The organism is Paenibacillus sp. NPDC055715 (assembly GCF_053617595.1).
In genome coordinates this window covers 57,502-115,172 of record NZ_JBSHGA010000009.1, presented here as the reverse complement: position 1 = coordinate 115,172, position 57,671 = coordinate 57,502, and the positions used below count along the sequence as shown (strand labels likewise).

General features: G+C 49.6%; 55 protein-coding genes and 1 riboswitch (2 of these 56 only partly in view). Of the genes, 43 read left to right on the top strand and 12 right to left on the bottom strand.

Translation table 11 applies throughout. From position 1 onward, the window contains the following. Nucleotides 1-488, bottom strand: the beginning of a protein-coding gene (locus ACWGOO_RS16380; protein ID WP_452485124.1) for an NAD(P)/FAD-dependent oxidoreductase. 517 nt of this gene lie to the left of the window's left edge; 488 of the gene's 1,005 nt are visible here — the first part of the coding sequence; the start codon lies at nucleotides 486-488; the stop codon falls past the left edge of the window. A 243-nt stretch (nucleotides 489-731) separates the two neighbouring features. On the opposite strand from ACWGOO_RS16380, the gene ACWGOO_RS16375 reads away from it, so the two are divergent. From ACWGOO_RS16375 to ACWGOO_RS16360, 4 genes are all read left to right on the top strand, one after another. After that, nucleotides 732-1,922: an NAD(P)/FAD-dependent oxidoreductase gene (locus tag ACWGOO_RS16375; RefSeq protein ID WP_452485123.1), complete on the top strand. Its 1,191-nt coding sequence runs from the start codon at nucleotides 732-734 to the stop codon at nucleotides 1,920-1,922. A 173-nt stretch (nucleotides 1,923-2,095) separates the two neighbouring features. Then, entirely contained in the window at nucleotides 2,096-2,602 is a 507-nt protein-coding gene (locus ACWGOO_RS16370) for a MarR family winged helix-turn-helix transcriptional regulator (RefSeq protein WP_452485121.1), read from the top strand. Between the two features lie 115 nt (nucleotides 2,603-2,717). After that, entirely contained in the window at nucleotides 2,718-4,055 is a 1,338-nt protein-coding gene (locus tag ACWGOO_RS16365; protein WP_452485119.1) for an HlyD family secretion protein, read from the top strand. After that, complete coding sequence (locus ACWGOO_RS16360; RefSeq protein ID WP_452485117.1) at nucleotides 4,052-5,194, top strand: ABC transporter permease; 1,143 nt, start codon at nucleotides 4,052-4,054, stop codon at nucleotides 5,192-5,194. Before ACWGOO_RS16365 ends, ACWGOO_RS16360 begins: the two co-directional genes overlap by 4 nt. Before the next feature lie 179 nt (nucleotides 5,195-5,373). On the opposite strand, the gene hemQ is transcribed toward ACWGOO_RS16360, so the two are convergent. Then, nucleotides 5,374-6,153 carry a hydrogen peroxide-dependent heme synthase gene (hemQ, locus tag ACWGOO_RS16355; RefSeq protein ID WP_452485116.1) on the bottom strand — a complete coding sequence of 260 codons (780 nt, stop codon included), beginning with the start codon at nucleotides 6,151-6,153 and terminating at the stop codon, nucleotides 5,374-5,376. Nucleotides 6,154-6,493: 340 nt separating this feature from the next. Between hemQ and ACWGOO_RS16350 the strand changes: the two genes are divergently transcribed. The 4 genes from ACWGOO_RS16350 to uvrC all read left to right on the top strand — a co-directional run bounded on the left by ACWGOO_RS16350 (nucleotide 6,494) and on the right by uvrC (nucleotide 11,916). Beyond that, a complete protein-coding gene (locus ACWGOO_RS16350; protein WP_452485114.1) occupies nucleotides 6,494-8,011 on the top strand; it encodes a DnaD domain protein in 1,518 nt (505 codons plus the stop codon). Nucleotides 8,012-8,273: 262 nt separating this feature from the next. Further along, the gene (gene dnaI, locus ACWGOO_RS16345) at nucleotides 8,274-9,227 is read left to right on the top strand and encodes a primosomal protein DnaI (protein ID WP_452485112.1); all 954 of its coding nucleotides are present in this window, start codon (nucleotides 8,274-8,276) and stop codon (nucleotides 9,225-9,227) included. Between the two features lie 119 nt (nucleotides 9,228-9,346). Next, nucleotides 9,347-9,664, top strand: coding sequence for a thioredoxin (gene trxA, locus ACWGOO_RS16340; RefSeq protein ID WP_010347861.1), 318 nt, complete (start codon nucleotides 9,347-9,349; stop codon nucleotides 9,662-9,664). Nucleotides 9,665-9,825: 161 nt separating this feature from the next. After that, nucleotides 9,826-11,916: an excinuclease ABC subunit UvrC gene (uvrC, locus tag ACWGOO_RS16335; protein ID WP_452485109.1), complete on the top strand. Its 2,091-nt coding sequence runs from the start codon at nucleotides 9,826-9,828 to the stop codon at nucleotides 11,914-11,916. Here the strand turns inward: uvrC and ACWGOO_RS16330 are convergent. Continuing rightward, a complete protein-coding gene (locus tag ACWGOO_RS16330) occupies nucleotides 11,885-13,615 on the bottom strand; it encodes a CPBP family intramembrane glutamic endopeptidase (RefSeq protein ID WP_452485107.1) in 1,731 nt (576 codons plus the stop codon). The two genes, uvrC and ACWGOO_RS16330, sit on opposite strands and share 32 nt — an antisense overlap. 252 nt (nucleotides 13,616-13,867) lie before the next feature. After that, nucleotides 13,868-14,016: riboswitch (cyclic di-AMP (ydaO/yuaA leader) on the top strand. Nucleotides 14,017-14,479: 463 nt separating this feature from the next. Between ACWGOO_RS16330 and ACWGOO_RS16325 the strand changes: the two genes are divergently transcribed. Together ACWGOO_RS16325 and ACWGOO_RS16320 are read left to right on the top strand one after the other, a co-directional pair. Then, nucleotides 14,480-15,820 (top strand): TrkH family potassium uptake protein, encoded by a 1,341-nt coding sequence (locus tag ACWGOO_RS16325; protein ID WP_452485105.1) that lies wholly within the window; start codon nucleotides 14,480-14,482, stop codon nucleotides 15,818-15,820. A gap of 18 nt (nucleotides 15,821-15,838) precedes the next feature. Further along, the gene (locus tag ACWGOO_RS16320) at nucleotides 15,839-16,516 is read left to right on the top strand and encodes a potassium channel family protein (protein WP_452485103.1); all 678 of its coding nucleotides are present in this window, start codon (nucleotides 15,839-15,841) and stop codon (nucleotides 16,514-16,516) included. Between the two features lie 6 nt (nucleotides 16,517-16,522). Here the strand turns inward: ACWGOO_RS16320 and ACWGOO_RS16315 are convergent, their stop codons facing one another. After that, nucleotides 16,523-17,428: a LysR family transcriptional regulator gene (locus ACWGOO_RS16315; protein ID WP_452485101.1), complete on the bottom strand. Its 906-nt coding sequence runs from the start codon at nucleotides 17,426-17,428 to the stop codon at nucleotides 16,523-16,525. 226 nt (nucleotides 17,429-17,654) lie between these two features. Here ACWGOO_RS16315 and ACWGOO_RS16310 point away from each other — a divergent pair, with 226 nt between their 5' ends. From ACWGOO_RS16310 to ACWGOO_RS16285, 6 genes are all read left to right on the top strand, one after another. After that, the gene (locus tag ACWGOO_RS16310) at nucleotides 17,655-18,329 is read left to right on the top strand and encodes a succinate dehydrogenase cytochrome b558 subunit (RefSeq protein WP_452485099.1); all 675 of its coding nucleotides are present in this window, start codon (nucleotides 17,655-17,657) and stop codon (nucleotides 18,327-18,329) included. 52 nt (nucleotides 18,330-18,381) lie between these two features. Further along, nucleotides 18,382-20,127, top strand: coding sequence for a succinate dehydrogenase flavoprotein subunit (gene sdhA, locus ACWGOO_RS16305; protein WP_452485097.1), 1,746 nt, complete (start codon nucleotides 18,382-18,384; stop codon nucleotides 20,125-20,127). Between the two features lie 28 nt (nucleotides 20,128-20,155). Next, a complete protein-coding gene (sdhB, locus tag ACWGOO_RS16300; protein WP_452485095.1) occupies nucleotides 20,156-20,923 on the top strand; it encodes a succinate dehydrogenase iron-sulfur subunit in 768 nt (255 codons plus the stop codon). Nucleotides 20,924-21,154: 231 nt separating this feature from the next. Beyond that, nucleotides 21,155-22,099 carry a metallophosphoesterase gene (locus tag ACWGOO_RS16295; RefSeq protein ID WP_452485093.1) on the top strand — a complete coding sequence of 315 codons (945 nt, stop codon included), beginning with the start codon at nucleotides 21,155-21,157 and terminating at the stop codon, nucleotides 22,097-22,099. Nucleotides 22,100-22,205: 106 nt separating this feature from the next. Further along, nucleotides 22,206-22,946, top strand: coding sequence for a metallophosphoesterase family protein (locus ACWGOO_RS16290; protein ID WP_452485091.1), 741 nt, complete (start codon nucleotides 22,206-22,208; stop codon nucleotides 22,944-22,946). 52 nt (nucleotides 22,947-22,998) lie between these two features. After that, a complete protein-coding gene (locus tag ACWGOO_RS16285; RefSeq protein ID WP_452485089.1) occupies nucleotides 22,999-23,658 on the top strand; it encodes a GNAT family N-acetyltransferase in 660 nt (219 codons plus the stop codon). 206 nt (nucleotides 23,659-23,864) lie between these two features. Here the strand turns inward: ACWGOO_RS16285 and ACWGOO_RS16280 are convergent, their stop codons facing one another. Beyond that, nucleotides 23,865-24,089: a hypothetical protein gene (locus ACWGOO_RS16280; protein ID WP_452485087.1), complete on the bottom strand. Its 225-nt coding sequence runs from the start codon at nucleotides 24,087-24,089 to the stop codon at nucleotides 23,865-23,867. A 102-nt stretch (nucleotides 24,090-24,191) separates the two neighbouring features. Here ACWGOO_RS16280 and ACWGOO_RS16275 point away from each other — a divergent pair, with 102 nt between their 5' ends. Together ACWGOO_RS16275 and ACWGOO_RS16270 are read left to right on the top strand one after the other, a co-directional pair. Further along, entirely contained in the window at nucleotides 24,192-25,004 is an 813-nt protein-coding gene (locus tag ACWGOO_RS16275) for a DeoR/GlpR family DNA-binding transcription regulator (protein ID WP_452485085.1), read from the top strand. Continuing rightward, nucleotides 25,001-25,810, top strand: coding sequence for a Cof-type HAD-IIB family hydrolase (locus tag ACWGOO_RS16270; RefSeq protein WP_452485083.1), 810 nt, complete (start codon nucleotides 25,001-25,003; stop codon nucleotides 25,808-25,810). Before ACWGOO_RS16275 ends, ACWGOO_RS16270 begins: the two co-directional genes overlap by 4 nt. 131 nt (nucleotides 25,811-25,941) lie before the next feature. On the opposite strand, the gene ACWGOO_RS16265 is transcribed toward ACWGOO_RS16270, so the two are convergent. Together ACWGOO_RS16265 and ACWGOO_RS16260 are read right to left on the bottom strand one after the other, a co-directional pair. Next, the gene (locus ACWGOO_RS16265; RefSeq protein WP_452485082.1) at nucleotides 25,942-26,751 is read right to left on the bottom strand and encodes a histidinol-phosphatase; all 810 of its coding nucleotides are present in this window, start codon (nucleotides 26,749-26,751) and stop codon (nucleotides 25,942-25,944) included. A gap of 60 nt (nucleotides 26,752-26,811) precedes the next feature. Continuing rightward, complete coding sequence (locus ACWGOO_RS16260; RefSeq protein WP_452485080.1) at nucleotides 26,812-27,714, bottom strand: LysR family transcriptional regulator; 903 nt, start codon at nucleotides 27,712-27,714, stop codon at nucleotides 26,812-26,814. A 427-nt stretch (nucleotides 27,715-28,141) separates the two neighbouring features. Here ACWGOO_RS16260 and ACWGOO_RS16255 point away from each other — a divergent pair, with 427 nt between their 5' ends. From ACWGOO_RS16255 to ACWGOO_RS16235, 5 genes are all read left to right on the top strand, one after another. Then, entirely contained in the window at nucleotides 28,142-28,600 is a 459-nt protein-coding gene (locus ACWGOO_RS16255; RefSeq protein ID WP_452485079.1) for a chemotaxis protein CheX, read from the top strand. Nucleotides 28,601-28,639: 39 nt separating this feature from the next. Continuing rightward, nucleotides 28,640-29,419, top strand: a complete 780-nt coding sequence (locus ACWGOO_RS16250; protein WP_452485077.1) for an SDR family NAD(P)-dependent oxidoreductase — start codon at nucleotides 28,640-28,642, stop codon at nucleotides 29,417-29,419. A 154-nt stretch (nucleotides 29,420-29,573) separates the two neighbouring features. After that, nucleotides 29,574-30,965 (top strand): DEAD/DEAH box helicase, encoded by a 1,392-nt coding sequence (locus ACWGOO_RS16245; RefSeq protein WP_452485075.1) that lies wholly within the window; start codon nucleotides 29,574-29,576, stop codon nucleotides 30,963-30,965. 18 nt (nucleotides 30,966-30,983) lie between these two features. Continuing rightward, complete coding sequence (locus tag ACWGOO_RS16240) at nucleotides 30,984-31,730, top strand: ABC transporter ATP-binding protein (protein ID WP_452485073.1); 747 nt, start codon at nucleotides 30,984-30,986, stop codon at nucleotides 31,728-31,730. Between the two features lie 2 nt (nucleotides 31,731-31,732). Next, on the top strand, nucleotides 31,733-32,956 hold the full coding sequence (locus ACWGOO_RS16235; protein WP_452485071.1) for an ABC transporter permease: 1,224 nt from the start codon (nucleotides 31,733-31,735) through the stop codon (nucleotides 32,954-32,956). 113 nt (nucleotides 32,957-33,069) lie between these two features. Here ACWGOO_RS16235 and ACWGOO_RS16230 read toward each other — a convergent pair whose 3' ends face one another. Together ACWGOO_RS16230 and ACWGOO_RS16225 are read right to left on the bottom strand one after the other, a co-directional pair. After that, nucleotides 33,070-33,186: a YjcZ family sporulation protein gene (locus ACWGOO_RS16230; protein ID WP_209440990.1), complete on the bottom strand. Its 117-nt coding sequence runs from the start codon at nucleotides 33,184-33,186 to the stop codon at nucleotides 33,070-33,072. Between the two features lie 350 nt (nucleotides 33,187-33,536). After that, the gene (locus ACWGOO_RS16225) at nucleotides 33,537-34,835 is read right to left on the bottom strand and encodes an aminotransferase class I/II-fold pyridoxal phosphate-dependent enzyme (protein ID WP_452485069.1); all 1,299 of its coding nucleotides are present in this window, start codon (nucleotides 34,833-34,835) and stop codon (nucleotides 33,537-33,539) included. A gap of 444 nt (nucleotides 34,836-35,279) precedes the next feature. On the opposite strand from ACWGOO_RS16225, the gene ACWGOO_RS16220 reads away from it, so the two are divergent. Further along, nucleotides 35,280-36,065 (top strand): helix-turn-helix domain-containing protein, encoded by a 786-nt coding sequence (locus tag ACWGOO_RS16220; RefSeq protein ID WP_452485067.1) that lies wholly within the window; start codon nucleotides 35,280-35,282, stop codon nucleotides 36,063-36,065. Between the two features lie 132 nt (nucleotides 36,066-36,197). Here the strand turns inward: ACWGOO_RS16220 and asd are convergent, their stop codons facing one another. After that, entirely contained in the window at nucleotides 36,198-36,995 is a 798-nt protein-coding gene (asd, locus tag ACWGOO_RS16215) for an archaetidylserine decarboxylase (protein WP_452485065.1), read from the bottom strand. 88 nt (nucleotides 36,996-37,083) lie between these two features. Continuing rightward, entirely contained in the window at nucleotides 37,084-38,199 is a 1,116-nt protein-coding gene (locus tag ACWGOO_RS16210; RefSeq protein ID WP_452485063.1) for a YheC/YheD family endospore coat-associated protein, read from the bottom strand. Between the two features lie 223 nt (nucleotides 38,200-38,422). Between ACWGOO_RS16210 and ACWGOO_RS16205 the strand changes: the two genes are divergently transcribed. Beyond that, nucleotides 38,423-39,583, top strand: a complete 1,161-nt coding sequence (locus tag ACWGOO_RS16205; protein WP_452485061.1) for a glycosyltransferase family 4 protein — start codon at nucleotides 38,423-38,425, stop codon at nucleotides 39,581-39,583. Nucleotides 39,584-39,630: 47 nt separating this feature from the next. Further along, nucleotides 39,631-40,467 carry a WIAG-tail domain gene (locus tag ACWGOO_RS16200; protein ID WP_452485059.1) on the top strand — a complete coding sequence of 279 codons (837 nt, stop codon included), beginning with the start codon at nucleotides 39,631-39,633 and terminating at the stop codon, nucleotides 40,465-40,467. A 168-nt stretch (nucleotides 40,468-40,635) separates the two neighbouring features. On the opposite strand, the gene ACWGOO_RS16195 is transcribed toward ACWGOO_RS16200, so the two are convergent. Then, entirely contained in the window at nucleotides 40,636-42,411 is a 1,776-nt protein-coding gene (locus ACWGOO_RS16195; RefSeq protein ID WP_452485057.1) for a M4 family metallopeptidase, read from the bottom strand. Nucleotides 42,412-42,800: 389 nt separating this feature from the next. Between ACWGOO_RS16195 and ACWGOO_RS16190 the strand changes: the two genes are divergently transcribed. The 17 genes from ACWGOO_RS16190 to ACWGOO_RS16110 all read left to right on the top strand — a co-directional run. After that, nucleotides 42,801-43,739, top strand: a complete 939-nt coding sequence (locus ACWGOO_RS16190; RefSeq protein ID WP_452485056.1) for a glycosyltransferase family 2 protein — start codon at nucleotides 42,801-42,803, stop codon at nucleotides 43,737-43,739. After that, the gene (locus ACWGOO_RS16185) at nucleotides 43,736-44,671 is read left to right on the top strand and encodes a glycosyltransferase (protein ID WP_452485054.1); all 936 of its coding nucleotides are present in this window, start codon (nucleotides 43,736-43,738) and stop codon (nucleotides 44,669-44,671) included. The genes ACWGOO_RS16190 and ACWGOO_RS16185 overlap by 4 nt, the downstream gene beginning before the upstream one ends. Then, the gene (locus tag ACWGOO_RS16180; protein WP_452485052.1) at nucleotides 44,668-45,429 is read left to right on the top strand and encodes a glycosyltransferase family 2 protein; all 762 of its coding nucleotides are present in this window, start codon (nucleotides 44,668-44,670) and stop codon (nucleotides 45,427-45,429) included. The genes ACWGOO_RS16185 and ACWGOO_RS16180 overlap by 4 nt, the downstream gene beginning before the upstream one ends. 35 nt (nucleotides 45,430-45,464) lie before the next feature. Further along, entirely contained in the window at nucleotides 45,465-46,196 is a 732-nt protein-coding gene (locus tag ACWGOO_RS16175) for a sugar phosphate nucleotidyltransferase (RefSeq protein WP_452485050.1), read from the top strand. Between the two features lie 72 nt (nucleotides 46,197-46,268). After that, complete coding sequence (locus tag ACWGOO_RS16170) at nucleotides 46,269-47,729, top strand: glycosyltransferase family 2 protein (protein ID WP_452485048.1); 1,461 nt, start codon at nucleotides 46,269-46,271, stop codon at nucleotides 47,727-47,729. A gap of 119 nt (nucleotides 47,730-47,848) precedes the next feature. Further along, entirely contained in the window at nucleotides 47,849-48,136 is a 288-nt protein-coding gene (locus ACWGOO_RS16165; protein WP_452485046.1) for a nucleoside-diphosphate sugar epimerase, read from the top strand. Nucleotides 48,137-48,165: 29 nt separating this feature from the next. Next, nucleotides 48,166-48,498 carry a restriction endonuclease subunit S gene (locus ACWGOO_RS16160; RefSeq protein ID WP_452485044.1) on the top strand — a complete coding sequence of 111 codons (333 nt, stop codon included), beginning with the start codon at nucleotides 48,166-48,168 and terminating at the stop codon, nucleotides 48,496-48,498. After that, nucleotides 48,498-48,782, top strand: a complete 285-nt coding sequence (locus ACWGOO_RS16155) for a hypothetical protein (RefSeq protein ID WP_452485042.1) — start codon at nucleotides 48,498-48,500, stop codon at nucleotides 48,780-48,782. Before ACWGOO_RS16160 ends, ACWGOO_RS16155 begins: the two co-directional genes overlap by 1 nt. A gap of 12 nt (nucleotides 48,783-48,794) precedes the next feature. Then, the gene (locus tag ACWGOO_RS16150) at nucleotides 48,795-49,154 is read left to right on the top strand and encodes a hypothetical protein (RefSeq protein WP_452485040.1); all 360 of its coding nucleotides are present in this window, start codon (nucleotides 48,795-48,797) and stop codon (nucleotides 49,152-49,154) included. 181 nt (nucleotides 49,155-49,335) lie between these two features. After that, complete coding sequence (locus ACWGOO_RS16145) at nucleotides 49,336-50,427, top strand: CgeB family protein (protein ID WP_452485038.1); 1,092 nt, start codon at nucleotides 49,336-49,338, stop codon at nucleotides 50,425-50,427. A 31-nt stretch (nucleotides 50,428-50,458) separates the two neighbouring features. Then, the gene (locus ACWGOO_RS16140; RefSeq protein WP_452485036.1) at nucleotides 50,459-51,577 is read left to right on the top strand and encodes a CgeB family protein; all 1,119 of its coding nucleotides are present in this window, start codon (nucleotides 50,459-50,461) and stop codon (nucleotides 51,575-51,577) included. 60 nt (nucleotides 51,578-51,637) lie between these two features. Further along, entirely contained in the window at nucleotides 51,638-53,335 is a 1,698-nt protein-coding gene (locus ACWGOO_RS16135) for a glycosyltransferase family 4 protein (protein WP_452485034.1), read from the top strand. Nucleotides 53,336-53,423: 88 nt separating this feature from the next. After that, complete coding sequence (gene wecB, locus ACWGOO_RS16130) at nucleotides 53,424-54,515, top strand: non-hydrolyzing UDP-N-acetylglucosamine 2-epimerase (protein WP_452485033.1); 1,092 nt, start codon at nucleotides 53,424-53,426, stop codon at nucleotides 54,513-54,515. Then, a complete protein-coding gene (locus tag ACWGOO_RS16125; RefSeq protein ID WP_452485031.1) occupies nucleotides 54,508-55,494 on the top strand; it encodes a polysaccharide biosynthesis protein in 987 nt (328 codons plus the stop codon). Before wecB ends, ACWGOO_RS16125 begins: the two co-directional genes overlap by 8 nt. Beyond that, complete coding sequence (locus tag ACWGOO_RS16120) at nucleotides 55,491-56,348, top strand: dTDP-4-dehydrorhamnose reductase family protein (RefSeq protein ID WP_452485029.1); 858 nt, start codon at nucleotides 55,491-55,493, stop codon at nucleotides 56,346-56,348. The genes ACWGOO_RS16125 and ACWGOO_RS16120 overlap by 4 nt, the downstream gene beginning before the upstream one ends. After that, on the top strand, nucleotides 56,306-57,328 hold the full coding sequence (locus ACWGOO_RS16115) for an NAD-dependent epimerase/dehydratase family protein (RefSeq protein WP_452485027.1): 1,023 nt from the start codon (nucleotides 56,306-56,308) through the stop codon (nucleotides 57,326-57,328). The genes ACWGOO_RS16120 and ACWGOO_RS16115 overlap by 43 nt, the downstream gene beginning before the upstream one ends. Then, nucleotides 57,325-57,671, top strand: the 5' portion of a protein-coding gene (locus ACWGOO_RS16110; RefSeq protein WP_452485026.1) for a glycosyltransferase. The gene runs 367 nt beyond the window's last position; the window shows 347 of its 714 coding nt (coding positions 1-347); it begins with the start codon at nucleotides 57,325-57,327; its stop codon lies beyond the right edge, outside the window. Before ACWGOO_RS16115 ends, ACWGOO_RS16110 begins: the two co-directional genes overlap by 4 nt.

Below are 57,671 nucleotides of genomic sequence, written 5' to 3'. Positions count from 1 at the left end.
ATCAGCACTTTCCGGCCTGCAAATCTGCTAAGGTCGCTGACAAAGTAATGCAGGTTCGTTTTTTCAAAACGATCTGCGCCCGGCAGTTCCAGTCTGCGCGGCTCGAAAGCACCCACGCCAGCGGTAATGATGACCGCTTTTCCGTGATACTCGCCGCCTTTATCTGTTTTGACGATGAAGTGGCGTTCTTCCTTTTTCTCTAATGATACGACCTTCTCTTCTAACTGTACTTCTGGATTAAAGTGGTTCATCTGCTGAACCAGATTGTTGACCAGTTCCTGTGCAGTCACTTTAGGAAAGCCAGCGACGTCATAAATATATTTTTCAGGATAAAGGGCTGCAAGCTGGCCCCCGAGTTGGGGCATACTTTCAATTAAGGTGACGGATGCCTGACGCATTCCCCCGTAGAAAGCAGCGAAAATACCGGCTGGACCGCCTCCGATGATCATCAGATCGCGGAGTTCCGCACCTGTGGATTGAGCTGTCACTCTAAAAACACCTCCGAAAGGGATAGTATGGATAATGGATATTGAATGTAGAATCAGCCGCATAGTGGTTAAGAAAGCCGCCGAACGCATGATTCACTGTTTATCATTATAAACTGCCGGGTTCCGCTTGGAAAGTTTAAGTGATTAATATTTGATGAAGGTTATCGGGCGTGTATAAATTAGTCATGTTGAGAGCAAAGCTGTGAATAATCACTGATTACGTAAACCGGAAGGGGTAGAAGCATGAGCAGAATTCCCAAAATTGTCATTGTGGGAGCCGGGTATGGCGGTATTTTGACGGCTCAGCAATTGCAAAAGGAGCTCAAGCACAACGAGGCGGATGTCACGCTGGTTAACCGCCATGATTACCACTATATAACAACGCATCTCCACATGCCTGCGGCAGGTACGGATACAATTGAGCATTCACGGATTCCAATTTCGCAGTTGATCGATGAGTTCAAGGTGGATCTAATCAAAGGGACGGTTAAGGAAATTATACCGAAGGAGAAAAAAATCGTGCTGGAGGATGGATCGCTATCCTACGATTATCTGGTAATCGGATTGGGCGGGGAACCGGAAACCTTCGGTATTCAGGGTATGGATAAGTTCGCGCTTACAATTCGAAGCATTAACTCGGTCCGCTTGATCCGTGAGCATATCGAATACCAGCTTGCTTTGTATAAGAATGACGGGAACCCCGGACGGCTGAATTTTGTAGTCGGAGGTGCGGGCTTTAGCGGCATTGAGTTCGTGGCGGAGCTGGCGGATCGTCTGGCACATTTGGCGAGAGCCTATGATATTGATTTTAACCGGATTCAAATTATTAACGTCGAGGCGGCTCCTACGGCATTGCCGGGCTTCGATCCGGAGCTGGTAGAATACGCGATGGATGTCCTTAAGCGCAAGGGCGTTACCTTCCGCATCGGTGTTCCCATTAAGGAATGCCTTGAGGATGGCGTCATCGTCGGTGAGGGTGAGAAAATCGAAGCTTGCACGGTCGTGTGGACTGGAGGTATTCGGGGTAACGGTCTGATCGAGAAGGCCGGATTTGAAGTGATGCGCGGACGTGTGAAGATCGACGATTTTCTGCGTGCACCGGGTCATGACGACATTTTCATTATCGGGGACAGTTCTTTAATGTTTAATCCCGAAGGACGCCCGTATCCGCCGACCGCCCAAATTGCGATGCAGCAAGGGGTACTCTGTGCGAAGAATTTGGCAGCTACGCTTCGGAAAAAGGAGCTGCACAAGTTCGTATTTTCCAATAAAGGAACAGTTGCTTCTCTTGGAAAAGGCGAGGCTGTCGCGGTCGTGGGCAATCGCAAAATAAAGGGCTGGATTGCAGCACAGTTGAAAAAAATCGTAGATATCCGCTATCTGTTCATCATTGGCGGGATTCCGCTGGTGCTGAAAAAAGGACGGTTTTTCTAAACTTGAGCATGACATAAAAAAATCCTGTGCGATCTACGGAGGCTTGACGGATGCGCAGGATTTTTTTACGTTAGCCGAGCGACTTTTTAATAAAGTACCCCCAGAAAGGGTATTGACACATAACTATACGACGACGTATAGTATGAATACTAATTACAGAGGGGGCCTTTACGTTGTATTCTGATTTTAACATCAAGGCTGATCCCAAGAAGATAAATTTATGGGCAGAAAAATTTCCGAATGTGGACCCCCAATGTTTGAGTACGTTAGTGCTTTTCGTGCAGACAGCTCATGAAGTATACAATGGTGCGTCCTCCAGATTGTCCAAATATGGATTATCTGTTGGAAATCTGAAAATTTTAATTCAGCTGTTTCTGTATGACCGTGCGTTGACTCCATCCGAACTGGCCGAATATTCAGGAGTAACGCGTTCAACGGTAACCAGCGTAATCGACAAGCTGGAGCGTGACGGCATCATCCGGAGAAGTGCGCTTGCGGACCGTCGTATGACTGCGATCTCCTTAACTGAGAAAGGAAAGCAGTTAATGACGGAAACAATTCCGCTGTTCATTCAGCTGTTTTCGGATTTATTGAATGAATTTACGAAGGAAGATCATGTTCACTTCGCTGGGCTGCTACAGAAGCTTTCCACAGGTCTTGAGCGGATAAAACGGGAATAATACCTTTCCCGAGGCCGATAGTTAGACATCTTACTATCAGGTTCCGTACTTGTTTTTTAAACAATCATTTTCTGCTTATTATTGGCTAAACCATCATGAAGGAGAGTTTGTTTCAATGAATAAAAAGATCATCGTGTACGTACTACTTGTTGCCGCGTTAGGTACTGGAGGTACACTGATGGCAATGAGCGGCAAGGATGCTGTGAGTATGGCTGCCACACAAAAAAACACGCTGCTTACGTCAGATACCGTAAATGCTGCTTTTCAGGGCGTAGGTGGAAGAGTAAACACCATTGAGGTCAAAGAAGAACAAGAAGTAAAAAAAGGCGATGTTCTCATGACCCTCGATCCTGTAGATCTTGATCTGCAAATTGAGAAATTAAAAACAGATATCGCACAGGCTGATGTGAAAATAAAACAGGCTAAAGATGGACTGCAAAACCAGTCGGAAAAAATTTCGACTTCAGAAATACAGGGGCAACTCGATATTCAGGCTGCGCAAGCGGGAGAATCCCTGTTGAACCAAGGCACACGTGCGGAGGATATCCAAAAGCAAAAGCTGGCTATTGAAGCGGCGAAGCAATCGTTGGACGCTTCTCTGACAGGAGTGGAGACAGCTAAAAGAAATGCAGAAATCGCACAAAAAACAGTGACCTCCAGGCAACAGGCGCTTGAATTGGCTAAAGTCAATTACAACCGTATCAAAGCTCTGTACGATGCCGGAGCTGGAACCAAGGCGGAGTTGGATAACACCAAAAATCAACTGGATACAGCCCAAATTGCGTTGGATACAGCCCGGGATCAGGTGGAGATTGCCAATAATCAGATTACTGCGACCAGCAAGCAATCCGATATTGCTAAAAATAGTATCGCTCAGCAGCAAACCGCTCTGGAAAAAATGGAGGCAGGTGCAACCGCAGAGGAACGCGAACAGGCCCGCATCAAAACAGAAAAGGCCAAGGAAGCACTAACCCAGACCTCTCAAACACGTAAAGATGTTAAAAATAGTGAATACAATGTGGATCTTCTGGCTCAACAAAAGCAGGCATTAACCGTTCAGCTCAAATCTCTGGAATTGCAGCGTGGACGTATGGTGCTGAAAGCATCTACAGACGGCAAGGTGTCACGTATTATACCGAAGATGGGAGAAATCGTGGCGACGGGTGCAACGGGTGTCGTTATTGAAACCAAGCAGCTATACTATGATATTTATGTGGACGAGGATTCCGTGTCACAGTTTAAAGCAGGAGGTAATGTAACTTCCCACGTTGTAGCTGTAGACAAAGATATCCAGGGGAAAGTGAGGTACGTCACTTCTGCTCCACAGTATACCAACATGAGAATGAGCCGGGATAAAGGTCTGTCGGATATAAGCTCCTTCCAGGTGCGTGTAGATGTTCAGCGAACACCTGAACTGCTTCCTGGAATGACGGTAGAGGTTGTGACGAAATGAAGGCGTTCATAGAAGAATGGAAGCTATTGATCAGTGGCAAAACGGTTTTCATGATGCTGCTCGTTCCTATCGTAGTAGCCGTAATCTTCGGATTTGTATTTAAAAATAACCAGCTTAACGATGCCCCTGTAGCTGTAGTGGATTTAGACCATAGCAGCTACAGCCGACAGCTTATTAATAAGCTGGATGCTTCGCAGTATATTGATGTACGCTATGTGCAAGAGAATGATACCGACCCGAATTTACTTTTATATAATGAAAAGTTTCTTGCAGTTATTTATCTTCCAGCGGGGCTGGAGGAGAACAGACTCAAGGGAGTGCAGAGTAACATTGGCTTTTATGTAGATAACACGCTCGGGCAAGCTACAGGGAATCTACGTTCGGCGGTGACTGAAATCATTGCTACGGAAAATGCGATGCTGGCTGGTGGCGGGCTTAAATCTATGGGGATGAGCGATAGTCAGGTAACAGGGCTTACCTCTAATATGCTGCTCCAGCAGCGGCTATTGTATAATCCTACCAACGTTACCCTGATGACCTCGGTTATCGGGTTCATGAATACAGTTATGGTTTCGCTGATTGGTGGTGCTGCGCTGACGATTGTGCCTCGCTTACGGGAGGAAGGAAGATTAAAAGGTGAGTTACAGCATTCGTACGGCCTGATTCTGAGAGTGATACCGTATGCGCTAGTAGGATGCGTATCCTTTTTTCTGTCCATTGGTTTGCTCAAGCAGATCGGCGGACTCCGTTTTGAAGCAAATGTATGGCAGATGAGTATTCCGTTTCTACTGTACACGATTACGTTGAGCTTGCTTGCAATGGCTTTGGGATGGAATGGGGAGAATCCGGGAAAAGCTTCTCCACGTCTCATGCTGATTATACTGCCTTCGTTTTTACTGAGTGGCGCTCAATTGCCGGTAGCTATGCTACCCCCATCGTTGCAGTATGTAAGTAACATTCTTCCATTGACCTGGCATTTCAAGTTTTTGAGAGGGATGGGATTCAAGGGCGGAAGCTTGAAGTATTTCATTCCTGAGCTTGGAGGATTTTTGATCCTGTTAAGTGCTTTGTTGCTTCTGATCTTTATTCTGATTACATTGGAAAAAAGAAAGCTGGCAAAAATGAGGACGCTGCTGTAGTCGTTGAACCTGTGTTACACTAATATACAAGAATATGGTTTTTTCAGGCGCCTGTGAGGGGGCCTTTTCTCATCTTGTGTGGCTTTGAAGCACTTAAAAAAGGATTCCGCAGTCCCTAAAGCGGGAGCTCACGAAATCCCTGGTCGTTTTATTTTAAAAGGGTCCTGGTGATTTACGTTTTACAGCTTTAACATGTCTTCAAATGTTTCTTCGTTCAACACGCTGCCGACATAGAAGGAGCCGAATTCACCGTAACGGGCACTAACTTCGTCAAAACGCATTTCGTAGATGAGCTTCTTGAATTGAAGGGCATCATCGGAGAACAGTGTTACGCCCCATTCCCAATCGTCAAAGCCAACGGAGCCGGAAATGATTTGCTTCACTTTGCCAGCGTAGCTGCGTCCGATCAAACCGTGGCTGCGCATCAGAGTGCGACGTTCATCCATTGAAAGCATGTACCAGTTATCATCCAGATCGCGTTTTTTGTTCATCGGATAGAAGCAAATATATCGAGCCTTGTTCAAAACAGGCTTCAGACGTGCCACAATTTGCGGATTTTGCATCGGATCTTCGTCCTTGCTCAAATAGTTGCTCAGTTCCACCACACTCACGTAAGAGTAGGTTTTAGTCGTATATTTGGCAAATGTTGTTTTGTTAAACTCATTTTCAAGTTTGTTGAGGTCTTCCAGCGTTTCGCGTAGATGTAACATAACAAAATCAGCCTTTTGCCCGATTACAGTATATACGGCAGAGCTACCCAGACCCGCCTCCTCAGTAACGCTCCATTCCTTCATAAACTCTTGAAGCTCGTCCAGCGCCCCGGCGCGTTCTTCATCGTCTGCTGTTTTCCATGCCGTCCAGTTGATGGATCGGAAATCGTGAAGTGCATACCAGCCTTCCAGCGTGGATGCTACTTCATTTGGCGTTGATGGGGGTTGTTGAGGTTGATGTTGGTTCACCATTGTCACTCCTTTGCAATCTGCAATAATCATCGGTATAACCGAATACGTGTACTACAATTGAAATTCAATAGGTCGTGCGTGTGGCTTAACCACTATATTGTAGCTCAAAGTGAAGTTTTTCTCCAATGAACGAAATGTGAAGAAGTATATTTTTTCTATGACGCAGATCACAATTCATAAGATAGTTAGTATTCGCGAAAAAAGAAGAATACGGACGAATGCGACTGCCAAAAAGGAGAACATTTGCCCTTATTTTGTTGGTCTCAGCAAGGGGCAAGTGTGATAGAATAGAAAAACATCTTGGAGACCGTTATGTCAGGAAAGGAAGAATGTTGGAATGCGGATGAAAAACCTGCTGCACTATACTGAGAACCACCGCTACTGCGTTTATCGGGAATTCGGCTTGAGCGCACTGGATGAATTGATGCTGGGAAGCGTCTATCAGCCGATGGTAGGAGCATTTGCGGTCAGCCTGTATCGGCTATTGTTCCAGCATGTTCCAGCCGGACAGATCGGTTATTCGCCGCTGGAGCAGCAGCGTCGTCTTTTTCTGACACTGGGGCTGGAGCCGAGTGAGAAGGGACGCAAGTATCTAATTGAACAGACCTCCAAGCTGGAGGCTGTCGGTCTGTTGCAGACGTCCAGGCTGTATGCACCGGAAACGGACGACTATATGTATGAATATGAGATGCAGCCACCGCTTGCGCCTGCTGATTTTTTCAGGACACAGCATCTTACTCTTTTGTTGAGAGACAAAATCGGCAAGTTTGCAGTGCTTTCTCTGCGAGAATCGCTGTGGAGCAGCGAATCTGCGGAATGGTCGCAATCTTCCTATAATAAAGAAAATATATCTATTCCGTTTTATGAGTTATTTGAGCTGAACACCCATGTCATTGATTACGAGTTGGAGCAGGCGCTATCCGAAGTGTCTTCGGGCCGTCACAATGGGGCTTTGGCCGCAGAGTCGGAGGAAGGACTGAATTATGCAGACATCATTCTCCGTTTTCCGCGTGAATCTGTTAATCGCAAGCATGTAGAGCGTCTGCGTTTTGAGCACGAGCAGCTAGGCATGGTCAATTACGTTGTTCGCAAATTTGACTTATCTGTACAGGACATCAGCCGCTTACTGGATGAGGATGGTATTTTTACCGAAGCGGGCGATTTGCTGCTAGACGAGCTTCAGCTTAGGGCCAGCCAGCATTCCAGACAGGATCGGAAGCGTCAGGAGGATCAGCAGGTGCAGGCCGCCAAAGTGGTTGCCTTGCGCCAGAGAGAAGCTGCCACTCCAGAAGAGCCGCCTGCGGAGCAGGCCGTGGAGATGGAATTCTATGTAGAGGTTCCACCACAGTTCACAGCCAAGTGTGACATTCACCAATATAATATGATGCTGCGCAATGAGCCTTATCGTCGTTTGTTGCAAACCTTTTTCCCCGGCACGGTTCCTGGTAACCTGCTGGATATATTCGAAAAGATTGATATCAGCTACAAGCTGCCTGGTGAAGTCATTAACGTACTTATCCATTATTTAATGTCCATGCTGGTATCAGGAAGCGATCAGCGGATCAACCGCAATTTTGTTGAGGCCATCGCTTCTAATATGCTGTTAAAGCAAGTGAGTACCTATGAAAAGGCCGTTCAATATATACGTGATCAAGCCAAGGTAAAAGGCAAGCAGTCGGCCGCTTCTCCTTCCGGAGGCCGTTCGCGTTCGTATGCCAAAAACAGCGGCCCATCCAAGCCATCCATTCCCATCGTACAGGATCACCCTGCCGAGGAGCCGGTAAGCGAGAAAGAACTGGATGAACTACTGCGCCTGGCCGAACGAATGCAATCGGGTAAACAGAAAAAGGTATAGATAGATTTTAAGGTGTTAAGCTTTTAAGGTTTAAAATGTTCAGCGAAGCCAATTCAAATATGTGTCGACCTTATGGTGGTCGGCAGCGGAGCGGGCAGAATTGTTCTGAAGAAGCGAAGCGTTTGCCTTTATCCCCGGATTTTAACCTTTAAATCCTTATTTCAATAGGAAAAATCCAGGGATAACAGCAATCGGAGGAACAATCTGCACGCGAAGCGTCTCCCCCCCATAAATCTGCACATTTTAGAAAGGAGGAGCGTTCTTGGAATCACTGGGCGATTTGCTACAGCAGATGCAGAACCCTTCGTTTCGCCAGCGCACGCGCAATGTGGCCGATCAGGTTCTCAATGATCCGCTGGTACAGGAGTTTTGCGCAGCGTATCCCGGTATTGACGAAACACAACTGCGATTAAACATGAGCATGCTTTTTCAGTATGCCCGGGATCGTCGAAATTGCGACAATTGTCCGGGGCTCGAACAGTGTCCTAACGATTTTCAAGGACATTTTTGCAAACTGGGCGTAGAATACCCGAATGGTACAGCCGAAATGGTAGACATCCGTACCCCTTGCGCCAAGCTGGTAGCTTCACAGCACGAACAGCGGGTGCGTCAGCGGATCAAAAGCTTTTATGTGGATGAACGTGCACTGTTGGAAGGCTATAATGCCCTTGAAATTGCACGTAAGGACGCACAACGTATGCCCGCAGTCACACAGCTATTCCGTTACATCGAAGAAACGAAAAGTCAGGGCCTATCCAAAAAAGGACTGTACCTGGAAGGTACGTTTGGTACGGGTAAAACCTTTTTAATGGGATATCTGCTGCATGAGCTGGCCCTGTCCGGGCTGAACGGTGTGATCGTGTATATGCCTGATTTTGTGGAGGACTTAAAGTCCATGATTCAGGAAGGGCAGAAGCTGAAGGAAACGACTGAAATGCTTAAAAATTGTGACCTGCTTGTATTTGACGACATTGGAGCCGAAAATTTGAGTCCATGGGTACGGGATCATGTGATGGGTTCGATTTTAAATTACCGAATGAACCGCAAACCTACCTTTTATACTTCGAATTACTCATTGCAGGGGCTGGAGAAGCATCTGAGCTTTACGAGCAAGGACGGTGAGGAATTGTACAAGGGGCAGCGTTTGATGGATCGGATTCGCCCTTTTGTAGACGTCATTACTGTCAAAGGGAAAAATCAGCGAGGATCATTGTAAATTAACTTGCCATTTTGATATCTTACAATTAAAAAACTATTGTGATATAATTAAAAGGTGTCAAAAAAGAAATTACAGGTTATAATAATCTTGACTTTTCTATAAAGGAGGAACATACAATGGCAATTGTTAACGTGTCCGACCAATCCTTCAACGCAGAAGTCGAAGGTACAGGAACCGTTTTGGTTGATTTTTGGGCGCCATGGTGCGGTCCTTGCAAAATGATCGCTCCTATTCTGGAGGATCTGTCCACAGAAGTTGGCGATAGCGTCAAAATCGCGAAAGTGAACGTGGATGAAAATCCAGAGTCTGCTTCCCGTTTCGGCGTTATGAGTATTCCTACCCTGATCGTCTTCAAAGACGGACAGCCCGTTGATAAAGTGGTGGGTCTGAACTCCAAAGAAGCGCTGAAAAGCATGCTTACCAAACACCAGTAATCATTGCATGTGACCCATGCTCCTATGGGGGCCTTGGGGAGCGGCTATGAACGGTCAATGCCTCCGGTTATAAATACCGGGGGCGTTTTTGTGTATTATTATTCCTGCACATTATATAGTAGTCGAGCAGTCATTTAAGAATGGAAGGAGGAACTGGGCGAATGGAATCTTATGCGGAGGACTTGCGGAATCAGGAAAAGGCGCTGGAGAACATACGGCACAAATTAGCGTTGCTGCCGGATGCATCGGGCTGTTACTTGATGAAGAACAGCGAGGGCACCATCATTTATGTCGGCAAGGCCAAAGTGCTGAAAAACCGTGTCCGTTCCTATTTTACAGGGAGCCATAACGGCAAGACGCAGCGACTGGTTTCCGACATCCGTGATTTTGAATATATCGTAACGGGCAGTAATATGGAGGCGCTCATTCTGGAGTGCAACCTGATTAAAAAGCATCAGCCGCGCTATAACGTGCTGTTGAAGGATGACAAAACCTTTCCGTATTTGAAAATTACGAACGAGGAGCACCCCAAGCTAGAGGTGACCCGGCGCGTTCTGAAAGATAAAGCAAAATATTTTGGCCCTTATCCCAATTCCTACGCGGCACATCAGACGAAGAAGCTGCTGGATCGTATGTACCCGTTACGCAAGTGCGGTGTGATGCCGAAGGAAGTGTGCCTTTATTATCATATGCATCAATGCCTGGGGCCTTGTGTGAAAGAGGTTGAGAAGGAAGCGTATGACCAGATTGGACAGGAGATCGGTTCCTTTTTGAGCGGTGGGCATGAGGAAATTAAAAAAGATCTTCAACGCAAAATGCAGGAGGCCGCAGAGGAACTGTACTTTGAGCGTGCCAAGGAGCTGCGCGACCAGATTATCAGCATTGACGTGATGATGGAAAAGCAGAAAATCACGACAGCCGACGCGAAGGACCGCGATGTATTCGGATTTTCGGTGGATAAGGGCTGGATGTGTGTGCAGATCCTATATGTTCGTAAAGGCAAAATGATCGAGCGGCATATGTCTACGTTTCCTTTTTACGGCGAGGCTTACAGCGATTTTATGTCCTATGTAACACAATATTATAGTGATAACCCGGCGGTGCCGCAGGAAATATTGCTACCGGATACACCGAAGCTGATGAAGCAGGCGGAACAGGGTGATGTCGGTCAATCCGCTGTGGCGGAAGTTGTTCCTCACCGTGCAACAACCGAGGGAATCGGACAGACCAGTAACGATGCTGCGCAAGAAGCAGGGGCAGTATCGGATGTGCAAAATGTAGAGCATTCGTCCGAGCGTCTCACTGATGTACTGCTGGTGGCAGAGGAGCGTGCTTCTTATGGAGAAGCAATGGACCGAGACCACACAGAAACCCAACTGTCGGGCGGGCTGGAGGAACCAGCTACGGCGGCTCTAGCTCTGGCTGAATGGCTGGATGTAAAGGTACTGGTGCCTCAGCGTGGACTGAAAAAGCAAATGACAGGTATGGCTACGGAAAATGCACGGGTCGCTTTGGATGAGAAGTTTAAGCTGATTGAACGGGATGAGGAACGGACTTCCAAGGCAGCAAGTAATCTGGGACGTGCAATTGGACTGGATAGCCTGCATCGGGTGGAGGCGTTTGATAACTCCAACATACAGGGCTCCGATCCAGTCTCAGCGATGATTGTGTTCATTGATGGCAAGCCTGCCAAGAAAGAATACCGTAAATATAAAATCCGTTCGGTGCAAGGGCCGGATGATTATGAAACGATGCGTGAGGTCATTCGGCGTCGATATGAACGTGTGCTTAAGGAAAACCTGGAGCGTCCGAACTTGATCGTCGTGGATGGTGGACGTGGACAGATTAAGGCTGCTGTGGATGTGCTGGAGAATGAGTTAGGTTTGTTCATTCCTGTGTGTGGTCTGGTGAAGGATGCCAAGCACAGAACCTCTCAACTACTGGTGGGGGATTCTCCCGAGGCCGTGACACTGGCCCGTAACAGTGAAGAATTTTACCTGCTGCAACGGATTCAAGATGAGGTCCACCGATTCGCCATTACATTCCATCGTGAGCAACGGGGCAAATCCATGGTAACCTCTCGTTTGGACTCGATTCCGGGAATTGGCGAGAAGCGGCGTAAGCTGCTGCTTAAGCATTTTGGCTCACTTAAAAAAATAAGAGAGGCCAGCGTCGAAGACTTCCGGCCTCTCTCTATCGGTGATAAGCTTGCGCGTCAGATTATAGCTGCCCTTCGGGAGGAGGAGTCGTAGAATACGGCTCTTCTTTTTTTATGGGCTCAAACATGACTCGATTGGGCTTCTTTGGACTAAACCAGTAAATGATGTAGCCCACGATGGCCGGTAGTACGATCCAGAACAAACCTGCGGTCAGGTTTACCGTATTTCCCAAACTCATCACGCTAAGACCCATCAAAATACTGTCAAAAATAACGTGGCTGAACATGGCGGCAATAAAGCCATAACGCAGGAACACAAAACTGAACAGCAATCCAAGGAAGGTCAGTTCGATTGGTCTGGAAAATACTGGGTATACAGGATACAGAGTATGCCCCAGTGCCCAAATCAGTGTGGTGATCAGACAGGCAACAAAAGTATTCCTCACCATCTTTTTCACCATCGGAATACCAAACAGACGGTATACGGCTTCCTCTCCAATACCTGCCATCCAGGCCATAATCGGCAGTAGCCATGGATAAGCCATGTTGTAAGGAGATTGTGTGGCATCGGTTGTGGAGAACGTATTAAACGTGCGCTCCAGTACAAAGAACAAAATGGATTGCACCCCAAGTAAAATAAATGCCCACAAGTAGCCCACATACATACTGCGAAGTACGTATAGCCCGTAGCCTGGCTCTTTGGCGCGTGGCCATGCATTCAGTCCAATCTTGCGCATCAGCCCGTCACCGCCGACCAAGGAGAAGTAGAGCGATACGGCCATGACGAAAGTAATAACCATTTGCATAACCATGAGAAAAACAAGCATGCCCCGTCTACCTGCTTCGGCTTGCAGTATAGGTAGCATGTTTAATGTCCCAGCTATGCTGGCAATAAAATATACAACAGAAAGAACAATGCCACGTACAAAGGAAGTGTGACGTCGTGTGAGTGAAGCGTATACGATGGCAAGTATGCCTAACGCCAAGCTAAATAAAGCATAGCCTGCATAGGTCATCCAATTAGCCCAGAACGTTTGTTTTTTAACATAATCCGTATAGGATGGTGGGGCAGAAAAGCTTTGTGTAAACGAGCGCACATCCCCGTCTTCAAACGTAAACGCGAGCGTAAGCACCGAGGAGCCGATTTTCTTATCGTCCACGGTATACTTCAACCCACCCTCGCCTTCAGCGGTCGCGAGCTTCAAGTCCGACGGTTTAAAGCCAAAGCGTTTTACCCAGATTCCTGCTGCCTGTTTCTTCGCTTCCAGCGTCATGTCTCCCTCGGCTGCACGTATAAGCCTGCTGCGTTCCTCCTCATCCGTAGAAACATCAGCTTGTGTGTAACTGGTGCTGGAGGTGATTCGTTTAAAGCTAACAACTTTGCCTGTGGACAAATCCACATGAATTTGCAGTTTATTTTTGGAAGAAGGTTCTGGCAAGTCAACCCGGAAGGTCTCGTAAGGATAACTTTTTTTCCATGTACGGTCATACTGTTGAAGCAGCTTTTCCCTGGATAAATAACCATACAGATCCGTTTCAGCCTGATAGGTCACAATAGGCTTTTCAGGCTGCGATTCGGTATACCCCAGCTTGGAGCGGGCAAAGTCCAGCGCGTGTAAGACAGCTTCCTGCTTGCTGATGACCTTGGCGCTCGTCAGTGCCTCCGGATTCGGATTACTCAACGAGGGAATAAGCAATTGAAAGACAAAAAAGCAAATCAGGCCAATCCCGCCCAGCAAGCCTAATCTTTTGAAGTTGGCCGTGAGCACGACCGGTTTCCCGATAGGATTCATGAGTTTCCTCCTTAATCTGTAAATAAGAACATCCATTAAAGATATCATACTGCACAGGTTCTCGCCAACAGACCTACGATATTCATGAAAATGGAGTGAAAGCACTTTAAAGTTTCAATAAAATAAGATAAGCTGCGATTAAAGGAGTCCTATTCTCCAATTACCACTAATTTAAGACGAAACCGGCTTTGTGCTCTGTATATAGAAGGATTATAATCTTGAGGCAATGGATATGAAATACATAGGTAACGATATACATTTGAGCCGAATTTCTTAGGAAAATGGGGGAACTATGTTACTGGGGTGGATGTTACAGCCGGTCTTGGACTGGAAGTGTGAATAGGGCATACTGTGCAGCCCGAATCCGCCAGCTAACCTTTTAGGCTGTGAGCAGGAACCCAGTCAGGCATTCGGTTTTCCGGTGTCTTTTTTTGTGCGATTAAAACGTTGCTGAGTTAAGTCCGCTTCGCGCTCCATTTGATCTTCCGATCGCTGTTGTCACTGAGTTTTATTGGATTAGATAAACCCTGTTAAGGTTAAAATTCAGAGACAAAGGCGAGCGCTACCGCTTCTCCAGATTCAAATGGAACGCTGCGCTGCTTCCTTTGCGGATACTTTTCTGTTTGCTAAAAAAACGGACTAAAGAAACTGAAAAGAGATTGGTGATTTTATGAGCTGGTAGTAGCGGAGGGGGCAGAATTGTTCTGAAGAAGCGCCAGCGTTTGCCTTTACCACCGGATTTTAACCATTAAAAGGGCTTATAAAATCAGAAAAAAATCCGGGGGTAACAGCAATCGGAAGAACAATCTGCACCCGGAGCGTCTCCATGTTCATAATTCACCAAGTAGGAGCAGTGATAAATAGATGAATCCCCATGCAAGATGGCTTCGGCTTTCTCCACCGCAGATATTCGTTGCGGGCTTTGCCATTATCATTCTTATCGGTAGCTTGTTGTTAATGCTGCCGATTTCCAATACAGCGGGGAAGCCGCTTGCATTTATAGATGCTTTGTTTACAGCTGCCTCCGCAACCTGTGTGACAGGTCTTGTCGTTAAGGATACCGGCACCTTCTTTACCACCTTTGGTCAGGTGGTTATCGCTGCGCTGATCCAGATTGGCGGTCTCGGCTTTATGACGATGGCTACTTTGATTGCGCTGGTGTTCAAGCGTCGTATTTCCTTGCGGGAGCGCCTGATTTTGCAGGAAGCGATGAATCAGACTTCTGTTGAGGGAATTGTCGGATTGATTCGTAGGGTGTTGCTGTACTCGCTAATTATTGAGGGCGTGTGCGCCACGATATTCGCGATTCGCTGGTCCTTTGATATGCCTGTAAGCAGGGCGATTTATTTTGGAATCTGGCATGCGATTTCCATGTTTAACAATGCAGGCTTTGATTTATTTGGTCACTTTCGCAGCCTGACAGGTTATGTGTATGATCCGATTGTTAATTTTACAGCTATGTTTCTGATTATTTCGGGTGGCATTGGCTTTGTCGTGATGTCGGACCTGACTGAATATCGCAAGCGCAAGAGACTGTCCTTGCAAACCAAGGTGGTACTCAGTATGACGGCTGCTCTGATTGTAGTCGGCACGCTCGTCATCTTTGTATTCGAGTTTACCAATCCGAAGACATTGGGCCCGCTGGATTGGGGTGGAAAGCTGCTGGGATCTTTATTCCAGTCCGTATCACCGCGCACCGCAGGTGCCAATACGTTAGATATCGCTGGCTTGCGACAGGCCACGCAGTTTTTCATCGTTATATTGATGTTTATTGGTGCCTCTCCTGGCTCTACTGGGGGCGGGATTAAGACGACAACGTTCGCGCTGCTCATTGGAGCCGTGATTTCGATGCTGCGGGGTCGGGAGGATATTGTGCTGTTCAAATATCGGCTTGCGCAGGGGCGAATTTACAAGGCTTTGACCATTACACTGCTGGGGCTGCTGTTTGTGATTGGCGTGACGATGATTTTGTCGGCAACCGAAGATCATCATTTTCTGATGATATTGTTCGAGACGGTGTCTGCATTTGGGACGGTGGGATTGTCCATGGGGCTTACACCTGATTTGACAGTTATAGGCAAGCTGGTCATTACCCTGACGATGTTTGCGGGCAGATTAGGTCCGCTCACGCTCGCTTATGCAATGACTCCGAAAAAGGGTAAGGAATTATATCGTCATCCGGAAGGCAAAATGATTATAGGATAAGGGAGTTTTCGAGTAGATATGAAAACGCAGCAGTTTGTAGTTATTGGTTTGGGACGATTTGGCTCAAGCCTGGCTTTGCAATTGGTAGATATGGGGTGCGAGGTGCTTGGCATCGACCGGAATGAGGATGTTGTGGACAGTATGAGTGAGCTGTTGACGCACACCGTCGTGGCGGACGCTACAGATGAGGATTCACTACGATCACTGGGCATCCGCAATTTCGATTGCGGCATTGTTGCAATTGGTGCTGATATTCAGGTCAGCATCCTAACTGCCATTTTGCTGAAGGAGCTGGGTGTGAGCAAAGTCGTTGCCAAAGCAATTTCTGTGCTGCACGGACGGGCGTTGGAAAAGCTCGGTGTGGACCGGGTCATTTATCCGGAGCGGGATATGGGGATACGGGTCGCGCATCAACTGGTCACGCCTAATTTGCTTGATTATTTGGAGCTGTCCAAGGAATACAGTATTGTGGAACTCAACGTCCCTGCATGTCTGCATGGCAAAACGCTATCTGAGCTGAATGCCCGCACTCGCTTTGGTTGCAGCATCGTGGCGCTTCATACGGCGAACGGTATCCTGATTGCACCAACAGCGATGGATCGGCTAAAAGCGGACGATATTATGGTCATCATTGGCTCCAATGAGAATATCGGCCGCTTCGAGGATGAAGTCGTTAACGTGAATGAGGAAGGCTAATCTCCTCTATACCATACGATAGCCCGCAAACGATGCCCGCGTCTCGCTGATCCAGCGCCGTGCTGTCGGCCCCAGATCGGTCGTCTCCGAGTAGATGAGGGAGGTGGTGCGCCGTGTCTCCTTCAAATCAGGCAAGTACAGCGCGGTCAGCCCATTATCCCGCAGCAGCTCGCTGCGCAAGTAGGATTTGGGCAGCAATGCGGAAGCCTTGCAGGTCGGCAGCAGGCGCACAATCGCCTCGAACGAGTCGATTTCCATACGAATATCCGGCATGATGCTGCTGCGCTGGAACAGGTCATCCGTCAGACTGCGGTACCAGGTTCCTTTGGAAAAAATAATCATCGGTAATCCTTGCAGGTCTTTCATCAAGACCGTTCCCGTCTTCATCGTTAATTCATGCCCGATCGGAACGACTAGCTCCAAGTGATCGTCAAACAGCGGAATGCAACGCAATCCGGCCTCATGAATGGCAGACCCGACAATACCGGCGTCTGCTTTTTTGTCGCGTACAAAAGCGACGATTTCATGGGTTTTGCCCGTGAGCAGCTTCAGCTCGGTTTGGGGATGCTTGCTCATGAAAGCTTCGACGAGCGTAGGCAGCGTCGTTTGGAGTGTCGTCAGACTCGCACCCAGTGTAAGCATGCTCTGGGCTTCGTTTTTGTGCTGGGACAGCTTTTGCAAAAAGCGGAGCTGCCGTTGCCGTTGCTCCAGCGCGAATGTATATACAAATCGGCCTGTTGATGTAATTTCGAGTCGTTTGCCCCGCCGATCAAAGAGATTCACACCCAGTTCTTCCTCCAGCTTGGCGATTTTGCGGGACAGGGCGGGCTGGGACAGATTAAGCAGCTTGGAGGCTTTATTCAGGCTGGATTGCTCGACAATGACGGCAAAAGCATTCAAATCCTCAAACAAATCATCCACTTCCTCTCTATATGCAAAAAAGACATAACAATTAATACGTATATTGCAATTCCATTATAAGCTGAAAAGGAGTAACATGAAAGCGACACAAGATGTTCACACTTTTGTTTTTCCTTTTAAGGGGCGCCTTATTGGACATTTCTTGTCGTGAACTGTCATTTTATATGTTATATTACTATTGAAAACGTTATTATTAGGAGAAGGGAGCATTACCTAGATGAGAGAATTTTATTCCAGAAAGCTGCACTCGCTTCTTGGCGTCATTCCGCTGGCTCTGTTTTTTGTAGAGCATTTGGTGACCAACTTCTCAGCGGTGGAGGGCGGCAAGGAAGGATTCAATCGCAGCGTGGCCTTCCTGAATGGTCTGCCGCTTGTTATTGTGCTTGAAACGTTATTTATCTACTTGCCACTGCTGTTCCATGGAATCTATGGCTTGTATATCGCTTATCAGGCTGATCCGAATGTCAAACGTTTTGGCTATTCGCGTAACTGGCGCTTTCTGTTCCAGCGCATTTCCGGTGTGATTACGTTCGTGTTCATTATCTGGCACGTATACGATACACGTATTCAGGTGGCCCTGGGTAATGTAACACATGAGGAGCTAGGCGGTGTGATGCATGGCATTGTGACGAATCCGGTCTATTTTATCCTTTATTTAATCAGTGTCGTTTCGGCATCCTTTCACTTTGCTAATGGACTATGGGCATTTATGGTCAGTTGGGGGATTACGGTGGGACCTCGTGCGCAAAAAGTGTCCTCCTATATCTGCATGACCTTGTTCGTAGTTGTATCCATCGGCTTCATCGCTTCCTTGCTGGCATTCCGGAGCGCGCAATTTCAGGAAACAGCAACCGCATGGGTGCAAAGCAGCGCTATTCAACAGCTACTGTAAACGAGGGATTCAAACGATAAAATAAGATCCTGAAAAAAAGGAGTGAGCAGAAATGGCAGCATCCAACATTATTGTCGTGGGCGGCGGTCTAGCGGGTCTAATGGCTACGATCAAGGCGGCAGAGGCAGGAGTTCACGTTCATTTATTTTCTTTGGTTCCGGTCAAAAGGTCCCACTCCGTTTGTGCTCAAGGTGGCATCAACGGCGCGGTGAATACGAAGGGCGAAGGCGACTCACCGTGGATTCACTTTGACGATTCAGTATATGGCGGCGACTTTCTGGCAAACCAGCCTCCTGTAAAAGCGATGTGCGAAGCGGCTCCGGGGATTATCCATCTCATGGACCGCATGGGTGTCATGTTTAACCGGACACCGGAAGGACTGCTGGATTTCCGCCGCTTCGGCGGTACGCAGCATCATCGAACAGCCTTTGCCGGAGCGACGACAGGGCAGCAGCTTCTGTACGCACTTGATGAGCAGGTACGACGCTGGGAATCCGAGGGCTTGGTGACCAAGCATGAAAATTGGGAATTTTTACAGGCTGTACTCGATGATGAGAGTATCTGTCGCGGCATCTGTGCGCAGGATTTGCGCACGATGGAAGTGAAGACCTTTGCAGCGGATGCGGTTATTTTGGCATCGGGCGGTCCCGGCATTATTTTCGGCAAAACCACGAATTCCGTGATTAATACTGGTACGGCTGCCGGGGCGGTATATCAGCAGGGCGTACGCTATGCGAACGGCGAGTTTATCCAGATTCATCCGACGGCTATTCCGGGGGATGACAAGCTGCGTCTGATGTCCGAGTCTGCACGGGGAGAGGGCGGTCGTATTTGGACGTACAAGGACGGCAAGCCGTGGTATTTCCTCGAAGAAAAGTATCCGGCTTATGGAAATCTGGTCCCTCGTGATATTGCGACACGTGAAATATTCAGTGTATGCGTCGATGACGGGCTCGGCATTAATGGCGAGAACATGGTGTACCTCGATCTGTCCCATAAGGACCCGAAAGAGCTGGACGTGAAGCTGGGCGGTATTATTGAAATTTATGAAAAATTCGTTGGTGACGATCCGCGTAAAATCCCGATGAAAATTTTCCCGGCTGTGCATTATTCGATGGGCGGCATGTGGGTCGATTACAATCAGATGACGAATATTCCGGGGCTGTTTGCCGCCGGGGAATGTGAATTCCAGTATCACGGAGCGAACCGTTTGGGTGCCAACTCGCTGCTGTCAGCCATTTATGGCGGTATGGTGGCTGGACCGAAGGCTGTGGAATATATCAAAGGCTTGAAAAAATCCGCACAGGATATAGCTTCCTCCGTGTTCGATGCGGCGGTCAACCAGCAGACGGAGAAGTATGAGCGTATTTTGCATATGGACGGGAAAGAAAATGCCTATGTTCTGCATAAAGAGCTAGGTGAGTGGATGACGAACAACATGACTGTGGTTCGTTATAATGACAGGCTGGAAGCTACGATCCACAAGATCAAGGAGCTGAAGGAGCGTTATTCCAACATTAACATCAATGATGCTTCGCGCTGGAACAATGCGGGTGCGGCGTTCACACGTCAGTTGTGGAATATGATGGAGTTGGCCGAAGCGATGACCAAAGGGGCGCTGTTGCGTAACGAAAGCCGTGGAGCCCACTACAAACCGGACTTCCCGGACCGTAACGATGAGGATTTCCTGAAAACGACGATTGCGGACTGGACACCGGAAGGACCGCAAATCTCGTACGAAGCGGTGGACGTTTCGCTGATCAAGCCGCGTATTCGGGATTACTCCAAGAACAAGTAAAAGGAAGATACGGAAGGGAGTGTATTAGATGTCGGAGCAAGCAGTGAAATCGGATAAAACCGTGAAGTTCGTTGTGACCCGTCAGGATGAACCTAATGCGAATCCATATACGGAAGAATTTGAGTTGACTTATCGACCGGGGATGAATGTAATCAGTGCGTTGATGGAGATTCAGCGTAACCCGGTGGACAGCCATGGTAAAGAGACAGCCCCGGTATGCTGGGAGTCGAACTGTCTGGAGGAAGTGTGTGGAGCATGCTCCATGGTGATTAACGGCAAGCCGCGTCAGGCTTGTGCGGCGCTCGTCGATAAGCTGGAGCAACCGATTACCATTGCGCCGATGAGCACGTTCCCCGTTGTACGGGATTTGGTCATCGACCGCAGCCGGATGTTTAACGCGCTCAAGAAGGTCAAAGCGTGGATTCCGATTGACGGCACCTACGATCTGGGCGCTGGCCCCAGAATGGCAGAGAAGAAGCGTCAATGGGCGTATGAGCTGTCCAAGTGCATGACCTGCGGTGTCTGCCTGGAGGCTTGCCCGAATGTTAACGAGAAGACAACATTCATTGGACCTGCGGCGATCTCTCAGGTTCGCCTGTTCAACAGCCACCCGACAGGGGAAATGAACCAGGAAGAACGTCTGGACGCATTGATGCAGGACGATGGACTGGAAGGCTGCGGTAACTCGCAAAACTGCGTGCGTTCCTGCCCGAAAGGTATTCCGTTGACAACCTCCATTGCTGAAATGAACAAGCAAACGACCAAGCATATGTTCAAGCGCTGGTTGACCGTATAGCACTAGAGCAGCGAGTGCTTTATACCAAAACAGGCTTTTTTCCTGAACCGGAGAAAGCCTGTTTTTTTCTGCTCAGAACAGATTGGAGTTACCATGGAGGGGGAGAGCGGAACAGCAGTTATGGTATAATTATGGTATTGTGTATCGTTTTTGGAGAAAAGGAGGCTGGACAGGTGGAGGGTTTTTACAAGTTGAATAGATCAGTTGAATAGATAGCAAGGGGGCACGCATATGGAGAAGACGCCGCAAACCCGCCGCGAGAGTCAGGATGGCCCACACGATGAGGCCGCTATCCCTCCCGGTTCTTCGCGGCGTTCCATTTCGAATGAGCCAGCCAATCCTTCGCGCCGCCGTTTTTTGAAAAAAGCCGCTTTAGCGACAGCCGGAACCGCGCTTTTGACCGGAGGATACGCTTCCTTGTGGGAGCCTAATCATTTGGAAATTACACGTTTTACGCTATCTTTGCCCCGTCTGCCGTCGGCTTTTGACGGTATCAGGATCGTGCATTTTAGTGATGTACACTTGGGCTTTCACATGGATGAGCAGGACCTGCGGGAGCTTGCGGACCGGATTGCAGGACTGGAGCCGGATTTGCTCTGTTTTACAGGTGATATTGTAGATGATTATGCCGTATCTATGAAAGCCGCTGTTCCGGTTATGGCTTCCATGCACGCTACTCTTGGCAAATTCGCCATTTTGGGCAATCATGATTATAGAGGTTTACCAGCTGGAGTTCAGGAATTATACCCGAAGACCGGATTTACGTTACTTAGAAACGAACATGCGATTGTGGAGCGCGCGGGACAGCGTGTGGCTATGGTTGGGTTAGAGGATAACATTATGGGAAAGCCCAATCCACGGCGTGCCGTTCATGGACTCCCCGATGAGATGTGCAAGCTGCTACTGATGCATGAGCCGGATTATGCGGATGTGGCGGCGCGAATGTCCTTTGATCTTCAGCTGTCGGGACATACGCATGGAGGACAGGTGCGCTTGCCTGTTATCGGAGCAGCGATGCCGCCTCCCGGTGGACGCAAGTACATTCAGGGATTATTTCATGTAGGGGAGAACAGGATGCCGCTCTACGTCAGCAGGGGGATTGGTATGACCAAACTGCCGATTCGTGTACTATGCAGACCAGAGCTTAGTGCCATTACGCTAAAATCTGGCCAATAGGTCATTATATTTTTTTCATCTTCACCAGCATACGCTTGGAACTACATAAAGAAGGCTTGAATGTAGTGTAGTATGTAGCTGTTTCGGACAAAGGAGTGATATTCAGATGGATCGTATTGCTGTCATTTCAGATATACATGGCAATTGGCCTGCCTGCGAGGCGGTGCTGGAGGATATTGCTTCCCGAGAGAATAGCCGTGTGTTTTGTTTGGGGGATCTGATCGGCAAAGGGCCTAGCCCGTGCGAGGTTCTGGAGGCTGTCCGTCAACATTGCGAGGTGGTCGTGCGTGGCAATTGGGATGAACTGGTTAGTATTACGGATGATCTCAATTTTAGCTGGCAAGCCGAGCGCTTGGGCACAGAACGGCTACAGTATTTGGCACAGTTGCCGTTTCATCATGATTTCAGAATGAGCGGACGTCGTATCCGTCTGGTGCATGCTTCGCCGCAAAGTGTATATCATCGCGTGCAGCCATGGGATGAGCCGGAGAAAAGACTCGCCATGTTTGACCCATTAGCCGAGGAAAGTGGAAAAGTCGCTTTTGCCCCGGATGTCGTGGGGTATGGAGATGTGCATAATGCCTTTATACAGCATTTTCAGGGCAAAACGCTTTTTAATGTCGGCAGTGTTGGGAATCCGCTGGATGTCACTCAGGCTTCTTACTGCATTTTGGAGGGGAACATGGGAGAAGAGAAGCCTGTACCTTTTTCCATTCAGTTTGTACGTGTGCCTTACGATATAGAACTGGCGGTAAAACAGGCAGAGGAAGCAGAAGTACCTTCTTTGCCGTATTATATCCGTGAGCTGCGCACAGGCATTTACCGGGGAATTCAGGACCTGGATTGAGTGTGCAACCTATTCGCTGCAAAAAGCCAATCCATTCGCAGGAGGGATCATTGTGCTGACCAGAGAAATGCTTCGTTCAGGGTCAGGGCTACCGGAGCTGTATACCGACCGTGTCCGGTTGCGCCAGCTACAAGCGGGGGATTACCCCGCGCTGGAAAGGATGCTGTCCGATCCATTGGTTATTCGGTATGTGAACCGGATTCGCAAGCCAGTCGATGCGCGGATGCGGCGTCTGGTAGCGCAAATCAGAGTAGCTGCGGATTCCCTGGATTCGCTGCATTTTGCGGTGGAATGGCATGGGGGAAATAAAGGAGCAAACAACGAACCCGTCGAACTCAATAAACTCAATAAACTCAATAAACTCAATAAACTCAATGAACTCAATGAACGCAGGCACTCGCCGCTGCTCGGTATCGCTTCTTTCCAGCAATGGAATGAAAACGCAGGTGAGGCACAGTTAGGATATATTCTGGATCGTCCTTTCTGGGGTCAGGGACTGGCTACAGAGGTCGTGGGAGAAATGCTGAGATTTGGTTTCGGGTCTTTAAAGCTCAGGTGGATCGAAGGTCGTTGCCAAGAGGATAATCAGGCTTCGGTGCGCGTGCTGATCAAAAATAAGATGCGCCTGCTGCGCACCATCAGTGCCTATGATCATTCAGGAGAGGTGCCGAGTGTATTGGTGCTCTCAATTACCCAAGGGGATTATGCATGAAAATGGCAGTGGAATATTTTGTTACAGAGATGAAATATAACTGCAAACTAACTCTAACACAGGACGGGTACAATACAGACATGACCCCCTTTTGAATAATATAAGTTGCTGGGACCCGAAGCTTCGGGTCCTTTTTTTTGTGTTTCTATTGCAGCTACCTGCGATTACAGGCCGTTCCTACGATTTACAGGAATGGATCAAGCTGGTTACCAGCTCTGGAAGCCATTCATGAGAGAAAGGAACGAATCCCCCTCTGACTGTGCTTTGGTTGTATCCATGTACCACGATTGCGCAATACTGAATGGAGACATATGCTCATCTTCCGTTTTTTCTTTCACTACGGCTTGCTTTCCGGTTATCTGCTCAATGGTGGAAATGACATCTCCGATCCTCACAGTATCGTCGGAGCAAGCATTTACGGGTCCTGTCAAATGAGAGTGACTGAGCCAAAGCAGAAAATCCGCGGCTTCATCGGAACGGATAAATACTTAAAATCACTTAACAAATCGTGCAATAATGCTTATAATTGATGTATGGAGGTGATACTTATTTATCAAGAAGAAAGGTTAGTTAAAATTCTTGAGAGGCTTCAGGGAGAAAAGATGATTTCGAATCAGGAGATATGCGATATGCTTGGTATTTCCAGAGACACGGCCCGGCGGGATTTCATTAAATTAGTGGATGAAGGTGCCGCGATACGAACCCATGGAGGTATTGCTCTGCCCCAGTTTAAGGACAAAATAAAAGCATATAAGGAAAGGATCAATGCTTCTGCTGAAGATAAATATATAATTGGGAAAATAGCTGCCTCTCATATCAACAAAGGTGACCTTTGTTTTCTGGACGTCTCAACGACAGTGAAGTTTCTTTGTGATCATCTCAATACAAGCTCTACAGTGTATACTCATTCCCTTGATAATGCAGAAGCACTATCTAACAACAATAAGGTCGATGTATACCTGCTAGGGGGAAAGTTTAATCATGAAAATCGCTTTTTTTTCAATGTTCATGTGGCATCTCAGTTAAATGATATTTACTTTGATAAAGTTTTTCTTGGTGCAGCTGGTATTTTAAAGGATGGCATCTATTTTTCAAACTTTGAAGATGCGGTCATCAAAGATTTAGTAGCCAAACGATCAAAAGAGGTTATTCTGTTGGCGGATTCACGGAAATTTAATCAAATCAGCTCCTATAAGGGTGTTAATTTTAGTGATATTGACATGATCATTACAAATGAAAAGCCACCAGATAGCTTTAGAAAGAATTTTGAGGAAAACAACATTGAGATCAGACTTATTAATGAAGGGAAGGCAGTCAAAGATTACTTCGAGGGGGGGCTAATATGACAAAGATAAAAGCAGTTTTCAGTGACATAGACGGGACTTTAATTAATTCTAATCATGTGATAACCGAGAAAACAAAGCTTGCAGTCCAAAAAGCAACAAACCTAGGTGTGCCATTTGTCCTTGTTTCTGCTAGAATGCCAAGTGGAATCTTGCCACTCCAACAAGAATTGGAAATCGATTCACCCATTATTTGCTACAGTGGTTCCCTAGTAATAGACTGTAGGAGCAACACAACTATTTTCAGCAAAGGCTTGCCTCAAGAGAATGTTATTGGCATTTATGAGGCTGTAAAAAGCAAATTCTCAAACATTCATATTAGCATCTACAGCCATGATCAATGGGTTGTTGAAAATACACAAGACAAATGGGTTGTTCAAGAGCAAGATATCATAGGTTCCCAGCCTACTCAGGCAAATCTTAAAACCTTCATAAACACAAACCCTGAAATGCATAAAATTCTCTGTATGGGTCCGACTGAAGAAATCGAAGAGCTTGAAGGAGTATTAAAGAAAGACAACGCCGCTCTATCCATTTACAAATCAAAAGACACTTATCTGGAAATTATGTCTGGAGATGCATCTAAATCTAAAGCAATTCAGCAGATAATCAGCCGTTATGGTCTTAAAAAGGAAGAAATCATGGCAATCGGTGACAATTTCAATGATATTGATATGCTGAAATTTGCAGGGCTGGGCATCGCAATGGGGAATGCGCCTGACGAAGTTAAAAAGTATGCGAACCAAGTGACCTCCAGCAATGATGAAGAAGGATTAAGTTTGAGCTTAGAAGAGAACGTCATCAGATAAATGCGTTCGCCTTTGCAATGGGATTCTTACCTTGCAGTATATATTCCCCAATAATCCCATTGCAATAGCGATCGTAAGATCAAATGATTGGCGAGCGGTGATCGCTACCCTAAATAAATTTTAAAGCGCCACTAAAGCGCTACAGGGATTTTACGTTTTTCTTTAAAATAAACCCATTCCCGGAAGCCGATATCCTTCAGCATCGCCTTCACTTCGTTCCAATCCTCGCCTACCCGCGAAGGTTTATGGGCATCTGAACCAAAAGTGACTTCTACGCCAAAATGGTGCGCTCTTTCTAAAATAGATGCGGACGGATACCATCCGCCACTCAGTTTGGTTTTACCCGAAGTGTTAATTTCAATGGCTACACCGGATTCCGCAATCACCCGCAAGGTTTCATCAATCGCTTCATTAGCAGGAATATCTGAAAAGGCCGGAAAATTCCCCTTCATCGCGTCAATATGTCCCAAAATCTGAAACATCCCGCTTCGTGCAGACTCCTGAATAAGTGAATAGTAGACTTGCTTGACCTCGATTTTACGAGCGGCACTTAGTTTGTTCCAACGGTTACGATTAAAAATGCTGTCCCCTTCAACATTGTGGATCGACCCAATGAGGTAATCAAACGGATAAGGAGCCAGAGTGGAGCGATACAGCTCCACATAATCAGGAAAATAATCTGTCTCCAATCCGAGCAAGACGTCAATGCGGCCTTCGTATTCCTTTTTAAGCTGTTGCACCTCTTCTACGTACTCGGCAAGCTGTGATTTCGCCATATAAATTTTCGGAAAAGCCTGATCCTGTTCGCTGCACAGGAAAGGAGAGTGGTCCGAAATGCCAATCGCTTGTAAGCCCGACTGAATGCCTGCTTCAATGTAGTCCCGAATGTTGCCGTCTGCATGACCGCAGCGGAAATGATGGGTGTGCAGATCAAATTTCATAACCTGTCTTCCTTTCGTAATCAAGGTTTATATTTCGTAGGGTGTTCATAGCGGACTATGTTATTCAGAACTGGTGAAATTCGTTTCCGGCATCCCCTTCAGATCGCTTAGAAACTGCTGCATGGCTGAGTTCAGATATCGGCCGGATTTGTAAATGACCCCCACCGGATGGCTAACCTCCAGTTCGGTAATCTGGATCATTTTCAATGTGCCAGCACGTAGCTCAGGAGTGACCGACAGCCTAGAGATAATGGCAGCGCCAAGATTAATCTCGACCATCCGTTTGACTTCCTCGCTGCTGGACAACTCGATCACGACATGAGGCACTATTTGGTGTTTTTTTAATACATCATCCACGAATTTTCGTCCTACCGTATCGGGTGAGAGCAGAATAAGTGGAATTTCCCGAAGGGCTTCAATGGTAGCATGCGGTTGGGAGGCCAATGGATGAGTGGGCGATACGACAAGCTCAAAGGAATCGTAATACAAAATCGAAGTGCTCAAATTTGGATTACGTTCGATCAAGTAACCGATGCCAACATCAATAAGCCCGTTTTCCACCTGCTGATAAATCATGGAGGAAGCCATGGATTGAATGGAGGTTTTGATGAGCGGAAATTGGTCCTGAAAGTAGGAAAGTACACGCGGTAAAATTTGAATGGCGATGGACGTTGTAGTGCCCAGCGCAATATGACCCTGCGGCGTTTCGTTCAGATCGTACAATTTCTGTCGCAGTTCCTCGACAACATTCAAGATCCGCTCTGCATGTTCCAAAAAAACAGCCCCTCGGTCGGTTAGGGTGACGGGTTGATTGCGGTCGATCAGAATGGTCTTGAACTCGTCCTCCAGACTTTTGATTTGGGCGGATACCGCCGGCTGCGTCAAATTGAGAAGTTCTCCGGCTTTGCGGAAGCTCATCGTTTTGGAAATCATGATAAGCGTTTCAAGTTGACTGATGTTCATGAAGTTCCTCCTCTCTTTTCTTAATTCTGTCGCATCTGTATAGACTGAGATTTTTAACTAATTTACCTGTTCATATGTAAACCCTCGTTATACTTTATTTCATTAGATTATAGGTTATTCGGGCAGGAAGGGCAATGAATCAAAGCAGAGCACCGTGAAGTATGATATATATTGGGGAAAAAAGACTAGAGTCCTAATATTCATCAGAAACAACCAGTTTAATACCGATGTGAAGTGAGATATAGGACATTATTCACATTTTTTGTGATTTGGCTATAAAAAATTGCCGGGAAGCTGTCGATAAGTGATAGTAGAGTATTTTTTTGAGGGCCGATTCGTTTTGTATCCTTATTTAAATTAAAAATTATTATTAAAATGGGACTTTTGTTGTATGTCTAGAAGCCCATTGTAAAGGGGCGCAATGATCGTGAAGGCAGAAGTGATAAATCCTTTTTTGGAGTCGGCGCGGCGAGTCATTGAACAATTGATCCAAATCTCTCCCTCACCCGGCAATCTCGGTGTGAAAAATGTCGAGCTGGTGGAAGACCATATTTGGATTATGATCGGGATAACCGGACAGCTTAGCGGAAATATTGTGTTCGGCCTGAATGAACAGGTAGCGTTGCGCATGGTGTCGGCGATGATGGGCGGATTCGCTTTGACTGAAATTGATGAGATGGGTGAAAGCGCCATCTCGGAATTGGGTAATATGATCAGCGGTAATGCCAGCACGATTTTGTCCAATCAGGGGATTGTGGTCGACATTATGCCTCCGCAGATCATGAAGTCGGAAAACTTGGCCTCTTTCGTACCTCAGCGTGCCCTTTATATTCCGCTTACTGTGGAAGGAATCGGTGAGCTGGATATTCAGGTGATGATCTCTTAATATTAAAGAAGCAGGTTTCTTTAATATGGAGGGATGGCCATGGGTACATTGCAAAACAAGGTGGTTGTCATTACAGGTGCATCTAGTGGAATTGGTGCCCTTTGCGCACGGTTGCTGAGCGAAAAGGGCGCGATTCCTATTTTGACAGCGCGTTCGCAGGAACGGCTGGAGCAAGTGTCGGCGGGAATTGGCGGCAGGCATGAACTGATCCCTCTGGACGTCACTTGTCAGGAGCAGGTAGAGGCCGTGGCTGCCCGTGTGCTGGAGCAGTACGGATGGGTCGATATTTTGCTCAACAACGCAGGTTACGGGAAGTTTGATTATTTTCATGAAACAGACCTGACGGAGTTCGAACAAATGATGGATGTGAACTATTTGGGCGCTGTCCGCTGTATCAAGGCGTTTCTGCCGCAAATGACAGCGCGAGGTACGGGACAGATCGTCAATGTGGCATCCATGGCCGGCAAAATCGGGACAGCCAAATCGTCCTCATACACAGCAACGAAGCATGCGCTGCTAGGGTTCAGCAATGCGCTTCGGCAGGAGCTGCGCGGGAGCGGAGTTACGGTAACGACGATTAACCCTGGGCCAATTGACACGCCCTTTTTTGACCTCGCTGATCCTTCGGGCGGATATGTCCGTAATGTAGGCTGGTTTATGCTAAAGCCGGACAAGGTGGCGCAGCACATCGTGAGAGCGATGGAGCTTCGCAAAGAGGAGGTTAATCTGCCTCGGTGGATATCTCCTTTTCTCAAACTGTACCAGCTTGCTCCCAGACTGACCGACAGGCTGGGCCATGGTGTGATGAACAAAAAATAAAGGATGTCCCGCAAACCATGTGATGGTGGAGGGACATCTTTTTTTGTCATTTTGTATGAAAGGGAGGTGGGACTAAATATCTGCATTTGGTTGCAGGGCTATTTTCGCATATAATGGAGAGTAACGAATTTACGTATAGGGGTTGGACCTTTTCATGACATTGAATTTTGAATCGCTCGGCGTTGAACAAGACCTGTTGACTAAGCTGGCTGAGCATGAGATTACGCAGCCTTCGCCGGTTCAGGCGCAGGCTATACCAGAAATGATCAAGGGCAGGCATGTATTGGCGCGTTCGCAGACTGGTACAGGGAAGACGCTGGCTTATTTGCTGCCGCTGCTGCAAGCCATTGACCCACAGAAAAAGGCTACGCAAAAGCTGATCCTGGCTCCCAGTCAGGAGCTGGCGATGCAAATTGTACGCGAAGGCCGGCGTTATGGGGAGCATCGCGGCATCCGTGTGCTCGGCCTGATCGGTGGAGCGGCAGTCAATCGCCAGATCGAGAAGCTGAAGGACCATCCGCAACTTGTGGTTGGCACACCGGGACGTGTACGGGAACTCATCGCTTCGAAGAAGCTGAAAATGCACAACATTACAACCATCGTCATCGACGAGGTGGATCAGATGTTCCAACTCGGCGGAGCAGGCGATGTTACGAACATCTTGGGCACCGCCCAGCGCGACCGTCAGTTAGTATTTTTGTCCGCAACGCTGAACGACGAAATTCAAGCGCTGGCCAAGCGAGAAATGCAGGATTACGTAGAAATCGGGATTGATCCCGACCAGAAGACGGCTAGCGGTCTGGAACACTATTACTTTGTATCCGAAGAACGGGATAAGGTGGACATGCTGCGCCGACTGGTGCGTCATTTTAATCCGAGAAAAGCGCTTGTGTTCGTCAATACAACCAATGTCATCGGGGAGATTGAGGCCAAGCTTAAGCATATGGGACTGACTACAGCATCCCTGTATGGTGATGCGGACAAAGTTACACGTACCAACGTGCTGGCCCAGTTTCGTGCGGACAAGCTCAAGGTGCTGATTGCTTCCGATGTGGCAGCCCGTGGTCTGGATATTGAGGGACTGGAAATGGTGATCCATTTTGATCCGGCTACGGACAGTCAGGCTTATGTTCACCGTGCGGGACGGACCGGACGGATGGGTCGCAAAGGATTGGTTGCGTCGGTTGTTACCGACCGTGAAACGTTCATCATGCGTAAATTTTCCCGTGAACTGGGCATCGACATTGCGGAGCGTGCGCTGCATGGAGGCCGGGTTGTTGTGCCGCGTCCGGTGGATGCCAAGCGTGTGCCTGTAAGGGCATTCGAAGCCAGAGCCACTTCTGATGGAGCACCAGTGGAAAGCGGCAAGGCATCTGCTCGCGGTGAGAACGGTCGTCCTGGCAGAACTGCGGCAAATGGCTCGGCTCCAGGCAAGAGCAAAGGAGCGGCCTTGTCCAAAGCAGGGAAAGCGCAGCGTGAGCGTGATCGTAAAAACAAGGGAGCGCCAAGATGGCTGAAGGAAAAAGGATCAAAACCGAACGGATAAGCGAGAAGAGGGGGAGCCATGGAACAACAGCCTGTATTGCAAATTAATGGACTGACAGGCGGATACAGCGCCAAGCGCCCGGTGCTACACCAGATTTCTCTGGATGTGAAGCCGGGCGAAATGGTGGGGCTGATCGGTCTGAACGGAGCCGGGAAAAGTACGACGATGAAGCATATTTTGGGTCTGATGACACCGCAGGCGGGAGAAATCCGCGTGCAGGGACATAAGCAGGCGGAAAATCCCGAGCAGTATCAGAGAGCCATAGCTTTTGTACCCGAGTCTCCAGAGCTGTATCCCGAAATGACCGTGATGGAGCATATGGAATTCACCGCCAGAGCGTATGGAGTCAGTGAAGCTGATTTCCGCACCCGCAGTGACCAAATGTTGGGCTTGTTCCGTATGCGGGATAAGAGCGGAAGCATGTCGATGCATCTCTCCAAAGGGATGCGCCAGAAAGTGATGATCATGTGTGCATTTTTGGCGGGGCCACCGCTGTATGTCATTGATGAGCCATTTTTGGGTCTGGACCCGCTTGGTATTCGTTCCTTGCTTGATTTTATGCTGGAGATGAAGCGCTCAGGCTCGTCCATTTTGCTCAGTTCTCATATTTTGTCCACGATTGAAAATTATTGTGATCGTTTCATTGTGCTTCATCAGGGTGCCATCATTGCACAGGGCACGCTGGACGAAGTGACAGCACAGGCGGGTAAGCCGGGCATGCCGCTGGAAGATGCATTTTATGAGCTGGTACAGGGCAGGGAATGAGCATGGATTTGCAACGCTTGCATAAAGAAAGACGTGTTGCGTTCTGGGGACAAGTGCTGCCTTATCTCGGCTATGTCATTCAGAGCGGCCTGGCGGTCGTCTTCGGCTTTGCGCTGATTGCCTTTGCCGCGTGGTACACGTCGCTGATTATGCATATCCCGCCGGATTTGCCCATCCGCTGGATTATGCTCATTGTAGCCGTTCCGGTCGCTCATGTAAGCTTCCGTACGTATTTGAATGAAGCGGATATCGTCTTCCTACGCCCGCAGGAGCATGCGATGCACCAATATTTTAAGTCCAGCCGTATCCGTGGCGTGGTGTATAAAATATTCGGCCTTCTGCTGCTGCTTGTGATCGCGTGGCCGCTGTATATCCGCAGCGATACTGCGCCTAAGCCACTGCTGCTGACCCTACTGCTGTTCGTGCTGTTGAAGCTGCTGTTCAGCTATGGCGGCTGGCAGGAGCTGCGCATGGTATCGCGCGGCGCGAGTATGGGGTATCGTCTGCTTCGCTGGGCGCTGACAGTGCTGCTGGTAGCCGCATGGCTGTGGCAGCCTCCGCTGCGGAGCTTGCCGTTTATCTTGCTGGTGGGTGTGGTGTACGTGCTTGTCCTGCGTTTTCCGGTCAAGCTGCTGGTGGCATGGGAGAACCTGATCCGTACAGAAGGAGTTCAGGCTGCCCGCGTGATGCGTACTTTGGGCTGGTTTGTTGATGTGCCGGCCCTTACGCAGAGAGTGACTCCGCGTCGCTGGTTGTCCTGGTTGGGTGGTAACATACCGTGGGACAAAAGGGGAGCTTATCGTTACCTGCTGTTCAAGACCTTTGTGCGCACAGAGCCTGTGGGGATGGTGATACGGCTGGGTATCCTCGGGCTGTTGATTATATGGATCACGCATACGAGCTGGATCGGTATCGCTGTGTATTTATTTTTTATATTCCTGATCGGCGTGCAGATTACTTCGCTAAGGCAGTACCACAAGGATTCGCTATGGCTTCAGCTCTATCCGCTTCCTGCACATACCCGCCGTGCGTCTTTCCTGGAATTTGTTGTCCGGCTGCTGTTGCCGGTTGCGGTCGTCCTGTGGCTTCCTTTTTTGTTGAGAGGAACGGAAGGGCTGATCTCCACGCTGCTTACGCTGGCTGGTGGAGTTCTGGTGGTATACCTGGTACGAGGCGCTCAGGCGAAGAAATGGCGTCTGGACGGTCAAGATGAGGAAGAAGTTTAATCCTGTGTGGATAAAGGTAAGGTTATTCCGTAAGCAGCAAGGGCTGTTTGCGGAATAGCCTTTTTTCGTGGGATGCTGCTATTTGTCCGCCGTGGGCGCAGATGTCCGCCTGCTTAAATGAAAATCGTTTTGCTGATGATCACTAACAAAATGAACAGCACCAGAATCGTCCCTGTGCTTGTGAATGCGCCGAAACCACCGTAACCGCCTCTTGTTTCTTCTGCTCCCATGCTCATTCTCCTCTCGGTCATTGTGATGTAGGATACACCGTATATTATGAAGCGGATTTTCGTATTGCGTGGGCCAATGTGGAGGTACATTGCCGGATCGCCTTATTTTTTTCAGCGGATATGGGGGGATAGAGAGGAAAAGCCACGTTTTTTCGATAATAGAAGAAGTACGTAATCATTATCACTTCATTTTGCTGCCGCTGACACAAGAATCTTTGCTGGCTGCTGAGGGATAAGTGCTTCGAGTTGTGAATGAATCGTTCAGCAGCGGATATAAAAAAACGGTATGCCGCAACATCCGGCATACCGCTCAATCCAGCTATAAATCTAACCAGTCAGTACCGATTAGATTAGGCGTTCAATAAGTCTTGCACACCACGATAAATCATGTCGTACAAGTCTTCTAGATATTCTTCCTCGATACAAGAGAATGCGATACGGAGATCATGCTCACCCAGCGCAATCGTTCCCACCCCATACTGCTCCAGCAGATATGTACGCAGTTGTTCGGCGGACAAGCCGTTCAGCTTGAGACACATGAAATAACCCGAGTTGAAAGGATAGTAACTCCATACGTCTCCGTATTTTCCGCTATCAAGTAACGCCTTGACCTTGTTGGCCCGGCCTTTCAGGATTTGGAACTTCTCTTCCTTCTGTTGCTCAAAATCCGGTGATTTGAGAGCATCCAGCACGAAGGTTTGCGACGGGTGAGGGCCGCTGGAAATCGTTGCCCGAATAATCCCTAATGCTTTTTGCTCCAGTGCGCTCAGCACATCCTGATGTTCCGAAGCAAAGGTAATAAATCCGACACGGAAGCCCCAGACGAATTCTTCTTTGGTAGCTCCGTCAATTTTGACTGGTAAAATTCTTGGATGAAGTCCAGCCAACTGGCCGAATAGCGATTCATGCAACGAATCCTCGAAGAACAGGCCAAAATAAGCGTCATCCGTCACAACTACGACATTGATGCCTGCTTCTGCCGCTTCCTGAATGGCAGCAACAATTGCTTTGCCTTCTTCGATTCCCGGTGTATACCCAGTCGGGTTGTTCGGGAAGTTCAGCACAACGATGGCTTTGCCATATTCCTTCTGCGCCAGCAGCGCCTCGCGTAACCCCTCACTATTAAAACGTTGATCCTCTGTGAACAACGGGAAATTCACCAAGCGTCCATGACGGCGAATACCGAAGGTCAGCTCATAATTTTCCCAGTTTTTGTCCGGATAAATGACAGCATCCCCTTCATCCGTAAACAGGTCGGCAACGATGCTCAAACCATGAGTCAGCGCGTTCGTAACCACCGGTAGGCCGTAGCTTTTTCCAGCGAGCGACGGATTTTCCTTCAGCATTTTTTCCCGCCATACACTACGCAGTTCAGGCTTGCCCGCAGGGGGCGCATAAGGGTACAGGTCCTTGGGGCTGTATGCGGACAGCTTCTCCTGAATGACTCCCAAATGCATAGGGCCGCTGTCCTCGATAGCAATACCAATCGTAGCGTTGTACTTTTTAGCAAGTTTCCCCGCCTCTGCCGATTGACTCAAAATTCCTTCTTTTGGAAAGTAAATCTCTTTACCTAAAAGAGAAAGCATTTCATATACATGCTCGTTGCCTGCCTGAATGTTGCGGTTTAACTGCGCTACCAGTGAATTCATTCCGGTTTCATCCTTCCAAGTCATTTTGATTATATATTATAGCATTACACACGGTAAGCGTCACGCAAAAGCGTCCCCAATAAAGAAAACGTTTACAAAATGTCGAAAAGCATGCAGATTCAATGAATTATTCTTGAATATGCATACAAAATGGCAAGCCTTTGGTATGTAAATAGCCATGTACCTCGATAAAAACGTCTGCTATAATGGTTTAATGATATAAATTCGCATCCGACAAGTATGAATATAATTTTCATTTCCCAAGGGAGTGAAGGATAACCTGAGTGAACGGACACGCTGATCTAACGAAGCTTTCCTGACCTGCTGGAGCATGGATCCATGGGGAGGAAAGGCTTTATTTTTTGCGTAATGGCTGTTCTGCGCTTATATTATAATTTAACGGGATCTGGAATAACGAAAGAATAGCATAAGGAGGTGCAGATTTTGCTGGATACGTCTGCGTCATCGTTTATCCTGTTACCCGCCTTTGCCAAAATTGTGTGCGAGCCGAGCTGGAAATGGCAGGTGCGCGAAAGGCCGATGCCAAACTATGATCTATTTTATGTATGGAGCGGTGAAGGAACGGTTGTATTGAACGGGGAGTCCTATCCGGTAAGCAAAGGAAGCTGCTTCCTGTTCAAGCCGGGGGATGATACCCGGGCCACACATAACCCGCAAAAGCCGCTCATACTTACCTATATTCATTTTGATCTTACTGAGCAGCCGGAGATCATCCCTGCCAGCTATCGTATGCTGGAGGAAATGGTCGAGGTGGAGCATATGCTTGCCAGGTACGTTCGTCTGCGCCTGGAACGCGCTTACGGGGCCGAGGAGGAGGGCAGGCTGATCCTGAAGCAGCTCATGATACATCTGCTGCGTGCCGACTGCAAGGAGCCTCAGGAGCAGCCGGCCAGCCACCAGCTCACCGAGGTCATCCGAGAAACGGCCAACTATGTGCGCCAGCATCCGGGGCTTTCTCATCGTGTCGAGGATTTGGCGGTACGGGCAGGGCTGTCATCACGTTATTTTTCAATCAAATTCAAGGAGCTACTGGGTGTTTCCGTGCAATCTCATATCATTAGCATGCGAATTGAGCGCGCACAGCATCTGCTGCTGTATGCTGGAATGAATGTGTCTGAGGTGGCAGAGGCTTTGGGATACCGCGATATTTTTTTCTTCAGCCGCCAATTCAAGCATTACACGGGGAAAAGTCCATCCGAGCTCAGGTAAAGGAATGAGTGGGTGGTTCTGAGGATAGTCATATAACGAATAAAAGGTGAACACAAAAAAAGGACCTTGAGCAATGCTGCCGGGTCCTTTTTCATATGTGTCGCTGTTGTCATGCTGTAACGGCGAGCTCGCTTACGCTTTGGGATCGTGCCGGAAGCAACCGAGGCGCTGCCCCATTCTTACTACATCTCCCAGCTTCAGCGCAGGGTCAGGATCAAACGTGCCGTTTTCGGTCAGTAAAACGACGGTTGAGCCAAACTCGAAATAGGCGAGATCGTCGCCTTTTTCCCATGCGACAGCTTCATCATCGGTATATTTAATGCTGCTCACATTCATTGCGCCAACCTTGACGACCGCTACCTCGCCGTATTCATGGGCAATGTACGTAATCTGTCGTTCATTACGGCTTAGAACCGCTCTCATATGCTGTAAGCCGAAGTCGTTCACCGGATATACCTTGCCGCGCAGATGCTCCTTCTCCACCAGTGTACCGGATACTGGTGCATGAATACGATGATAATCGGTCGGACTGAGATACAGCACAAAGGCGTAGCCATGCGTGTATTTCTCAAGACGCGGCGAACGGTTAAGCAGCTCATCCAGTGTATAGTTCTGACCTTTGACATTCAAAATAGTGCCGGACGTAATTGGGCCACTGAACGTAATCCGCGCATCCACTGGACTGGTCATCACCTCGGCGTTCGTATCAATCGGGCGCATGCCGGCTTTTAATTTGCGTGTAAAATAGGCGTTCAGGGAACGGTATTCCTTCCATTCCTGTTCAGCCTCATGCGTCTGGATCTGGTACGTACGTATAAAGGTGGGGATAAAAAGTCGGCTTGCACTGCTTTGCGCGAAGGAACCCACAACCCGGCACACCCACTTGCGCGATGATAGCTCGGTCATGAGCCGCAGCCACTGTTTTGCCATTTCAGACCCCCCTTGTTCATTTCCGAGCCGTCTTGGCCGGAACCTGTCCGGCCGCTCTGAACTATATTGACACAGAATGTGGCGTAAATCAATACAGTGGAGGGTCGGTGTCCGCCGGGGGCATCCGTTCGAGAAGCCAACGTGCGTAAGCCATTGGTTGAGTATACGTTTCTTTCCAGACATTGTTCATGCCCGCCTGGCTGAAGCCGTAGCGCTGATCGCGGCCGTTGCATTCAATAAAAACAATATTGCCTTCTTGCGTAATACCCAGGTCCAGACCGACGTCAGCCAGCCGGGGAAGGGTTGGTGCCAGCCGATGAACGATTTGCAGCGCGAGCTTTTCCAGTTCATTCATCAGACGGGCTGCGTTCCATGGCTGAGCCGTTTGTGCCTGTGACAACACCTCTGGCAAGGAACGGGCCGAGCCGCCCTGCGCCACATTGGAAACGAAGGTGTGGGAGGGAGCAATTTTGGCAAACATGCCCGTCACGCTCCAAATGCCGCCATATCCGCGTTGCACCGTCACGCGAATATCAAAAGGACGGTTGTTATACAATGCCAGCGGTAAAGTTTCCTGCACGATATGAGGGCTATGCCGCAGCCGCTTGTGCAGGAATGAAGGCAATTCTCCGGCGTGCAGACGCAGTGTGATCCAGCGCTCCGGTACAGCGAAATGTGCGCATTGTAAAGTCCAGCCACCACGGGAATGTCTCAGGCGCATGATTCCTCTGCCGATGCTCCCGCTGCTTGGCTTGATAACGACATCTCCGGTCTGCTCCATCAGGGTACGAATCGAAGCCGGGTTGCCTTGCAATGTTCGCGGAAGATGAAGGTGCAGCAGAGGGTCTTCCTGTAATATCGCATGTATGTGGTCCTTACGGAAACGGTTTTGTTCATTAAAGACATACATTCCGTTCTGCACCAGTCTGTTGATTTCACTGGCGTTTTCGTTTTGCCGATAGAGGGTCCGATTGTGGATGACCCGTGGCAACGGAAGAGTCATCTGCTGATAGCCATTACCGTGTTTCACAAAAGCCCGGCATGTTCCGGTCGGTATATGAATATCTTCCAAACGAAGAAAGCAGGGGATTAGCTCATAGCTCAACCCGGCTTCCTCGTAATTGGCGAGTGATTCATATCCCGTCCTCATGGCGGGGATGCCCCGGTACGTCGCCGGGTTGAGCATGACGCCGACATGCAGCATGGGTATGTCCGCCCTTCCTTGTTGTGACTCCAACTGACAACTCAGTGGTTCTAGTCCATCATATGTATCAAGGATCGGCCAGGCATGGACGGTAGCCTTGCTGCATGCCCAAAGTGAAAAGCCAGGCACCTTTCAGGCAGGGAGACGATATGATACACCGTGAGTGTTGAAGAGAATGTGCAGGAGAGCGCTTGAATCAAAGAGGAAAGAGGGTGCAGGGCTAATGCAGAGGCCGAAGGTGGCAGTCGTTACACCGGGCTCTTTTGTTATACCTTCGCCCCTCAGCAGCTCGGTGGAGCGGGTTATTGCCCATACAGTACCGCTGGCCAGCGATAAGCTTCAGGTACAGATATATGGCATACGGGGAGAAGAGGTGCCGGATAACATCGATGTGGACGGGGTGCCCTGCATACGTTATAAGCAGGGACCAAGTTATATTCCCGAGGTGATTGCCGACCTGAAAAGATGGTCGCCTGCAGTGGTGGATGTACACAACCGCCCGGCTGTGGCATATGCGATCCACAACGCTTTACCCGATAGCCGGATCGTGCTGACTTTGCATTCGACCACTTTCATCCGGGAGCCGTACCTCAAACGGAAGGAAGTGGATCGACTGCTGCTGCCGATGGAGCGGATCATTGTGAACAGCGCCTACATGCGGGCAGTCGTGGCCGCTGACAGCTCTGAGGCTGTCAGGGAACGCATCGCTATAAATGAGCTGGGCATTCATCCCGGCGATTTTCTGCCGCGCTGGACACCGGCGGCAGAAGCGGTCAGAGCCGCGCGGCTGAACGATTACGGCTGGGCAGGCCGCCGGATCGTACTCTATGCGGGCAGACTGGTGCCGGGCAAGGGCGTTCATCGGCTGCTCAAGGCCCTGCCGCGCATTGCCCGTGCCTGCCCGGATGTGCTGCTGCTCATTGCAGGCAGTGCCTATTACGGGCAGGACCGTCTCACGCCTTATTCGGCGTCGCTGCATCGGCAGACGCGTAAGCTCAGGATGGGAAAGCATGTCGAGTTTCTCGACTATGTTCCCCATCCGGCGTTGGCCTCACTGTATCAGCTGGCTGATGTGACCGTCGTTCCTTCGGTGGGAAATGAGGCCTTCGGGCTGGTCAATTTGGAAGCGATGGCCGCAGGCGTGCCCGTGGTTGCTTCCCGTACAGGCGGCATTCCGGAAGTTGTACGTCACGGGGAGACGGGCTGGCTTGTTTCGCCATCTCCGGGGGAGCAGGACATGGCCGCTACCGTCATAGGACTGCTCCAGCGGCCTGACTTGCGGAGGCGAATGGGAGAGGCCGGGCTTAACGAGGTGCGAAAACGATTTTTATGGCAGCATTCAGCACAGCGCTGGGCGAAAATCATGCTGAATTGCGTAACGTAGTGACGTGAGCCCAACTGTGAGCATAGGCTATCCTATAGGCATTAGCCATGATTCCCAGCCGGGTGAATGAAGCGGAGCGATCGCTGGTTCACTCCTGTGCCAAAGGAGCGGTCATTATGAACCATCGTATGAACCATAATAGTAAGGATAAAAGAACAGTACGGCGTAACCTTTCCAACGCGGTTCCTTCCCCTCGTATAGATAAAAATAAAACGTCTTTCCCATCCGGCAACGGCAAACCGATCCAGCGGGAAACGGTGAACGTAAAGTCAATTGTGGATACCCAAGCTCCAGCTCATGACCCTATCGCCGTGGATGAAGCAGCAGCATGGAGGAAGTATAAGCTTCCCAAGACACTGGAGAAAGCTATGCTGATGAACCGGGGGTCTGTACTGCTGCTGTCTGTGCCAGAGGCGGATATGGAACCCAGGACCGAAGACGACATATCGTCTGTAACGTCCAGAGGTCAGACAGAGCAGGAATCGTTGCTGGATTGCTCCATTACCAGTATCCACATTGCCGAAGGCAGACAGCGCCCCAAGCAGCAACGGGTGGCGTTGTCCGCTGACAAGCCCGTTGCTGCTTTTACGGATGATGACGAACCTCTCCGTGAGCCAGCAGTTCATTCAAGAGCGGCTTCAACACGGTTTGGCAGCATTCCTTTTCATATTTCCGCAGAAGCTGGCAGGGATGAAGTGAGCATTGTGTTTGAGCATCCATTCAAGGACGCGCATTATGCAATCACAGGTAATGCGAGCATACCGGGGGTAACGGTATCTGTCACAAAGTGTCAGAGAGATTCGGTGGTGTTCACTGTGGATCGCGGACACGCAGGTTCGGTTTGTGAAGGTTTGATTCTGTGGATTGCAATCGGGCACGATTAAGAGATGCCTGCACAGGATTGCAAATTTGCTTAAAACAAGAAAAAGGCGTCCCAATGAAGGGGCGCCGTATATATGAGGGGAATCCTAACTATAGCAAGATGATTACTTATCATAGCTACTATCAAATGGATGAGGACTCATCGCGAGGAAAAGCATAATAAACTTAGTTTATTCCACACCTACAGCCTCAAAAGATTTGGCGGCTGCGATTGCTTGCGCTGAATTCGCACCGTAGAGATCTTTTGCCGCTTGAATAACAGCAGCACATGCGTTGGAAAATTTAGAAGAAGAAGTTAGGTAGTTCGTAAAGGCACTATAGTAAATTTGTACCGCTGCATCACGTCCGATTCCATCTACCTTGACATCATGGAAAGTACCACCCTGTGCCAATAGATAGTAGGCTTTATTGAGAATACCGCTGTTGGTATGAACGCCACCGTTATCGGAGCTGCCTTTATACAAGTTTGAATAGTGATCTGGTTGATGGTACTGGGCAGGATTAGACATAGAGCGAAGTGCATCGCCGGCAATGCTTGGCGTATAAATATCATCGCCTACAAGCCAGTTTTTACGCTGAATGTCATTGCCGATGATGTCCGAGAAGGACTCGTTCAACGCACCGGATTCCCCGTAATAATCCAAATTCGAAGTATACTCTGTAACACCGTGCGTGAGTTCATGACCAACCACATCGGGATCACCACTGAAAGCGATAAATGTGATACCATCCCCGTCTCCATAAGTCATTTGGGAGCCGTTCCAGAAGGCGTTGTTGTAGCGGCTGCCGTAATGGACCGTCGAACGGATTTGTAGGCCGCGCCCGTCAATACTGTTGCGTCCGAATTTGTCTTTATAATAGTTATACGTTTTGGCCGCATAAGCATGAGCATCTACGCCGGCTGGATCATTCCATACGTTATCGGCATCCGTCAGGAGTGTACCTGGGATGGTCTGACGTTTGGAGGCCGTGTAGGTCACAATTCCGTTACCGCGTGTTGTGTCTCTTAACTGGTAGCTGCTTCCGGACTGCGTAGTGTTGAACGACTTGGTATCACCAAGCACACCTTTACCTGTGCCCGTCGCATCTTTAATGATGTCATACTGAAATACGATCTTGCCGTCATTGGCATCAATAAAGTAGCGTGTACGCAGCGGAGCAGGCTCCAAAATATTGACTTCTGTTACATAGATCAGTCGCGTTGTATCGCCATTAGGATAGAAGTAAAGCTCAGCTTTAGGGTCTACTTCAGGCTGTAAATTGGCGATTTTAGCGATAGGACTTTGTGCTGCTACAGCTTCAATTTTGCTGTCCTTCAAATCAGCAGCCTTTTCAAGACTTAGCTTTTCCTTATTAATAGAGATAGTTTGTTCCTTGTAAGCAGCTTCAACGTAAGTATCTTTACTTACACTGCTTTGCTCCTCAGCATCTTTAGAAATTGTATCGTCGGAGGTAGGTAGGGCTTGAATCCGCGCAGCTGCTTCCTGATATGCGGTGTAGACCGCTTCAGAAGCGCTGATTTTTGGAGTTGCACCTTGCGTAGCTTCTTTTTGCTGATCCTCAGTAATCACGGCCCCCAGATAAGAGGTGACTTCACCAGACTTGCCCACATGAATCGTCTGTTCAGCTCCATATACGGGAATCCCGTTCACATACTGTTTCAGCCGATAATGACTTACACCGGATTTGTCGCCTGTACGATCAATGATGCGAAATTGATCACGGACACTGGTGCTGTCTGCACCAAGCAACGTTTTCTTTTGTCGATTCAAATAACTCCATACAATGTCGTCACCCGATACCGATGAAGGGGCCTTCCATTGCTCGGCGTGGAAGGTTGGCGTAAGCTGATTTGGCTCCGAAACGGAACTCTCCGCAGATGCACCAGACGCTACCGACCCTAATAACATAGCTCCTCCAAGAAGCGAAACCCATACCTTTTTCATTTAAAATTCACTCTCCCCGGTTAATACTAGGATGAAGATCATCCTGTTAATAAATAAGTGGAATAAAGGCGGATAATGGAAAAAGAGATGTCTTGTGTAAAAAAATAAAGTTGATTTTTTGAACGACGATGATCTGGCTCTGATATTAGCATAGAGAATGACGGGCGAGAAGATGTATGTCACAAATTTATCCAAAATGATTCTTTATACCCTAATAACTCAATTTTTTAATAAAGTCGAGTAATAAATGTAAAATAAAGTCGAAAATTGCTCTGTCGAAAAGACTCCACGCTTGCCGTTACACACGGGTTATAGACCGCATAGGTTATGTTGAACTGTCCTAATCATGCTGTCTATCCATACAGCAGCAAAGGAGGTGAGTAGGGAGCATGAGGAAGCAGGCAAGATTTGGATTCAAGACCAATCGCAGGCGACATTCCAGTGCTAATAACCCCAACCCAAAGGTGTGGCTGCCTGTACGGACGCCATCCGTGCATATCAACCCGGCCCCTGTAACAAGAAGGGGATCAGGCACAGAAGCAGAAGCACAGACAGGTGAAGAACGGCCACCCGGTTCGTCTTCGGCGGGAAAATTGCTGGTATCCGTCATCATTCCGGCTATGAATGAGCAAAAAACGATCGGGGCTGTGGTCCGTGAGGCACGCCATGTTCATCCATACACCGAGGTCATCGTGGTCGAGAACGGATCAAGCGACAGGACGGCCAAGGCGGCGAAAGCAGCGGGCGCGCGAGTGCTTTCCTTTCCGCAGCCATTGGGGCATGATATTGGCCGCCGCATTGGAGCGGAGGCGGCTTCCGGGCAGGTACTGCTTTTTTTGGATGGTGATATCGTCATTCCCTGCGTCAGACTCAAGCCATTCATACAAGCCGTATGTGCGGGAGCGGATGTTGCACTGAATGATTACCATGGGCCAGTAGACGGTACGTCAGTTCATCCTGTGGTTGAAGCGAAGCATGTATTGAATATTTTGTCGAACCGCGCTGATTTAGGGGGAGCATCCATGACTGGAATCCCGCATGCCATAAGTCGAAAGGCCTTGAATGAAATAGGTGTAAAGTCTTTGGAGAAACCTCCGTTATTTCAGGCCATGTCGATCGCTTCCGGCTTACGGGTGGTGACTGTTCGTGGAATAGCCGTGGGTAAAGTGAATGCGACCCGCAAAAAAATGAACGGTAGGGACCCGCTTGTAGATGTGGTTGTACAGGATCATCTTGACGCGATTGCCTGGCTTACATCACATCTGGGGACGCGTGCAGGATACACGGATTTGAAGCGCAAACGGATCAGAGACGAGGTGAAGCCGTGAGCAGAGTGTATAGCAAAGGAAGGCGTGATGATCGAAGTCGGGGCATACGACGTGCACAGCGAAGACATGGAACGACGACTGCAATGGGTAGCCGCAGGGTGAGGAAACTCGCGCCCCGGCGGGGGAAAATGACAGAAGCAAATCCACCGGAGGTACGAGCATTGCCCGAAGATGCCCTGCTGCGAGGAACCGCTGCCGCAGTGGTCAGCGTCTGCAACGAGGAATCTACGATTGGCGGGGTGCTAAGTGAGCTGGAACAGCTACCGCTTAAGGACATCATCGTCGTATTGAACGGTTGCACGGACGACACCCGTTCTATAGTAGCGAAGCATCATCCGGGTGTGACCCTCGTCAGCGTTCCGGATCGGCTCGGGCATGATGTCGGACGGGCGGTAGGCGCACGTATGACGCAGGATGATATCGTGCTATTTGTGGATGGGGATCTACCGATTCCTGCGGCTGATTTGCTGCCTTTCCTCAACGCAGTGGATCAAGGAACGGATGTGGCACTTAATGATCTGAGCAGACATTTACCGCCATACTTCCGGCAGGACAGTGTGACCCGGTGCAAAGGGTTCCTGAACCGCGTGCTGCGCAGGCCGGATCTGGGAGCAAGCTCCTTGACCGCTGTACCGCACGCGTTATCACGGCGTTCGCTGGAGCTGCTCGGTCCGGCCATGCTCGCTGTTCCGCCGAAAGCCCACGCTATGGCGGTGCTGCACGGTATGCAGGTGAAGGCAGTACATGCCATCGACGTCATTGGAACAAACCGCAAGCGGGCATTCAATATCGGCAAAGGGAATGCCATGGAGCAACTGATCGTCGGCGATCATGCGGAGGCACTGGCTGCGGTGTTTCAGATAGCCGGAGCTTCCCCGTTCGGACCTGTTCCAGCGCGGGCCGACGTCGCCAAAGGGAGGAATGCACGATGAGTCTGACGAGCATTATTATTCCGACCTATAACGGTTTGCACCTGCTCAAGCCATGTATTGAGGCGATTCGGACACATACGACAGATGTGCCTTATGAAATTATTATTGCGGACAACGCTTCAAATGATGGAACGGATGATTTTTGTGAAGCCGAGCGGCTGATCAGCATCCGTCTCCCCGAAAACCGGGGGTTCCCTGCAGCTTGTAATCAAGGGCTTCGGCTGGCTTCGGGTGATCAGCTCCTTATTTTGAACAATGATGTGACGGTTACACGGGGATGGTTATCCAATATGCTGGTTGCATTGCGAAGCGAAAGCACAGTGGGACTGGTGGGACCGGTGACGAATTATGCCAGCGGTATTCAGCAGATTGACGGATTAGCAGGGAATTTGGATAGCTGTATCCAGTTTGCAGAGCAGAATAATGCAAGTAATCCGTCCAGATGGCAGGAGGTCAAGCGGCTAGTCGGGTTTTGTCTGATGTTCCGACGTGAGCTGATGGAACGGATCGGATTGCTGGATGAACGGTTTAACCCTGGGCATTATGAGGATGACGATTATTGTCTGCGCGCACGTGTACATGGCTACAAACTGCTGATGTGCAGTGACTGTTTTGTTTACCATCAGGGGAGTGCGAGCTTTTCACGCTCGGAATCTGCCTGGGTCGAAGAGTTGATCGAGCGGAATTATCGTTTGTTTATGGACAAATGGAATATAGACCCCAGAGCGTTTATCGAGACTGGAAACGGTGGGGCCTAAGGCAACGAACATGCTGTCGAAGGAGGAAGGAAGATATGAAAGGGGTTATTCTCGCGGGAGGAACCGGATCGCGCCTTCATCCGTTGACTTCTTTACTCAACAAGCATCTGCTTCCGGTCGGCAAGTATCCCATGATCGTGTATGGTATCGAAAGACTGCGACAGGCGGGTATTACCAATATGCTTCTTATTATTGGCAAACAATCGGCCGGGCTGTACACCGATTTTCTGGGCAGCGGCAGCAATTATGGTGTCCAACTGACGTACCGAATTCAGGAAAAGGCGGGCGGCATTGCACAAGCGCTCGAACTGGCGAAAAGCTACATGGAGCCAGGAGAAAAATTCACTGTTTTGCTGGGCGATAATTTGTTCAAGGAAGATCTGGGACCTGTTATTGAACGGTTCGGCCAGCAGCCTCCGGGGAGCGCCAGAGTATTGTTGAAAAAGGTGCCAGATGCCCACCGCTACGGAGTACCTGTGTTTGATCCCGAACGGCCGGAGAGCATTACGCGTATTGAAGAAAAGCCGCAGCATCCCCAGTCCAGATATTGTGTAACCGGCATTTACATGTACGATACCTCCGTGTTCGATAAGGTCCGGCAAATTACGCCTTCGGCGCGTGGTGAGCTTGAAATCACGGATGTAAACAACTGTTATGCGGCTGAAGGAAAGCTTGAATATGATATTTTGCGGCGGTATTGGAGCGATGCGGGGACTTTCGATTCCCTTCAGAAAGCCGGGGTCAAAATGAAAGGGCTTCTGTCCTGATCTCAGCGATACACCTTCCGACCGGGCTAGGCATATATTATGGGCATAATGCCACCCGGAGGAGTGAACGGCATGAAACGCCTGAGTATAAAAAGGAAACACAGCAAGCGGCTCAGTAAGAAAGGCTATTGGGCGGGGTACAAAAGAGGTCGGGAGCAGGGCAGCAGATTGGGCCAGGCCTCGTTCGGCAAGGTTTTTGAAGGTGTCAGTATTATCATTCCGTCCTATAATCAGCTTCATCGGCTTCGTGCATGTATTCATCGTATTGAGGAAAATACAAGCCAGCCACATGAAATCATTGTGGTGGATTGCGGCTCAACGGACGGGACACGCACCTATCTGCTTCGTAAAAGCATCGCTGTGCGTTATGCGCTGTTAAAGAAGGATATTCATTTGACGGGCAGCTTGAATCAGGGACTGATGATGGCGAAAGGCACGACCATTGTGGTGCTGGACCCCAATGCGCTGGTAACGCCAGACTGGCTGGATCGACTGCTGGAGTGCTTGCATAGTGATCCACGTATCGGTGTCGTCGGACCTGTAACGAACGGTCCGTTCGGAGAACAACAGATTGAGGTACCTTATACGAATGAAAATGAAGCACGTCTTTTCGCCATTTCTCATAATGTTTCCAATCCGGCCGCATGGCGGGAAACCCAAAGCCTGGCCGGGTTTTGTTTACTGCTGCGCAGAGAGACGCTGGAAAAGACGGGGTACTGGGACGAAGGCTGTCACAGCGGTCAGGAAGCAGATGCAGATTGGCTGCTGCGTGTACGCTTGTTGGGGACACGTCTGGCCATTGCGGGAGATGCTTTTATCCATTGCACGGAAAGTGATCGGGATACGGCTTATGCCTCTCCCCAGACGACCGGAGAAGGCGGTTTGACGGAGGAAAGCAGCCGAAACCGATCCTTTTTTGTCCAAAAGTGGGGGGATGCGGATAAGTTACTCCACAGCCTGAAATTCGGCACAGCAGAGCCGGACAGCCAGATATCGCCGACCAAGGCCAGACACGTGTCGGCGGCAACCTTTTATCCCGTTGGAGCGCTCGTTCAGGGACCGTCTGGTGCAATATATCGGCTGGAGCCGGGGAGAAGGCGGCTTCTGGATGGAGTCAGGGGTGCAGGAGGCGAAGACGTTACCCCGGTCAGGGTGTCACAGCTTGATCTGCTGGCGCTTCCGTTGGTGCCAAAGTCGGAGGCGGCGATTTCCGGTGTAGCGGATGCACCTGGATCTCTTGTGCCAGAGGAGCGGGTCCCTGTGCTGGCAGCCCCGGAACTGGAGAACATGCCCATACTGCTTACACTTAATATCCCGGCTCAACGCATGCGATGGATTGAGGTTCTTTATGCCGAAGGCGGGCAATTGTATCAAATCGGGAACGGCTGGAAAAGGCCGTTCCTTACCCCCTATGCCGCCATGAGCTGGCTGGCGGCTGATTACCGGATTCAGTTGGTGTCCCCCGGAGATTTGGCGGATTTGGCGGAGGAGCAGCCCATTATTGCGCCACCTGTGCTGCACGGGCATTTGTAATGATCGGAATAGGCGCTTGTATGCGGAACCGACTACTCGCTTCCGCATACGCTGTAGTAGCGGAAAGCCCGTAGGCAATTCGTGCGTTCCGCACGGCGGAGCACATAAAGGAGGGGCTTATGCATAACCAGGTAGATGATTTGCTGATCCATATTTCCCACTCGCAGCAGCAGATGTCAAGGCTGTTGGATGCGGAACGACAGGTGGTCGTGCGCATGTCGCAGATCATACATGAACTGCCGAACGAAGAGCCGCGTTTTGATGGAATTCCGGGCATTCTCAACAGCTCGGGACAAGTAAACAAAAGCATTGTTGCCTACTTGAACGGTATTGCCGATCTTCAGGAAGCAATGGCTGAAATGCTCGTTCGTGTCGTGAAAGAGACGGCATATCCGGACGAGGAGTAACGTACCAACCGAGGGCGGGGAGTGAACACATGAGTAGGGAAAAAGCAATGATTCATATGCTGGACGCAGCTTCCAAAATGCAATGGAATGTGTCCATGATCCTGGAGGCCAAGGCGGTAGAAGCCGAAAAAATGCGTAATTGGACGCTGAACCATCTGGAGCCTCGCGCATTTGACACGGATGAAGAACAATTGGGACGGCCTTTGGAAATTCATGAGCAGATGGTGGAAATGCTGGAGGGTTTAACCCGGCTTCAAACCGGACTGTGCAGTAATCTCAAGGCATTACTGGATCAGGATGAGCAGCAAGGTGGCGGAATGGAAGGAATGATGGGAGGAATGGGATCGGGGGATATGAGCTAATGAGCATGAGGCGTGAACGTGAGATCAAGCTGGATATGATGGAGTCCATTGCTGCCAGCCAGCATGCCGTTGCCCGGATGCTGAGCAGTCTTGCGGACTTGACGCCCCATGCGGATATGTCCGCTACCCGTCTGGAGGAAACCATTCGTATGCTCAGCAACTACCAGGGGGAAATCACGCAGATGTTGGCGGGCATCCCATTAAGACGGCAGGTGTATGGAAAACCGACTCAGCCGTGGCTCCAGTTACCTGTTCCAAAAACGAAACAACGACGAGGAACCTAAGGAGGAATGAAAATGAGAATAAGGTGGGAACGTGTCACGCGGGGAAAAGTCCGCAAGAGACGCAAAAGCACCCGGCGTTTGAGCATTCGAAGATTAAAGCTGAGAAGGAAACGTCTGCTTGCTTTAAGACGGCGTAAAAGAGGGCTTCACTCCGCTCGCAGAAGACGCCATCATCTGCGTCGGCAGAAAAAACCTCAGCCCACCCCGACGACAGCCCCGGCTGCGGAGAATTCACAGCCCGAGCCTGTAGTGCTGGAGCATGATCCACAGGCATTCCAGCAGGGATATGATGCGGCCTATAACGAGGGCTTCAATTCAGGCTTTGCCAAAGGCTACGAAGATGGACACCAAGTCGCTTACAAGGCCCAGTAAACCGTGAACATCATCTATTGCTGCTGATCCCCCGAAGCTAACAGCTTCGGGGTTATTTGGCGTTTGCCAGATGGACGGGCAAACGCCAATTTTGTCCGGGCAGTGGCAGTCGTCCATGATGTGTTTGACCCCTCCGCATATAGTTTAGGAGTGACAGAAGTTTATCCAACAACAGGACAGGGTGAAGGATGTGAACGATCAACGAAGCGGGAATGAACGCGAAGCCTATCGATGTGGCTACCGGGAAGGACGCAGAATGGGCGGTTGCACGGCTGCTCTGTCACAGATCGTGGCTACGAAGCCTGCTGTTCGCCAGTTGAAAGTGTTGTATATTCCACAAGGCTTCGCCGCTATAGACACAGGGGTACAAGAGGCATTAAGCCAAGTATGCAGCGAATGGGTCATCGGTACTCCTGCCACGATGCTGGCTGACGCCGAGGCCCATCGACCCGACCTCGTGCTAGTCATGAACGGGCTGCATGTTTTTCCACCGGATCATCTGGAGCAGGTGCAGCAAATACGGGGCCTGGGCATTCGGACAGCCATATGGTTTGTAGATGATCCCTATTTTACAGAGGATACGGCGTTGATCTGCCAATCCTACGATGTTGTATTTACGCATGAGATGTCATGCCTGCCGTTTTATCGAGATCAGGGAGTGGCACAGGTATACTATTTGCCGCTTGCTGCGTCAGCCCGGATCTTTTACCCCCGGCGGGTAGAGCGGGAGCACCAGCATGACATTTGCTTCATCGGGAATGCCTTCTGGAACCGCGTGAAGCTGTTTGACCACCTCGCTCCTTTTTTGGCGGACAAAAGGGTGCTGATCGTGGGTGGAAGCTGGGATCGGCTGACCCGTCGGGATGTACTGGAACGATTTATCCGTCCAATCTTCATGGAGGCGGAGGAAACAGCCCAATATTATAACGGCTCCAAAATTGTGATCAATCTGCACCGTCCGACGGACCCCGGATTGGATAACCGGAATACGCATCAGTTATCAGCGGAGTCCATTAATCCCCGGACCTATGAAATTGCTGCCTGCGGCACGCTCCAGATCACGGACATTCGGAAGGATCTGAACCGCTATTACCGACCAGGCTATGACATTGAAACCTTTGGTGGAGCAGAGGAGCTGAAGGTCAAGCTGGGCTACTATCTCAAGCATGACTGGGAACGTGAACGCATGGCTTGGCGCGGGCTGCACACCACCATGCAAAAGCATATGTACACAAATCGTATGGAAGAATTGCTGGACAAGGCGATGGCCTAAAGTAACACCAAAAACAGTGAGGAGTGAAGTGATGACCCTATCTACGACAGGACCGTTTGACCCGGCTACAACCTCCTGGGAAAAGGGGAAAGTTGCGGGAACCCATGACGGCTACGACGAAGGCTATTTGCGCGGACGCGCCAATGCGATTCTTGCCCGTACGAAGGCGGTCTTCCCTTTTCGGCAAATCCATGTACTGTATGTAGCTTCGGGTAAAGGTCTTCCCTATTCTCCACTGGATGAAGCGGTTATTACCACATTGCAAAGTATGACGGCTCAGGTTACCGTAACTGATCCACGTCAGCCAGTTGGTGATATTGCTGCTCAGGTCCGTCCGAATCTGATGCTGGCGCTGGATGGGATGGATCTTCCGCTGGAGCAGGTGAAAGCGGTACGTCAGTTGGGCATTCCGACCGCGATCTGGCTAACGGATGATCCCTATTACACGGACACGACGATTCCAATTGTTTCGTATTATGACCATGTGTTCACGCTGGAACTGAATTGCATCGAATTGTACCGTCAACTCGGCTGCTCATCTGTACATTACTTGCCCTTTGCGGCATTTCTGACTCAATATTTCCCCCTTAGCTTTCCCGCTTCCGTACGGCGTGAAATCGGGTTTACCGGCTCGGCCTACTGGAACCGCATCTATTTCTTTAATCCGATTATGCCGCAGCTCATGGCCCGTAATATTAAAATCAACGGAAGTTGGTGGGATCGTCTCCCTAATTATCAATCGTACATCGATAAAATCGAACTGGGCCGCTGGATGTCTCCGGTCGAGACGAATGATGCGTATAACGGCAGCAAAATTGTCATTAATCTTCATCGTTCGCATCAGGATGATTCAGTGAATAACAATGCGCTGAAAATTCCGGGGCTGTCGCCGAATCCGCGCACGTTCGAAATTTCTGCCAGCGGCACCTTGCAGCTGACCGACACACGGGATGATCTGGCTCGTTTTTACAAGCCGGGGGAAGAGATCGAGACGTACAGTTCCCAACAGGAGCTGCTGGAGAAGATTGAGTTTTATTTGACACACGAAAAGGAACGCCGTGAGATTGCCCTACGTGCTCTGGAACGGACCCTGCGTGAGCATACGTACGGTCACCGGATTGACCAGCTACTGTCGGTCGTATTTCCTTAATTCGGTTCATACGCCCGATAGTCGCTATTTTAAAGGAGGTGAACTCCGATCAAACCGAGAATGATGCTATTCAGCCATGTCAGCAATGTCCGCAGCATTACGGGAGCGGAGAAGCTGTTATTGCAATTTTGTGTAGACATTCGTACGTACTTCGACTGTATTCTGGTGACGCCCGGTGAAGGGCGGCTGACCACGATTGCCCGCAAGCGCGGGATTACTGTCCAAATTCAGAGCCTGTCCATGCTGCACGGCATGTATACCCCGTATGAGGGATTGGCGCAAGATGCGGAGAATTTGCGAAACCATGCTTTGTACGCACCGTTGCTCCAGTTGCTACAGCAAGCGCGTCCAGATGTGGTGCTGGTCAATACCTGTGTGAACGTCATGCCCGCGATGGCTTCCCATGAGTTGAATATTCCGGTGGTCTGGAAAATAACCGAAGTCATTAACCAGAATGAGCATACACCTATCTCGGTCTCCATCATCGAGCGTTACAGCCAATGGGTCATCGGCATTTCGCAAGCCGTCTTGCGACCTTTGCACGGGGCGGGGCTGACACGTCCGCATACGGTGTTGTCTCCTTGTCGAGATATGGATATGCCGCCGCACAAAGAGCATGTGCTGCAACGGAAACGCAAACGTGAAAAGCTGGGGTTGAAGGAATCGCATATTTGTATTGGTTATATTTCTTCGTTTATCTACGAAGCCAAAGGACTGTTGCCTTTTGTTCAAATGGCTCTGAAGCTGTGTGAAACGAATTCGAGCTGCCGCTTCTGGATCATCGGCAGCTCGGTGGACTCGGAATATTACGTGAAATGCGTTTCTTTAATCCGTAAATCCCGTTACAGCCGCCGCTTCCAGTTCAGCTCATTTGAGGTATCTGTCTCCACCGCCTATAGCGCTATGGATATGGTTGTCATCCCGAGCATGGTGGAGGAAGGCTTGGGTCTGACGGCACTGGAGGGGCTGGTTTACGGCAAGCCGGTTGTGGCCTTTGCGCAGGGAGGACTTGTGGAGCTGATGGAGGCGACCGGAAATACTGAGTTTTTGGTAGAGCCGGGAAACAGCGATATGTTGGCGGAAAAAGTGGGCTATCTGCTCAATCATCCCCAGGAAATGGAACAGATTGGTGTACGGAACCACAGCGCGGCTACACGTGTATACGGACCTGATTCCTATCAAAACAACCTGCACGTCATGGTCAGCCAATGGATTTGTCATGATCCGCAGTGGTTCCCGCTGATTCAGCAGCCGGGTGGTCCGGTATGGACGCGGGAGGGAGAAGGGCTACGTCAGGTCACCGCTATACCGGAGGCATATACCAGCACTATTCGAGAATTTCCCGAATCGGTGGTTTGCCAACTGTCTGTGCTCGGTCTGCCACCTATCGAGTATGCGGCCATTCCGGGCTTGCCACAGCTACCCGCTCCTGTACCGGAGCCACAGCCAGACCTGCATCACGGCAAGCGTGGCATTCGGGCGAGACGCAAGCATATCAGACCGCGCAATCGCAATCGCAATTGCAATTGCAATCGCAAGCGCAAGGGTAAGAGCAACACCAGCAGCAGGAGCCATCGCATTCACTGGTTTCCGCTGTCAGGGCTTCTGCCGAAATCCAAGTCCGGACAGAAGCTCAGATTGAAGCAGAAGCTCAAACGAAAACTCAAGCTCAAGTCTGTGTTGAGGCATCTGCATCCGCACAAGCGGAAGCGACGAGCGCTCAAGGCTGGACGCCACAAAAGACAACGGTCCGGGTGAAAGCACGCCGGACCGTTGAGGTGAACGTTTAGCTGGAGAACAGACATTCTGCTGGAGAACAACGACAGCAAAGGTGGGTTCCAACACGATGAAAATATTGACCGTGCTCGGCACAAGGCCGGAAATTATACGGCTCAGCCTGATCATTCCGAAGCTGGATCGCCATGCGGATCAGCATGTGCTTGTGCATACGGGCCAAAATTATACGGAAAGCCTGAGCGGGCAATTCTTCCGCGAACTGGGGCTGCGTGCCCCGGATTATGTGCTTCAGGAGAAGGCGGGGACGCTGGGTAAACAGTTGTCTGCCATGTACTCGCAGATGGAGGATATTTTAAACAAGGAGCGCCCGGATCATGTGCTGCTGCTCGGTGATACGAACAGCGCCCTGTGTGCCTTGCTTGCGGAACGTATGGGCTACCCGGTCGTGCATATGGAGGCGGGTAACCGCTGCTACGATCTGGATGTGCCGGAAGAGAAGAATCGCCGCGTCATTGACGCAATTTCTACGATTAATATGCCGTATACGGAGCAAAGCAAGCAGCATCTCATACGGGAAGGCTTTCCGAGCCAACGAATTATATTGACCGGAAACCCGATTTACGAAGTGATGCAGCATTACGAGAAAGAGGTGTCCGGCAGTGACATTTTGAAAAAGCTGGGACTGTCGCAGGGGCAATATTTCCTGGTAACTGCCCACAGAGCCGAAAATGTCGACTATCCGCCACATTTGCTGGCTATTCTGGATGGCCTGAATCGGGTAGCACAGCAGTCCGGACAGCGGGTCATTTGCAGTATTCATCCCCGTACCGCCGCTCGTATCGCGAGCCATCCGCCGATTCAGCTTGATCCGCTGGTGGAGTTCCACGAACCGTTCGGTTTTTTTGACTTCGTACTGCTGGAGCGGCATGCCCGCTGCGCTTTGACGGACAGCGGCACCGTACAGGAGGAATGCTGCGTCATGGGTGTGCCGACGGTTACGATGCGCCGGACGACGGAACGGCCAGAAACCGTAGATTGCGGCAGCAATATCGTGTCTGGACTGGATGGAGAGGTCATAGCGAACGCAGTAGCCTTAATGACCGGGATGAAGCATAAGTGGCAGTGTCCCGCAGGATATCTGGCGCAGGATGTGTCTGATAAGGTAGTCAAATTTCTGCTTGGAGGGAAACGGCATGTTTGAAAACCAACGTATCTTGGTTACCGGTGGTACCGGCTCCTGGGGACATGAGCTGGTTGCCCAGTTACTGCCGCGTAACCCCAAAGAGGTTATTATCTTCTCGCGCGGAGAATCCAGTCAGGTGGCGATGAACAGGCAGTTTGAGGATGAACGGCTCAGCTTCTGCATTGGGGATATTCGAGATAAGGACGCACTGGTTACCGCCTGCCAGGGTGTGGACTATATATTCCATCTGGCGGCTCTCAAGCACGTACCTGTCTGTGAAGATCAGCCCTATGAAGCGCTCAAAACGAATGTGGTAGGCACCCAAAATGTGATCGAAGCCGCTGTCGTCAATCAAGTAAAGAAAGTCATTTATATATCGACTGACAAGGCCGCGAACCCATCTAATTTTTACGGGATGACCAAGGCAATTGGTGAAAAGCTGATTGTCTACGCCAATTTGCTGAACAGCGATACGCAGTTCGTTACGGTGCGTGGTGGCAATGTATTGGGGACGAACGGAAGTGTGGTGCATCTCTTTCAGAGCCAGATTCGCCAAAAGAGTACCGTTTCAATTACAGATATGAACATGACCCGCTTTTTCCTGACTCTGCGTGATGCAATCAGCCTCCTGTTCAAAGCTTCGGTGGAAAGTGTCGGCGGCGAAATATTTATCATGACCATGCCAACCTGCCGCATTGTGGATTTGGCAGAGGTGCTCATCGAGGATTCGGGCGTGAAGAATGTAGAAATTGTAGAAAAAGGTGTCCGTCCCGGCGAGAAAATTCATGAGATTTTGATGAGCGACTATGAAAGTCTGACGACGGTCGTGTACGACGAGCAATATTTGATCATTCTGCCAACGCTGAATATCCCTCAACTAAAAGATCGCTACAAGCAATGTCCTCCAGTGTCGTTCAGCAGCTTTAGCTCGGAGTTCAATCTGATGTCCAAAAAGGAGATACGAAGCATTCTCCAGAGCGGGGGGTTCATTAAATGAAGCTTCTTATTTTGGGCGGTAACGGCATGGCAGGCCATGTGCTGGTCAATTACTTTCAAAAGCAGGGCGGATATAACGTATTCTACACCACACGTGATTCCAAGAATAAAGGTGGCCTTCTGCTGGATGTGAACGACAGTTTTATGGTGGAGCAGTTGGTGCGGAGCGTGAGGCCTGACATCATTATTAACGCGGTAGGTGTGCTGAACCAGCATGCCGGAGAGGATCAGGTTACAGCATATCAAATTAATGGTCTGCTGCCGCACCTTCTTCAGCGGACGGCGGATAGCATCGGCGCCCGTTTCATTCATATCAGCACGGACTGCGTATTTGAAGGGAAGCGGGTGCCGGGTCTATATCAAGAGACGGATCAGCCTGACGGGACAAGCGCCTATGCATTGACGAAAATACTCGGAGAAGTGAAGGCACCGGGACATCTGACGATTCGCACCTCCATTATCGGTCCGGAAATCCGGCCGGGGGGCATTGGTCTGCTGAACTGGTTCTTGCAGCAGAGTGGGGACGTTGACGGATATCGCCAAGTCTTTTGGAACGGGGTTACAACACTGGAGCTGGCTAAGGCTATACGGGTGTTGATGAATGAGCCGCTGGATGGACTCATTCATCTGGTTCATCCTGAACCGATTAGCAAGCATGATCTGTTGCTGTTGTTCAAGGACATCTGGAAGAGGGAGGATATTCGGATCGTGCCGAAGGATGAGCCGGTGCAAGACCGGACACTTCGTTCTACCCGGACCGATCTGCTCTACGATGTTTCTCACTACAGCATTATGCTGAAGGAGCTGCTGGAATGGACAGAAGCACAGCGGAACAACGTCGGCCCGTTATTGTAATTACCGGAGCGGCGGGCTATACCGGGATACACGCCTGCCGCCATTTTGCAAAGCTCGGCTGGGAGGTAGCGGCGCTGACCCGCACGGCTGCTTCCGCTCGGGAGCTGATCTTGCAGTTGAACGGTGATGAGAACGCCGGCGCAGATTCTGGCACCAGCTTTTACATCACGTCTTATGTATGCGATTTGCTCGATAAGGAACGTCTTCGCGAAGTGATCGGCCAGATTGCGCCGGATTATGTGCTTCATCTGGGTGGTAAAAATTCGGTGCCCGAATCATGGCAATGCCCGCTGCTCTACATGGAATCCAATGTGCTGTCCACGCTGTATCTGCTGGATGCGCTTCGCCCATTCCCCACAGCCCGGATTGTCGTGGCCGGTTCCCGGCTGAAAGCAGCTTTACAGGCCCCGTATCTTCCATCGCATCCGTACAGTCTCAGCAAAAGCCTTCAAGAGGCAGTCGCGCTCTCCTGGAGCGCGTTGTTCGGCCAATCCGTCATGCTGGCGGAGCCTTGCAATCTGATTGGCCCAGGTCCCTCCACCGGCTTTTGCGCATTGCTGGCGGGTCATATCATCCGTACGGAGCGCACGTACAAGGAGTCGGCAACCGAATCAGCTTCTGAGCCTTTACCTGCATCTGCACCGTTCCGGGTATCTTCCCGGCATGCGCAGCGTGATTTTCTCGATGTGCGCGATGCCGTTCGCGCATACGGTGTGCTGCTGGAGCAAGGTGTGCCGGGGCAGGTTTACCCGGTCTGTACAGGTCGCATCGTGGAGCTGGGCGACATCGTGGAACGTATGGTTGCACTGGCAGAGACACCTGTCTCCATCCAATGGGGGGACACGGTAGAGTCAGCGTCTACAGATGCATACCGGGCCAAAGAGCTGGAGGACATGGGGTGGAGGCCGATTATACAGTTGGGGCAATCGCTGGAGGATATGATTCGATACCGCCGAGCCAGAAAGGAAGGAACGATATGAGACCGAGTGTAACGATCGTCATTCCATTTTATAACTGTAGATACGTGAATCAGGCTCTGCAAAGCGCATTAGAGCAAACCTACGGTCCGCTTGAAATTATTGTCGTCGATGACGGTTCCACGACACATACCGAGATGCTTCAGCCTTATCTTCCGTATATACATTATTTAGGTAAAGTCAATGGAGGAACGGCCAGCGCACTGAATCATGGCATCCGGCATGCTAGCGGCGAATACATTGCATGGCTCAGCTCAGATGATACCTATCATATGGACAAAATAAACAACCAGGTATCTTTTATGATGGAGCAAGGCGCGTATATCTCTCACACCAATTTCAATTT

Excerpts from the sequence above, each read along its gene's own strand:
- ACWGOO_RS16375 (WP_452485123.1), top strand. The coding sequence starts at position 732 with ATGAGCAGAATTCCCAAAATTGTCATTGTGGGAGCCGGGTATGGCGGT.
- ACWGOO_RS16365 (WP_452485119.1), top strand. The coding sequence starts at position 2,718 with ATGAATAAAAAGATCATCGTGTACGTACTACTTGTTGCCGCGTTAGGT.
- ACWGOO_RS16360 (WP_452485117.1), top strand. The coding sequence starts at position 4,052 with ATGAAGGCGTTCATAGAAGAATGGAAGCTATTGATCAGTGGCAAAACG.
- ACWGOO_RS16350 (WP_452485114.1), top strand. The coding sequence starts at position 6,494 with ATGCGGATGAAAAACCTGCTGCACTATACTGAGAACCACCGCTACTGC.
- trxA (WP_010347861.1), top strand. The coding sequence starts at position 9,347 with ATGGCAATTGTTAACGTGTCCGACCAATCCTTCAACGCAGAAGTCGAA.
- uvrC (WP_452485109.1), top strand. The coding sequence starts at position 9,826 with ATGGAATCTTATGCGGAGGACTTGCGGAATCAGGAAAAGGCGCTGGAG.
- ACWGOO_RS16330 (WP_452485107.1), bottom strand. The coding sequence starts at position 13,615 with ATGAATCCTATCGGGAAACCGGTCGTGCTCACGGCCAACTTCAAAAGA.
- ACWGOO_RS16325 (WP_452485105.1), top strand. The coding sequence starts at position 14,480 with ATGAATCCCCATGCAAGATGGCTTCGGCTTTCTCCACCGCAGATATTC.
- ACWGOO_RS16320 (WP_452485103.1), top strand. The coding sequence starts at position 15,839 with ATGAAAACGCAGCAGTTTGTAGTTATTGGTTTGGGACGATTTGGCTCA.
- ACWGOO_RS16310 (WP_452485099.1), top strand. The coding sequence starts at position 17,655 with ATGAGAGAATTTTATTCCAGAAAGCTGCACTCGCTTCTTGGCGTCATT.
- sdhA (WP_452485097.1), top strand. The coding sequence starts at position 18,382 with ATGGCAGCATCCAACATTATTGTCGTGGGCGGCGGTCTAGCGGGTCTA.
- sdhB (WP_452485095.1), top strand. The coding sequence starts at position 20,156 with ATGTCGGAGCAAGCAGTGAAATCGGATAAAACCGTGAAGTTCGTTGTG.
- ACWGOO_RS16295 (WP_452485093.1), top strand. The coding sequence starts at position 21,155 with ATGGAGAAGACGCCGCAAACCCGCCGCGAGAGTCAGGATGGCCCACAC.
- ACWGOO_RS16290 (WP_452485091.1), top strand. The coding sequence starts at position 22,206 with ATGGATCGTATTGCTGTCATTTCAGATATACATGGCAATTGGCCTGCC.
- ACWGOO_RS16275 (WP_452485085.1), top strand. The coding sequence starts at position 24,192 with ATGGAGGTGATACTTATTTATCAAGAAGAAAGGTTAGTTAAAATTCTT.
- ACWGOO_RS16270 (WP_452485083.1), top strand. The coding sequence starts at position 25,001 with ATGACAAAGATAAAAGCAGTTTTCAGTGACATAGACGGGACTTTAATT.
- ACWGOO_RS16265 (WP_452485082.1), bottom strand. The coding sequence starts at position 26,751 with ATGAAATTTGATCTGCACACCCATCATTTCCGCTGCGGTCATGCAGAC.
- ACWGOO_RS16260 (WP_452485080.1), bottom strand. The coding sequence starts at position 27,714 with ATGAACATCAGTCAACTTGAAACGCTTATCATGATTTCCAAAACGATG.
- ACWGOO_RS16250 (WP_452485077.1), top strand. The coding sequence starts at position 28,640 with ATGGGTACATTGCAAAACAAGGTGGTTGTCATTACAGGTGCATCTAGT.
- ACWGOO_RS16245 (WP_452485075.1), top strand. The coding sequence starts at position 29,574 with ATGACATTGAATTTTGAATCGCTCGGCGTTGAACAAGACCTGTTGACT.
- ACWGOO_RS16240 (WP_452485073.1), top strand. The coding sequence starts at position 30,984 with ATGGAACAACAGCCTGTATTGCAAATTAATGGACTGACAGGCGGATAC.
- ACWGOO_RS16235 (WP_452485071.1), top strand. The coding sequence starts at position 31,733 with ATGGATTTGCAACGCTTGCATAAAGAAAGACGTGTTGCGTTCTGGGGA.
- ACWGOO_RS16230 (WP_209440990.1), bottom strand. The coding sequence starts at position 33,186 with ATGGGAGCAGAAGAAACAAGAGGCGGTTACGGTGGTTTCGGCGCATTC.
- ACWGOO_RS16225 (WP_452485069.1), bottom strand. The coding sequence starts at position 34,835 with ATGAATTCACTGGTAGCGCAGTTAAACCGCAACATTCAGGCAGGCAAC.
- asd (WP_452485065.1), bottom strand. The coding sequence starts at position 36,995 with ATGGCAAAACAGTGGCTGCGGCTCATGACCGAGCTATCATCGCGCAAG.
- ACWGOO_RS16210 (WP_452485063.1), bottom strand. The coding sequence starts at position 38,199 with ATGCTGCATGTCGGCGTCATGCTCAACCCGGCGACGTACCGGGGCATC.
- ACWGOO_RS16205 (WP_452485061.1), top strand. The coding sequence starts at position 38,423 with ATGCAGAGGCCGAAGGTGGCAGTCGTTACACCGGGCTCTTTTGTTATA.
- ACWGOO_RS16200 (WP_452485059.1), top strand. The coding sequence starts at position 39,631 with ATGATTCCCAGCCGGGTGAATGAAGCGGAGCGATCGCTGGTTCACTCC.
- ACWGOO_RS16195 (WP_452485057.1), bottom strand. The coding sequence starts at position 42,411 with ATGAAAAAGGTATGGGTTTCGCTTCTTGGAGGAGCTATGTTATTAGGG.
- ACWGOO_RS16190 (WP_452485056.1), top strand. The coding sequence starts at position 42,801 with ATGAGGAAGCAGGCAAGATTTGGATTCAAGACCAATCGCAGGCGACAT.
- ACWGOO_RS16180 (WP_452485052.1), top strand. The coding sequence starts at position 44,668 with ATGAGTCTGACGAGCATTATTATTCCGACCTATAACGGTTTGCACCTG.
- ACWGOO_RS16175 (WP_452485050.1), top strand. The coding sequence starts at position 45,465 with ATGAAAGGGGTTATTCTCGCGGGAGGAACCGGATCGCGCCTTCATCCG.
- ACWGOO_RS16170 (WP_452485048.1), top strand. The coding sequence starts at position 46,269 with ATGAAACGCCTGAGTATAAAAAGGAAACACAGCAAGCGGCTCAGTAAG.
- ACWGOO_RS16165 (WP_452485046.1), top strand. The coding sequence starts at position 47,849 with ATGCATAACCAGGTAGATGATTTGCTGATCCATATTTCCCACTCGCAG.
- ACWGOO_RS16160 (WP_452485044.1), top strand. The coding sequence starts at position 48,166 with ATGAGTAGGGAAAAAGCAATGATTCATATGCTGGACGCAGCTTCCAAA.
- ACWGOO_RS16155 (WP_452485042.1), top strand. The coding sequence starts at position 48,498 with ATGAGCATGAGGCGTGAACGTGAGATCAAGCTGGATATGATGGAGTCC.
- ACWGOO_RS16150 (WP_452485040.1), top strand. The coding sequence starts at position 48,795 with ATGAGAATAAGGTGGGAACGTGTCACGCGGGGAAAAGTCCGCAAGAGA.
- ACWGOO_RS16140 (WP_452485036.1), top strand. The coding sequence starts at position 50,459 with ATGACCCTATCTACGACAGGACCGTTTGACCCGGCTACAACCTCCTGG.
- ACWGOO_RS16135 (WP_452485034.1), top strand. The coding sequence starts at position 51,638 with ATGATGCTATTCAGCCATGTCAGCAATGTCCGCAGCATTACGGGAGCG.
- wecB (WP_452485033.1), top strand. The coding sequence starts at position 53,424 with ATGAAAATATTGACCGTGCTCGGCACAAGGCCGGAAATTATACGGCTC.
- ACWGOO_RS16125 (WP_452485031.1), top strand. The coding sequence starts at position 54,508 with ATGTTTGAAAACCAACGTATCTTGGTTACCGGTGGTACCGGCTCCTGG.
- ACWGOO_RS16120 (WP_452485029.1), top strand. The coding sequence starts at position 55,491 with ATGAAGCTTCTTATTTTGGGCGGTAACGGCATGGCAGGCCATGTGCTG.
- ACWGOO_RS16115 (WP_452485027.1), top strand. The coding sequence starts at position 56,306 with ATGGACAGAAGCACAGCGGAACAACGTCGGCCCGTTATTGTAATTACC.